Source organism: Arthrobacter sp. 05L421, from assembly GCF_056397785.1.
Genome location: NZ_JBFTOC010000006.1, coordinates 167469 through 219526, shown reverse-complemented (window position 1 = coordinate 219526; position 52058 = coordinate 167469). Strand labels below are relative to the sequence as shown.

The 52058-nt window shown below is 66.0% G+C and carries 47 protein-coding genes and 3 pseudogenes (1 of these 50 only partly in view); 22 read left to right on the top strand and 28 right to left on the bottom strand.

Features of this window, described 5'->3' with window-relative positions; genetic code table 11:
• Nucleotides 1–172: 172 nt before the first annotated feature.
• The 3 genes and pseudogenes from AC1DKQ_RS10090 (at nt 173) to AC1DKQ_RS10080 (ending at nt 2701) form a co-directional block, all read left to right on the top strand.
• Complete coding sequence (locus tag AC1DKQ_RS10090) at nt 173–1264, top strand: MFS transporter (RefSeq protein WP_476918905.1); 1092 nt, start codon at nt 173–175, stop codon at nt 1262–1264.
• Between the two features lie 484 nt (nt 1265–1748).
• Nucleotides 1749–1874, top strand: a pseudogene (locus tag AC1DKQ_RS10085) (DUF2252 family protein); the annotation flags it as partial.
• Entirely contained in the window at nt 1844–2701 is an 858-nt protein-coding gene (locus AC1DKQ_RS10080) for a DUF2252 domain-containing protein (protein WP_476918900.1), read from the top strand. The pseudogene AC1DKQ_RS10085 and the gene AC1DKQ_RS10080, both read left to right, overlap by 31 nt.
• 93 nt (nt 2702–2794) lie before the next feature.
• Here AC1DKQ_RS10080 and AC1DKQ_RS10075 read toward each other — a convergent pair.
• Nucleotides 2795–3009: pseudogene (locus tag AC1DKQ_RS10075) on the bottom strand (ATP-binding protein); the annotation flags it as partial.
• A gap of 4 nt (nt 3010–3013) precedes the next feature.
• On the opposite strand from AC1DKQ_RS10075, the pseudogene AC1DKQ_RS10070 reads away from it, so the two are divergent.
• From AC1DKQ_RS10070 to AC1DKQ_RS10050, 5 genes and pseudogenes are all read left to right on the top strand, one after another.
• Nucleotides 3014–3390 (top strand): annotated as a pseudogene (locus AC1DKQ_RS10070) (ferritin); the annotation flags it as partial.
• 128 nt (nt 3391–3518) lie between these two features.
• Nucleotides 3519–4454, top strand: coding sequence for a polyphosphate kinase 2 (gene ppk2, locus AC1DKQ_RS10065; protein WP_476883652.1), 936 nt, complete (start codon nt 3519–3521; stop codon nt 4452–4454).
• A 176-nt stretch (nt 4455–4630) separates the two neighbouring features.
• Nucleotides 4631–5266 carry a LysE family translocator gene (locus AC1DKQ_RS10060; protein ID WP_476883651.1) on the top strand — a complete coding sequence of 212 codons (636 nt, stop codon included), beginning with the start codon at nt 4631–4633 and terminating at the stop codon, nt 5264–5266.
• Between the two features lie 106 nt (nt 5267–5372).
• Nucleotides 5373–5984, top strand: a complete 612-nt coding sequence (locus AC1DKQ_RS10055; RefSeq protein WP_476883650.1) for a VOC family protein — start codon at nt 5373–5375, stop codon at nt 5982–5984.
• 109 nt (nt 5985–6093) lie between these two features.
• A complete protein-coding gene (locus AC1DKQ_RS10050; protein ID WP_476883649.1) occupies nt 6094–6558 on the top strand; it encodes an SRPBCC family protein in 465 nt (154 codons plus the stop codon).
• A gap of 183 nt (nt 6559–6741) precedes the next feature.
• Here the strand turns inward: AC1DKQ_RS10050 and AC1DKQ_RS10045 are convergent, their stop codons facing one another.
• Together AC1DKQ_RS10045 and AC1DKQ_RS10040 are read right to left on the bottom strand one after the other, a co-directional pair.
• Nucleotides 6742–7200: a hypothetical protein gene (locus tag AC1DKQ_RS10045; RefSeq protein WP_476883648.1), complete on the bottom strand. Its 459-nt coding sequence runs from the start codon at nt 7198–7200 to the stop codon at nt 6742–6744.
• 141 nt (nt 7201–7341) lie between these two features.
• Nucleotides 7342–7494: an LPXTG cell wall anchor domain-containing protein gene (locus AC1DKQ_RS10040; protein ID WP_476883647.1), complete on the bottom strand. Its 153-nt coding sequence runs from the start codon at nt 7492–7494 to the stop codon at nt 7342–7344.
• Between the two features lie 308 nt (nt 7495–7802).
• Here AC1DKQ_RS10040 and AC1DKQ_RS10035 point away from each other — a divergent pair, with 308 nt between their 5' ends.
• Both AC1DKQ_RS10035 and AC1DKQ_RS10030 read left to right on the top strand, forming a co-directional pair.
• The gene (locus AC1DKQ_RS10035) at nt 7803–8471 is read left to right on the top strand and encodes an alpha/beta fold hydrolase (protein WP_476883646.1); all 669 of its coding nucleotides are present in this window, start codon (nt 7803–7805) and stop codon (nt 8469–8471) included.
• A 78-nt stretch (nt 8472–8549) separates the two neighbouring features.
• Nucleotides 8550–9497 carry an alpha/beta fold hydrolase gene (locus AC1DKQ_RS10030; RefSeq protein WP_476883645.1) on the top strand — a complete coding sequence of 316 codons (948 nt, stop codon included), beginning with the start codon at nt 8550–8552 and terminating at the stop codon, nt 9495–9497.
• A 110-nt stretch (nt 9498–9607) separates the two neighbouring features.
• Here the strand turns inward: AC1DKQ_RS10030 and AC1DKQ_RS10025 are convergent, their stop codons facing one another.
• Nucleotides 9608–10981, bottom strand: coding sequence for an MFS transporter (locus tag AC1DKQ_RS10025; protein ID WP_476883661.1), 1374 nt, complete (start codon nt 10979–10981; stop codon nt 9608–9610).
• A gap of 292 nt (nt 10982–11273) precedes the next feature.
• Between AC1DKQ_RS10025 and AC1DKQ_RS10020 the strand changes: the two genes are divergently transcribed.
• Nucleotides 11274–12143, top strand: coding sequence for a class II glutamine amidotransferase (locus AC1DKQ_RS10020; RefSeq protein WP_476883644.1), 870 nt, complete (start codon nt 11274–11276; stop codon nt 12141–12143).
• Between the two features lie 42 nt (nt 12144–12185).
• Here AC1DKQ_RS10020 and AC1DKQ_RS10015 read toward each other — a convergent pair whose 3' ends face one another.
• Together AC1DKQ_RS10015 and AC1DKQ_RS10010 are read right to left on the bottom strand one after the other, a co-directional pair.
• A complete protein-coding gene (locus AC1DKQ_RS10015) occupies nt 12186–12629 on the bottom strand; it encodes a DUF1003 domain-containing protein (RefSeq protein WP_476883643.1) in 444 nt (147 codons plus the stop codon).
• A gap of 82 nt (nt 12630–12711) precedes the next feature.
• Entirely contained in the window at nt 12712–13161 is a 450-nt protein-coding gene (locus AC1DKQ_RS10010) for a bleomycin resistance protein (RefSeq protein ID WP_476883642.1), read from the bottom strand.
• Between the two features lie 203 nt (nt 13162–13364).
• Here AC1DKQ_RS10010 and AC1DKQ_RS10005 point away from each other — a divergent pair, with 203 nt between their 5' ends.
• Entirely contained in the window at nt 13365–14093 is a 729-nt protein-coding gene (locus AC1DKQ_RS10005; RefSeq protein ID WP_476883641.1) for a class I SAM-dependent methyltransferase, read from the top strand.
• Nucleotides 14094–14111: 18 nt separating this feature from the next.
• On the opposite strand, the gene gad is transcribed toward AC1DKQ_RS10005, so the two are convergent.
• The 8 genes from gad to AC1DKQ_RS09965 form a co-directional block, all read right to left on the bottom strand.
• Entirely contained in the window at nt 14112–15491 is a 1380-nt protein-coding gene (gad, locus tag AC1DKQ_RS10000; RefSeq protein ID WP_476883640.1) for a glutamate decarboxylase, read from the bottom strand.
• 31 nt (nt 15492–15522) lie between these two features.
• Complete coding sequence (locus tag AC1DKQ_RS09995; protein WP_476883639.1) at nt 15523–16224, bottom strand: hypothetical protein; 702 nt, start codon at nt 16222–16224, stop codon at nt 15523–15525.
• Entirely contained in the window at nt 16217–17611 is a 1395-nt protein-coding gene (locus tag AC1DKQ_RS09990; protein ID WP_476883638.1) for a chloride channel protein, read from the bottom strand. Before AC1DKQ_RS09990 ends, AC1DKQ_RS09995 begins: the two co-directional genes overlap by 8 nt.
• A gap of 516 nt (nt 17612–18127) precedes the next feature.
• Nucleotides 18128–19531: an ATP-binding protein gene (locus AC1DKQ_RS09985; protein ID WP_476918899.1), complete on the bottom strand. Its 1404-nt coding sequence runs from the start codon at nt 19529–19531 to the stop codon at nt 18128–18130.
• Nucleotides 19528–20211 carry a response regulator transcription factor gene (locus tag AC1DKQ_RS09980; protein ID WP_476883636.1) on the bottom strand — a complete coding sequence of 228 codons (684 nt, stop codon included), beginning with the start codon at nt 20209–20211 and terminating at the stop codon, nt 19528–19530. Before AC1DKQ_RS09980 ends, AC1DKQ_RS09985 begins: the two co-directional genes overlap by 4 nt.
• 313 nt (nt 20212–20524) lie before the next feature.
• Complete coding sequence (locus tag AC1DKQ_RS09975; RefSeq protein ID WP_476883635.1) at nt 20525–21922, bottom strand: MFS transporter; 1398 nt, start codon at nt 21920–21922, stop codon at nt 20525–20527.
• 606 nt (nt 21923–22528) lie between these two features.
• Nucleotides 22529–23470, bottom strand: a complete 942-nt coding sequence (locus tag AC1DKQ_RS09970; protein ID WP_476918898.1) for a DUF5996 family protein — start codon at nt 23468–23470, stop codon at nt 22529–22531.
• Nucleotides 23471–23507: 37 nt separating this feature from the next.
• Entirely contained in the window at nt 23508–24089 is a 582-nt protein-coding gene (locus AC1DKQ_RS09965) for a redoxin domain-containing protein (RefSeq protein WP_476918897.1), read from the bottom strand.
• Between the two features lie 354 nt (nt 24090–24443).
• On the opposite strand from AC1DKQ_RS09965, the gene AC1DKQ_RS09960 reads away from it, so the two are divergent.
• The 7 genes from AC1DKQ_RS09960 (at nt 24444) to AC1DKQ_RS09930 (ending at nt 28838) form a co-directional block, all read left to right on the top strand.
• Nucleotides 24444–24944, top strand: coding sequence for a VOC family protein (locus AC1DKQ_RS09960; RefSeq protein ID WP_476918896.1), 501 nt, complete (start codon nt 24444–24446; stop codon nt 24942–24944).
• Nucleotides 24945–24971: 27 nt separating this feature from the next.
• Nucleotides 24972–25139 (top strand): hypothetical protein, encoded by a 168-nt coding sequence (locus tag AC1DKQ_RS09955; protein WP_476883631.1) that lies wholly within the window; start codon nt 24972–24974, stop codon nt 25137–25139.
• Nucleotides 25136–26503: a dihydrolipoyl dehydrogenase family protein gene (locus AC1DKQ_RS09950; RefSeq protein ID WP_476918895.1), complete on the top strand. Its 1368-nt coding sequence runs from the start codon at nt 25136–25138 to the stop codon at nt 26501–26503. The genes AC1DKQ_RS09955 and AC1DKQ_RS09950 overlap by 4 nt, the downstream gene beginning before the upstream one ends.
• 41 nt (nt 26504–26544) lie before the next feature.
• Nucleotides 26545–26844 carry a muconolactone Delta-isomerase family protein gene (locus AC1DKQ_RS09945; RefSeq protein WP_476883629.1) on the top strand — a complete coding sequence of 100 codons (300 nt, stop codon included), beginning with the start codon at nt 26545–26547 and terminating at the stop codon, nt 26842–26844.
• A gap of 308 nt (nt 26845–27152) precedes the next feature.
• Nucleotides 27153–27746 (top strand): sulfite oxidase-like oxidoreductase, encoded by a 594-nt coding sequence (locus AC1DKQ_RS09940; protein WP_476918894.1) that lies wholly within the window; start codon nt 27153–27155, stop codon nt 27744–27746.
• Nucleotides 27747–27756: 10 nt separating this feature from the next.
• Nucleotides 27757–28494 carry an FAD-binding oxidoreductase gene (locus tag AC1DKQ_RS09935; RefSeq protein WP_476918893.1) on the top strand — a complete coding sequence of 246 codons (738 nt, stop codon included), beginning with the start codon at nt 27757–27759 and terminating at the stop codon, nt 28492–28494.
• A complete protein-coding gene (locus AC1DKQ_RS09930) occupies nt 28491–28838 on the top strand; it encodes a DUF6510 family protein (protein ID WP_476918892.1) in 348 nt (115 codons plus the stop codon). Before AC1DKQ_RS09935 ends, AC1DKQ_RS09930 begins: the two co-directional genes overlap by 4 nt.
• Nucleotides 28839–29340: 502 nt before the next feature.
• Here AC1DKQ_RS09930 and AC1DKQ_RS09925 read toward each other — a convergent pair.
• From AC1DKQ_RS09925 to AC1DKQ_RS09865, 13 genes are all read right to left on the bottom strand, one after another.
• Nucleotides 29341–30639, bottom strand: a complete 1299-nt coding sequence (locus AC1DKQ_RS09925) for a DUF3500 domain-containing protein (protein WP_476918891.1) — start codon at nt 30637–30639, stop codon at nt 29341–29343.
• Nucleotides 30617–32377, bottom strand: a complete 1761-nt coding sequence (locus AC1DKQ_RS09920) for an FAD-dependent monooxygenase (protein ID WP_476918890.1) — start codon at nt 32375–32377, stop codon at nt 30617–30619. Before AC1DKQ_RS09920 ends, AC1DKQ_RS09925 begins: the two co-directional genes overlap by 23 nt.
• Nucleotides 32377–33258, bottom strand: coding sequence for a fumarylacetoacetate hydrolase family protein (locus AC1DKQ_RS09915; RefSeq protein ID WP_476918889.1), 882 nt, complete (start codon nt 33256–33258; stop codon nt 32377–32379). The genes AC1DKQ_RS09920 and AC1DKQ_RS09915 overlap by 1 nt, the downstream gene beginning before the upstream one ends.
• Nucleotides 33259–33405: 147 nt before the next feature.
• Nucleotides 33406–34278 carry an alpha/beta hydrolase fold domain-containing protein gene (locus AC1DKQ_RS09910; RefSeq protein ID WP_476918888.1) on the bottom strand — a complete coding sequence of 291 codons (873 nt, stop codon included), beginning with the start codon at nt 34276–34278 and terminating at the stop codon, nt 33406–33408.
• A 112-nt stretch (nt 34279–34390) separates the two neighbouring features.
• The gene (locus tag AC1DKQ_RS09905; RefSeq protein WP_476918887.1) at nt 34391–35404 is read right to left on the bottom strand and encodes an alpha/beta hydrolase fold domain-containing protein; all 1014 of its coding nucleotides are present in this window, start codon (nt 35402–35404) and stop codon (nt 34391–34393) included.
• Nucleotides 35401–38127: a family 78 glycoside hydrolase catalytic domain gene (locus tag AC1DKQ_RS09900; RefSeq protein ID WP_476918886.1), complete on the bottom strand. Its 2727-nt coding sequence runs from the start codon at nt 38125–38127 to the stop codon at nt 35401–35403. The genes AC1DKQ_RS09905 and AC1DKQ_RS09900 overlap by 4 nt, the downstream gene beginning before the upstream one ends.
• A gap of 182 nt (nt 38128–38309) precedes the next feature.
• On the bottom strand, nt 38310–38669 hold the full coding sequence (locus AC1DKQ_RS09895) for a VOC family protein (RefSeq protein WP_476883618.1): 360 nt from the start codon (nt 38667–38669) through the stop codon (nt 38310–38312).
• 34 nt (nt 38670–38703) lie between these two features.
• Nucleotides 38704–39693 carry an alpha/beta hydrolase fold domain-containing protein gene (locus tag AC1DKQ_RS09890; protein ID WP_476918885.1) on the bottom strand — a complete coding sequence of 330 codons (990 nt, stop codon included), beginning with the start codon at nt 39691–39693 and terminating at the stop codon, nt 38704–38706.
• On the bottom strand, nt 39690–42434 hold the full coding sequence (locus AC1DKQ_RS09885; RefSeq protein ID WP_476883616.1) for an alpha-L-rhamnosidase: 2745 nt from the start codon (nt 42432–42434) through the stop codon (nt 39690–39692). The genes AC1DKQ_RS09890 and AC1DKQ_RS09885 overlap by 4 nt, the downstream gene beginning before the upstream one ends.
• A 66-nt stretch (nt 42435–42500) precedes the next feature.
• Nucleotides 42501–43508 (bottom strand): oligopeptide/dipeptide ABC transporter ATP-binding protein, encoded by a 1008-nt coding sequence (locus AC1DKQ_RS09880; RefSeq protein WP_476883615.1) that lies wholly within the window; start codon nt 43506–43508, stop codon nt 42501–42503.
• Nucleotides 43505–45574 (bottom strand): dipeptide/oligopeptide/nickel ABC transporter permease/ATP-binding protein, encoded by a 2070-nt coding sequence (locus AC1DKQ_RS09875; RefSeq protein ID WP_476883614.1) that lies wholly within the window; start codon nt 45572–45574, stop codon nt 43505–43507. Before AC1DKQ_RS09875 ends, AC1DKQ_RS09880 begins: the two co-directional genes overlap by 4 nt.
• Nucleotides 45571–46524, bottom strand: coding sequence for an ABC transporter permease (locus AC1DKQ_RS09870; RefSeq protein ID WP_476883613.1), 954 nt, complete (start codon nt 46522–46524; stop codon nt 45571–45573). The genes AC1DKQ_RS09875 and AC1DKQ_RS09870 overlap by 4 nt, the downstream gene beginning before the upstream one ends.
• Nucleotides 46525–46586: 62 nt before the next feature.
• Nucleotides 46587–48140, bottom strand: coding sequence for an ABC transporter substrate-binding protein (locus tag AC1DKQ_RS09865; RefSeq protein WP_476883612.1), 1554 nt, complete (start codon nt 48138–48140; stop codon nt 46587–46589).
• A gap of 372 nt (nt 48141–48512) precedes the next feature.
• Between AC1DKQ_RS09865 and AC1DKQ_RS09860 the strand changes: the two genes are divergently transcribed.
• The 3 genes from AC1DKQ_RS09860 to AC1DKQ_RS09850 all read left to right on the top strand — a co-directional run bounded on the left by AC1DKQ_RS09860 (nt 48513) and on the right by AC1DKQ_RS09850 (nt 51122).
• A complete protein-coding gene (locus AC1DKQ_RS09860) occupies nt 48513–49766 on the top strand; it encodes a glycoside hydrolase family 1 protein (RefSeq protein ID WP_476883611.1) in 1254 nt (417 codons plus the stop codon).
• Between the two features lie 127 nt (nt 49767–49893).
• Nucleotides 49894–50748: an IclR family transcriptional regulator gene (locus tag AC1DKQ_RS09855; protein WP_476883660.1), complete on the top strand. Its 855-nt coding sequence runs from the start codon at nt 49894–49896 to the stop codon at nt 50746–50748.
• Between the two features lie 77 nt (nt 50749–50825).
• Nucleotides 50826–51122 (top strand): hypothetical protein, encoded by a 297-nt coding sequence (locus AC1DKQ_RS09850; RefSeq protein ID WP_476883610.1) that lies wholly within the window; start codon nt 50826–50828, stop codon nt 51120–51122.
• Nucleotides 51123–51159: 37 nt separating this feature from the next.
• Here the strand turns inward: AC1DKQ_RS09850 and AC1DKQ_RS09845 are convergent, their stop codons facing one another.
• A protein-coding gene (locus AC1DKQ_RS09845) for a hypothetical protein (protein WP_476883609.1) crosses the window boundary here: on the bottom strand, nt 51160–52058 show its 3' portion. 106 nt of this gene lie beyond the right edge of the window; only the last 899 of its 1005 coding nucleotides appear in the window; the start codon falls outside the window, past its right edge — the gene reads right to left on this strand; its stop codon occupies nt 51160–51162.

Here is a 52058-nt window from a genome sequence, read left to right as displayed (position 1 = left end):
ATGCATGACCCCGACACGCCGGGCCGCGGCGAGTATCGACATCCCGCCACACACCATGTCAACGAAGTCGGTGCGGGTATTCGGAGGAAACAGCTTGACCATAAAACGCTCCATCAATCAGAGCGTTGCTACGACCATATGACTTTGCCATGTCTTCGTCGGTGAGGCCGTCATCGTCCTGGTCATCCTGCTGGTCTCGCGCAAGGTCGAAGACGTTCCACCGTCCAAGGTCCGGCTGGACCTGCTGGGGTCCGCACTGTCGATACTGGGACTCGGAATGTTTGTGTACGGTGTCCTGCGTTCGGGTGAATGGGGCTGGGTGCGGTCCAAACCCGGTGCGCCGACCGTCGTGGGCCTCTCTCCTGTTATCTGGCTGCTGGTCGGCGGGCTGCTTGTCCTCTATGTGTTCATGCGGCGGACATCGCATTTGGCCTTAGTTGGCGGTGATCCGCTGATCGACCCCGGGCTGTTCCAGAACCAGCGCCTCACCGGCGGCCTCAGCGTCTTCTTCGCTCAATTCCTCGTGCAGGCCGGGGTGTTCTTCATCATCCCGCTCTTCCTGTCGGTGGTGTTGGAGTTGAGCGCGCTGGAGACCGGGATACGGATCTTTCCGCTGTCCGTGGCGCTGATTCTGGCCGCTGCCGGAGTTCCCAGGGCCTGGCCGCGTGCCAACCCGCGCCGCGTAGTCCGGTTGGGGCTGATACTGATGATCGTCGGTATCCTCATCCTGGTGGCCGGAATGGACCCGGGTGCGAATGCGGCCATTGTCGCCATCCCAATGCTTTTGATGGGGTTCGGAATGGGGGCGCTGTCCTCGCAGCTGGGCGCCGTCACGGTCTCCGCGGTGCCGGACTCTCAGAGCGCGGAGGTCGGCGGACTGCAGAACACGGCCACCAACCTCGGGGCCTCCCTTGGAACGGCCCTGATCGGTTCAGTTCTCATTGCGACCTTGAGCACTTCGTTTTTGGCCGGCATCCAGGACAATCCCGCCGTGCCAAGCTCCGTGCAGGAGCACGCCTCGGTCCAACTGGCCAGCGGTGTCCCCTTCATTTCCGACACGCAGCTCCAGGCCGCGCTGGACAACGCCCGAGTCGATCAGGCGACGACCGATGCAATCATGTCCGTCAACCACATCTCCCGTTTCGATGCCCTACGGGCCGCACTTGCCCTGACCGCACTGCTTACGATCGCCGCACTGTTCCTTACCGGACGCCTCCCCGATAAGGCCGTCGGAGCGCCCGACGACTCCATGGAGGGTGGGTAGCCCGCCGAGCCCGGATAGGCTTCGCTGCCCCGCCGGAACCATCGTTGTTCCCGCATGCGCGGTTCCACGGGGCGCCGTGATTGGGCCAACCGATTCGGAAAGGAGAATGTGCGCCCCTTCGCCCGGCGGTACCGTCAGCCCTCCGGTTCCCGCCCAGACGGCACCTGGGCGCGGGCCGGATCCTTCAGCAGCGCGTTGACGATTGACGCCGCCGGGGGCCACAATCGCAGCAGGGAACGACGCCGCACCTGATGCCAGTGCCCCTTCCAGGTTTCAGAGGGGAGACCCCGATCATGGCCGAGACCAGAGACAAGCATCTGAGCGTCGAGGAACGTGTCGCGGAGGGCAGGCCCAGCGGAAGAAGGCGCCCCTCTCCAGCCACACTGGTTGGAAGCCGACTCCCGGCCGCCCCGATCCGGTGGCACTCCTCGAGGAACAGAACCTGACCCGGGAACAGGATCTCGTGCCGGTGCGCCACGGCCGGATGTTGGTCTCGCCGTTCACGTTCTACCGGGGTGCGGCCAAGATCATGGCGGCCGATCTGAAGGACACGCCCCGGGCCGGCCTGCGCGTCCAGCTGTGCGGCGACGCCCACCTGTCCAACTTCGGGGTCTTCGCCTCGCCCGAGCGCAACTTGCTGTTCGACCTGAACGACTTCGACGAGACGCGAAGGCCCACACCCGGGACAGCCTGCAAGCACTGTCCAAGCTCGCCGAGCGCGTCGACGGAAAGTACCGAATTGTCAGTCAACCACCGATCGTCATTCCCGTCCGGGAATGGGGAAATATGTACGGTGCGTCTGGCGACGAGGTTGAGAAGGCGGTTCGTGAACAGCTCCGGGCCTACCGGGCCACACTGCCGGACGACCGGCGTCACCTGCTTGAACAATTCGAAGTCATCGACGTCGCCCGCAAGGTGGTGGGCGTCGGCAGCGTCGGCACACGGGCGTTCATCGCCCTGCTCCAGGGCCGCGATCAAGAGGATCCCCTGTTCCTCCAGGTCAAGGAGGCCACGAAATCGGTGCTTGAGGACCACTTGCCGAAGAGCAAGTTCAAGCAGCCGGGCGAGCGCGTGGTGCAGGGGCAGCGGATGATGCAGGCCGCAAGCGACATCTTCTTGGGCTGGACCAAAGGCGTGCAGGACAACCGATACCTCTACTGGCGGCAACTGCGTGACATGAAGGGCTCAGCCATTGTGGAAGCGATGCAACCACCCGCCATGAACTTCTATGCCGGTACCTGCGGCTGGACGCTGGCGCGGGCGCACGCCCGGTCGGGTGACCCGGTTGCGATCGCGTCCTATCTCGGCAAGAGCGACAAGTTCGAGCGCTCAATCACCGACTTTTCCGGGCGTTACGCGGACCAGAACGAAAAGGACTATCAGGCCTTCGCCGACGCGGTCCGCTCCGGCCGCCTGGAAGCAACAGAGGGCCTCTGATTCCGGATGACGCCGGGTAGATAGTTACTCGGCTCCGCTGTTGCGAAACCCCTGCGTTGCCATCGCCCACAGGAGGAACGGAGGACCGCCCGGCTAGCCTGCAGTCCGTTGGGCGATGGTGCGGGCGAGGCGGTAGGAGTCGGTGCCGGTTTCGATGATGCCACCGTCGAAGCTCAGCCGGTCCACGATAGCCGCACAAAGGCGTTGGGTCGGTGAAGGTTTTGGTCCAGCCGGAGAATGATTCATTGCTTGCGATGGATGGAGTTCTTCTCGTCGCGTTCGGTGAGGACCTGAAAGACGAAAATCGCCACCGGCATTGATCCGGTCCGCAACGACTTCGCGAACGTCGAGGAACCCCTCGCCTTGGCCCTCGCCCAGGAACAGGAGGTTACCGAGAACATCAAGGCAATCTTCGCCGCGGCCAGGGCTGAGGACGACGCCCTGGGCGAGCAATTCATGCTGTGGTTCCTCAAGGAACAGGTCGAAGAGGTCTCCTCGATGACCACCCTGCTGAACATTGCCCGGCGGGCGGACAACCTCTTCGACATCGAAGACTTCCTGGCCGTGAACGCGTAGGCGACCAAGGAGGTGTCGGCGGGCACCGCGGATCCAGCGGGCCTCACACCGGCCAGGCGACCGGAGGGGGCCACGACTCCGGAACGCCGGAAGCCGCCGGCGGATCACTGTGAAGCCCATACCTATCGTGAGCTCCACCTGTCGGCTTAGGCTGGTCGCATTCTATGAACTCAGTTGAGCATCGAACGCTGTCATCCTAGATGGCAGGCGATGGTTCGGCGGGGCCGGAGGGAGGCTGGGGATGGCACAGGCGGACAGAACGTGGACACCTGAGGATCAGGGCTGGCTGCGGGAAAACCTCAGGGAGGCCATCGACCATCTGGTGGAGATGGGGTACACGGTGCGCGGGGGGCAAGGCGAGGATCCGGAACTGATCCACCCAGGCGGTTCGGCCGTTCAGACGTGGCGGGAAGACTACCCTTACGACGAGCGGATGTCCCGTGATGAGTACGAGATGGAGAAATACCGGCTGCAGGTTGAACTGCTGAAGTTCCAGTATTGGGGCCAGGACCATGACCTCAGGCACGTGATCGTTTTCGAGGGCCGGGATGCGGCCGGCAAGGGCGGTACGATTAAGCGCTTCACCGAGCACCTGAATCCACGCTCGGCCCGGGCCGTGGCGTTGAGCAAGCCTTCCGACCGTGAACTGGGCCAGTGGTATTTCCAGCGCTACATCCAGCATCTGCCCACGGCCGGGGAGATCGTGATGTTCGACCGCTCCTGGTACAACCGGGCCAACGTGGAGCGGGTCATGGGCTTCTGCACAGAGCAGGAGTTCGACACGTTTATGATTCAGGCGCCGCTCTTCGAGAGGATGCTTGTGGACTCCGGGATCCACCTGACCAAGTTCTGGTTTTCAGTGACCCGCCACGAGCAGCGCACCCGCTTTGCGATACGGCAGATTGACCCGGTGCGGCGCTGGAAGCTCTCGCCCATAGATCTGGCCTCCCTAGATCGGTGGGAGGAATACACGTCAGCCAAGGAGGAGACGTTCCTGCGAACCGACACGGACCATGCGCCGTGGATCACCATCAAGTTCAACGACAAAAAGCGCGGACGGATCAACGCGATGCGCTACTTCCTCAACCAGTTCGACTACGAGGACAAGGACACATCGGTGGTCCACGGCCCCGACCGGCTGATCGTGCGTCGCGGCCGCGACGCCGCCGGCGACTAGCGGATCGGTCATCCACAAAGGCAAGGGGTTCCCTGGCAGTGCACCCCACGGTGCGAATGCATCCCGGGGTCGATGGGCCCGACGACGGCTCGCGCCGCAGAGTCGATTGACAGCGCAATGCCCCGAAGTCTGGCCACAATTGCCACCGGACAGCCAGCACCCGGACAATGGTGCGCATGACCGCCGTAACCCTGCTGGCTTTTGCCGGACTGTGCCTGCTGCTCTCCGTCACCCCGGGCCCGGATACGTTCCTGGTGCTGCGGATCTCGCTGCAGAACGCCGGGGCCGGCCTTGCCGCGGCATTCGGCTCGGCACTGGCATCCCTGGTCTGGGCCGTACTGGTGGGCGTAGGTCTCGCCGCCGTGCTGGAGGACTCCGCCGAAGTGTTCCGCTGGCTGAAGATCGCAGGCGGGTTGTACCTGCTGTACTTGGGAATCTCGTCGCTGATCCGGGCCCGCCGCACAACACCCTCCGCAACGGCTGGACAAGCTCCGCGCAGGAGCCACACCCGAAGGGCAGGGTTCGGTGCCGGTGCGCTCTCCACACTGCTCAACCCCAAGGTCGGCCTGTTCTACCTCGCCGTCGTGCCGCAATTCATTCCTCACGGCGGCAACACGCTGGACACCGCCATGGTGCTGGGTGCCATAGAAAGCGCCATCGGCTTCCTCTACCTGGCCGCCGTATCCATTGCGGCAGCGAAGGCGATGGCCTGGCTGCAGCGCCCCCGAGTGAGCCGCTGGCTTGAACGCGGCAGCAGCGGCATCATCGCTGCACTCGGCCTGGGTGTGCTTGCATCCAGCACCAGTTCTTAGCCCGGCACGGCCCGCAACGGATCGGTCAGGATCTGAGAAGCGATCCGGGAGGCCACAGCATAAAGTCATCAACACACGACCTGACCACCTCACCGAAGGACCTGCCATGACCTCCATCGAATCAGTCATCCTGGAAGTACCGGACCCCACGGCCGCCACCGCCTTCTACACCGCCGCCTTCGGCTTGGGCACGCAGGTGCGGGTGCGAGCCTCGGATGCCCCGACGGCCGGGTTCCGCGGGTTCACGATGTCGCTCATAGTGTCTCAGCCGTCCACCGTCAGCAGCCTGATCGACAGCGCTCTGGCTGCTGGCGCCACGACGCTGAAGCCGGTCCAAAAATCACTGTGGGGCTACGGCGGCGTCGTGCAGGCTCCCGATGGCGCGATCTGGAAGGTGGCGACGTCGGCTCGTAAGGACACCGGTCCGGCCACCAGGCAGATCGACCAGATCGTGCTGTTGGTGGCGGCCGCCGACGTCGCTGCGAGCAAACGGTTCTATCTAGACCACGGCCTCACGGTAGGCAAGAGCTTCGGTAAGTACGTCGAGTTCGCCATGCCGTCGAGTCCCATCAAGCTGGGGCTTTACGGGCGCCGCGCCCTCGCCAAGGACGCCGGCGTCTCCCCTGACGGCACCGGCTCGCACCGGCTGACGATCGGCAGCGACGCCGGCCCGTTCGCCGATCCGGACGGGTTCGTGTGGGAGGCCGCATTGGCGTGAGCCGGTCCCACCGCTCCGCAGATGACGTTCCAGACGGCCTGCGCTTCCGACACTGGTCCTGGGACGGTCCCGTCGGAGGGACGGGTTCAGAGGATGTCATACTCTGACCATGGCCGTCTACTTCGAATGCACAACGCGGACAGGCATGCCAAAGGCGCAGTTGTTTGATCTTGCACGCAGCATCGACGCCCACAAGGACTCGATGGCGCGATCACGGGAGGATGCGGTCGCCGGTGTCAGATCCGGCCTGATCTCGTTGGGAGAGCAGGTCACTTGGCGCGCCTGGCACTTCGGGGTCCCGATCCGAATGACGAGCCGGATCACCCAGATGGAGGCGCCAGAATATTTCGTGGACGAGCAGGTCAAGGGCCCGTTCCGGCGGTTCCGGCACGTTCACGAGTTCAGCGAAGATTCCAATGGAACCACGATGGTTGACCGGATCGAGTTCGCGGCTCCGTTCGGCCCTGTCGGACGAGTGGTCGAGAGGCTGTTCCTGGCCCGCTACCTCCAGAGGCTCATTGAAACCCGCAATCGGCACCTGGCCGCTGACCCTAGGGCTGATGCACCCTCATGAGGGGAGATTGTCTTTTGTGTCCCTCCGCTGGGCTTTCAGCAGCCGCAGCCCGCTGGCCAACACGCCAACGTGGCTGAACGCCTGCGGGAACTTTCCTAGGAATTCCCCGGTCTGGATTCTCTCTCCCTTCCGCCGAGGAAGCCACCCCGAGTTGGCTCATTCCCTCCGGATATTCCGAAACCGCTAGCTGCCGTTGCCGGTGACCTGCCGCTGGCCGATGGAGCCAATCTGAACGTAGCCCACCAAGGTGACCTGCTTCGCAGTGCAGGGTTCGCTGGCGCGTCGCCCGGTCACCGAAATCTTGATCTCAGACGCGGACTCTGTGAGCCGCACTTTTTCCGGCGTCGTGCAATCAACCGAGGACGCAGAGAGGTACACGCGGTTCTCCGTCAGGTCCACACGGATCAGATGCCAAGGCACCGTCTCGGTCGGTTGGGGTGTCTGGTCTAGGGGAAGCTCCGCGAAGTTAGGAGTGATCGTCGTTATCCCCGGCCGTGGCGAAAGCTGTGTGGCCGGTGGCGCCGCAGGTGGCTGCGGCGGTCCGGTTTGTTCTCCACAGGCCGCAAGTGGCGCAAACGACAAGACCGTTAGGACGAGGCAGCCAGCGAATCGTTTGCCCAGGCTGGTCCGGTTGTGTTCCATGTCTGCAGACTAGTTCGACGTAATCCGAGTGAAAACTGCGGCGCCAATCCGGCGATGAATAGGCCGGCGACACTCCCGGCACAAAAGCGGCGGCCGGTCCCAGGTGGGACCGGCCGCCGCCGAAGAGAGATCAGTCGCGCGTCAGGCGTTGGTCTTGCGTTTCATCCAGCCCCAAACAGCAGTGGCTACCAGGAGCACCAGGCCGATGATGGCCAACCAAAGAAGGCCTTTCACAGCGAAGCCAAGGATCGACAGAACAAGCCAAATGATAAGTAGTGTGATTATTAGTCCCATACCGGAAGCTTATGCCACGCCAGGGGCCGACGGCGCCGTCGGGCTTGTGGCGGCGCGTCTGTTCGAGTACCGCTCGGCCTATAAGTATGTGAACGTCGTCTCGCACGGCCGAATTTCTGGGTGTAGGCAGCGCGTAGTGACTGGGCTGTTAAGCCGAGCAAGGAGTTAATTCCCGCCCCTATGGCTGTTAGCGGTGGCGGGAATGAAAATGGGGAGATGAGATCCACGTTGAAACGAGATCGGTCCAACAGCCCCCGCCTGCCGCTCCGGGACGGGGGCCCCGGCGTCGGCGCTGAGATGGCGCCACAGTGAGTAATTTCATTTTGATCCCGGGAGCGGGCGGCGCAGCCTGGTACTGGAGCCGTGTCCTGCCTTTGCTTCAGGGAGCTGGCCACGAAGCTGTGGCGGTCGATCTGCCCGGCGACGATGAAAGCGCCGGACTGCCCGAGTACGCGCATCTGGTTCTCGAAGCCATCGGCGGGCGCGACGACGTGGTGCTCGTTGCGCAGTCGCTGGGCGGCTTCACCGCGCCGCTCGTTTGCCAGCGGGCCTCCGTCCGTGAGCTTGTACTGGTGAACGCGATGATCCCGCTGCCGGGCGAGACCCCGGGCGCGTGGTGGGACAACACCGGCTGGGCTGCCGCGCAGCAAGGCGCGGCGAAGGCCCACGGGTACAGTTCCGAGTTCGACACAGACACGTACTTCCTGCACGACATTTCGCCGGACATAGCGGCCGAAGGGGAACCGCACCAACGCCCGGAAGCGAACGCGGTTTTCGAGTCGGTGTGCAACTTCACGGACTGGCCCAGGATCTCGACCCGTGTGCTCAGTGGCGAGGCAGATCGGTTCTTTCCTCTGGATTTCCAACGACGGGTCGCCCGCGAACGCCTCGGTGTGGAGCCCGACGTCGTGCCCGGTGGCCACCTCGTCGCCCTGGCTAACCCCGACGGGGTGGCTAATTACCTGCTGCGCCGTTGAACACAGGAAGCGGTTGAACACGCGAAATGGCGTCCTCCACGGGCAACTCTTTTGGGTACCTCCAATATTGTGGAGCGAATGAAGGGCGAGCAAGCGGAGACAACAAGCGGCTGGGTGAGCGTGCCCCATGCCAGGATCTACTGGGAATCGACCGGCGAACCCTCCGGCATTCCGGTCCTATACCTTCATGGCGGCCCCGGCGGTTCCCTTGGTAAGGGCGGATACCGCAAACGACACGACCACACGCGCTTTAGGATCATCGGGCTGGATCAACGAGGGTGCGGCAGGAGCACTCCGGCGGTACACGAGGACCTCGACCACCTGTCCGAGAACACCACGCAAGCCTTGATCGAGGACATTGAGGCGGTGCGCGAGCACCTGGGTATCAACAGGTGGATCGTCACCGGTGTTTCCTGGGGCAGCACGCTCGCCCTCGCATATGCCCTCAAATACCCTGCCCGGGTCCTCGGCATCGCTCTCGTCGCGGTGACAACAACGAGCCGCGACGAGGTCCAATGGATCACTGAAGACGTCGGACGAATCTTCCCCGAAGCGTGGAACGAGTTTTTCGAGGCAGCCAACGCAAACCCGGGCGAGCGAGTGGTCGAGGCTTACGCTCGGCGGCTGGAAGGGGAAGACCGCGACGACGCCAGACGGGCCGCCCAATCCTGGGACCGCTGGGAATCCACGCATATATCCCTGGACCCCAATTGGGTGCCCGGAGCGCTGTTCGAAGATGAGCGAGAGCGCATGACGTTCGCCCTTCTGGTTGCGCACTACTGGGCCAACGACGGGTTCCTGACCAACGGGCAGGAGATCATCCCCCGGATTCACGAGCTCAACGGCATCCCCGGCTGCCTTATCCACGGCCGGCGAGACATCAGTGGCCCGGCAGTCACCGCGTGGCAGCTGCAGCGGCGATGGCCATCAAGTCACCTTGTGGTCATCGAGGACGAGGGGCACGGCGGTCCCTTATCCATGGCGGCACTGTCACAAGCAGTCGACGATATCGCTGGCACGATCTGAAGCGCTTCTCACTTCGCAGAATGTCCCAGAAAGAGTGTCACCGCCACGGAACGACGCCGAGCTTGATAGCGTCTCGGTCCGGCGTTTCGGCAGGGGCGTCGAACTTGTGGCTACCTTCGGGCGCCGGCGGCGTAGGCCTGTTTGACCGGCTTGGTGGCGGGCATCGCGACGACGGCGAGGACCGTTAGTACGGCGCAGATCATGACGGCCAGGAACACGGCGGAGGAGGCCGACACAATGGTTTGGGGATCTGTTCCGCCGTGCGGGGAGCTGGCGTAGACGGCGTTCGCTATAGCCCCGAAGACGGCGACGCCGATGGAGCTGCCGATCGATCGGGCGAATAAGTTGGTGCCGGTGACCACGCCGCGCTCGTTCCATTCGACGCTCGTCTGGGCGGCGATGAGGGTCGGGGTCGCGACTAGCCCGAGTCCGAGTCCGACTATGAAGCAACTGCCGGCGACCGCCGCAATGTTGGGCGCCGAGGCGGTGAGGGCAAGGACTGCTGTGCCGATGACGGTAATCGTGACGCCAATCAGCGCAGTGTTCCGGAACCCGATCCGGAGATACAGACGCCCCGATTGGGACGCACTAATCGGCCAGCCGATGGTCAACGCCGCCAGGGCGAGCCCGGCAAGGATCGGGGAAGTCGAGAGGGCACCTTCGAGGAACGTGGGGACATAGGAAGTCAGACCAAGCATGACCGCTCCCACACCGAAGGCGATCATCGCCGTCGTCGCCAACAGCCGCCGGGACACCACCCACGGCGGCAGGACGGGCTCCGCCGCCCTCCGCTCGACGAGGACGAACGCGGCGAACAAGATCCCACCGCCTGCGAAGACAGCACTGCTGATGGCGGAGTTCCAGGCCCAGGCCTGGCCGCCCTCGAGGGCCCCAAGGATGAGCAGGGTGAGCGAGACCGTGAGCAGCCCAGCCCCGAGATAGTCGACGCGGTGCTCCACGCGCTCGATATCCTCGTGGAACGACCGGACCAGCATCCAACCTGCCACCAGGCATAGCGGAATGTTCACGAGGAAAATGCCACGCCAGATGCCGAGTGAGGCAAACACTCCCCCGAGCGTCGGGCCGACCACTGAGGAGACCGCCCACACGCTCGCCAGGTAGCCCTGCACCTTTGCCCGCTCTGCCAGCGTGTAGATATCGCCGGCGATGGTGATGGCCATCGGCTGGACCGCTCCGGCGCCGAGTCCCTGCACCACTCGGAAGGCGATGAGCGCCGGCATGCTCCAGGCGACTCCGCACAGGACCGAGCCGAGCAGGAACAAGCCTATTCCGAGGAGCATGATTGGCTTGCGGCCAATGACGTCCGAGAGCTTCGCGTAGACAGGTACCGACACAGCCTGGGCCAGCAGGTAGGCGGAGAAAAGCCACGGGAACGACGTGAACCCGCCAATGTCATGCACGATCGAAGGCACAGCTGTGGCCACAACCGTGGCATCAATCGCCACCAGACCAGTCGAAAGCATCAGGGCAATGAGGACAGGGCCGCGTTTGGACCGGAAGCCGACTCCCTCGGCAGGCGTAGCTGTCACGTGACCTCATTCCCATCGGCGCCCAAGGCGGGCGTTGCGCGCAGAACCGGTTCCAGCCCCGATTGCATAACGGCACCATCCACCGAAATAGTCCCGGACCTTCGTCGCCGTTGGGGGATGATTCGGAAGTGGGTTGGCGGCAAAGGCCACCCCGAGTAGCCTGAACCACGGGCAGGTCGTGCTGCCGCCGCTTGCCGGGCGATTTCTAAGGAGCTAGCCACTTGCCATGTGCCGACTCTTCGGCCTGCACGCCGGGCCCCAACCGGTTAGGGCGACCTTCTGGCTCCTGGACGCCCCGGACAGCCTCGCCGAGCAGAGCCGGCGGGAGCCCGACGGCGCCGGAATAGGCACCTTCGACGCTGACGGTAGAGCCCATGTCGCTAAGCAGCCGCTTGCCGCGTGGGAGGACCACGCGTTCGCGCGCGAGGCCCGGGTTCTGAAGAGCACAACGTTCCTTGCCCACGTGCGGTATGCCAGCACCGGCGCCCATACGCTGGTGAACACGCACCCGTTCGAGCAGGACGGGCGTCTGTTCGCCCACAACGGCGCCTTCGGAGACCTCGGGCGGCTCGATCAGCATCTGGCCGGGCTCGGTGTTACGAACCTTGTGCAGGGACAGACCGACAGCGAACGCCTCTTCGCGCTCATCACTGCCGAGACCCGCCGGACCGGCGGCGACGTCGGAGAAGGCATCGCCCGGGCCGTCAGGTGGATCGCAACGGAGTTACCCGTCTTTAGCCTGAACCTCATCGTGACCACTGCCACGGACCTCTGGTCGCTCAGGTACCCGGGAACCCACGAGTTGCACATTCTTGAACGGGACCCTACCGCTGCACCGGCTCCGGCGGCCCCTCTGGACGCCCGTAGCATCCGAATCCACGCCCGCAGCACGGATCTAGCCCGCTCCCCGCATGTCCTCTTCGCCACCGAACCGATGGATCACAACCCGCGCTGGCGGCCCATGGCTGCGGGCGAACTCGTGCACGTCGGCCCGTTGCTGGCGGTGACGACCACCTTTCCCTTCCCGGACTCCCCTGCACATCCGCTCAGCCTCGCCGATCTTGATGCGCACGCTGCGGCGTCCCAGAAGCCATGACCACGGCCCGGCAAGCCGTCAAGGGAGGCGGTTCTGCGGATCTTAGGCGCCGGGGCCGGCGCCGGCATCAATCCTGACGTTCGCGGCGGCCGCGAAGACCTGCAGCTCCCGAAGGATCTCCAGCTGTTGACTGTTGATTGCCATGAGCAGCTCGATCTCCTCCTTGGATTTCAGGTTGGTGTCATGATCGTGCTGGGCCATCGCTGCGGCAATCGCGTCCTGCCGTTTGGCCGCGATCAGAAGAATCGCCCCCTGCAGCCCCGCCAGCATCGAGAGGAAGAGATTCAACAGAATGTAGGGGTACGGATCCCAAGCATTGTTCGCCAGTGCCAAGCTGTTGATAGCGGCCCACACGACCATGAAACCAATGAAACCGCCGACGAACGGCCAGCTGCCCATCCCGTTCCGCATGAAATCCGCGGCCCGTTGGCCCTTTGTCAAGGATTCCTTGTGCGCTTCGTGCCAGGTCTTTCGCTCATCGATCATGCCCCACCCTAACGCCAGAAGGATGTTGCATATTCTGTGGCAACGTCGACAAGGCCCTACCTCACGGTTGGCGCCAGGCTACTCATACCGGCTCTGGAGCGATAGGTCTTCGTCCCAGGGACGCCTGGAATCGAATCAAATATCCGTCCGGATCTGCGACCAGAAACTGTGTAACGCCGGACTCGTGATCGCCCGTTCTGTACCAGTTGGTCTCCGGCTCAATGAATAGCGGCCAGCCTCCCTCATCCAGGGCATTCACGAGCGGCTCGATCGACGGAACTGAAACCTGAAAGTTGATTCCGCGCCCGAGGGGACGTTCAAGAGACCCGCTGATCCAGTTACGGCCCACTCCTACCTGCTCGAGCATGACGTGCGCGGAGCCGCTGGCGATATAGGCGAATCCCTCATTGATGCGGTGATAGAGCACCGCGAACCCACACAGCCCGCACCAGAAATCCAGGCTCTTATCCAGATCCGTGATCAGAAGCTCCGGCACCAGGCCCGGATCGGGTCCAACGGTTGCTGCAGTCATACCAAGATCTTCCCACTTGTTGGTGAGCCGCTCGGAAACCACCGTTCAGTGCCAATGGCGATCGCTCTTTCACACTCGGTCAGTTCATACCGGGCCAGGGCGAACTAAGGCCGCCGCTAGTCGGCTCCTGTGCTCAGACGCACCACAAACCACTCCGGCGCATACCGTCCCCAGAAGCCGGCTTGTTCTGTAGCGTGGGCACGATGACGGAGAACCACGCTTCCGACCTGTATGACGCAGTCAACAACTGGGGCCCCAGCGACGACTTCTTCCTGAGCTTCGCTACCGCCATCCCCGGCGCACGCGTGCTTGACCTCGGCTGCGGGACCGGCGGCATAACAATCGCCGCTGCGCAAGCCGGATGCACCGTCACGGGCGTTGATCCCGACCATCCCTCCCTCCAGGCAGCCCGCGCGAAGCAGGGCGCGGACGGGGTCAAATGGATCGACGGCAACTCCCGGGCCATTCCGGCCACCGCATTATTCGATGTTGCCCTCATGTCCTCCAACGTCGTTCAGGAGATAATCGACGACGTCGAGCTGGCCCGGTCACTCGCCGACATCGCCGCCCACCTAGCCCCAGGCGGCCGCCTCGCCTTTGATTCACGCGATCCCAACGCCCGTGGCTGGGAGGCCTGGACCAAGGAACGCACCCACAAGATCGTCCGTCTCCCCCAGGGCGACAGCCAGCACTGGTACCAAACCACCCAAGTAGACGAAGAAACCGGTGTGGTGGACTTCTCTGCACACGAGATCGGTCCGGACGGGATCGAACGCGTCGAGTGCGGGCCCATTCGCTTCCGCTCGGAAGACCAGCTCCGCGCCATGCTCATTGAGGCGGGACTCGCCGTCGATGAAGTGTTCGGCGGTTATCACGGCGAACCGGTGGGACACGGCGTCGGCACCCTCACGTTCACCGCTCACCGTCCGTGACTGCCCAAGACCCCCGGATCAATGGCCGGGTCCGATAACGATCTTCTTTCGTTCGGATTCGTGCGCGCCGCCCTTCTTCGCCAGCGTGGAGCACGCCTCTTCGATGTCCCGGGCGAGCGTGTCGACGTGTTCGCGGCTCATCGTTTCCTTGACCAGGGCCCGCATGATCGTCACGTCTTGGGCGTTCGGCGGCAGGGTGTAGGCCGGGACCATCCAGCCGCGCTCGGCCGAGAGCTGCCAGGCAATGTCGAACTCGTCGTACCCGGTGTCGGCGGCGAGCCGGAACGCGACCAGGGGAAGTTGCTCCTCATCAGGGCCGATGATCTCGAACCTGCCCATGGCCTCCAACTTCTCGGCGAGGACGCGGGCGTTAGTCTGCATGTTCTGCATGATGTAGGTATAACCGGCGCGGCCATAGCGCACGAAGTTGTAGTACTGGGCGAGAACCATCGCCGAGCCGGTGGAGAAGTTCAGTGTAAAGGTCGAGTCCGTCTTGCCGAGGTAGTTCTCCTCGAAGACGAGGTCCTTGGCCAGGTCGGCCTTCTCCCGGAAAATCAGCCAGCCGATGCCGGGATAGACCAGTCCGAACTTGTGCCCGGAAACATTGATCGAACGGACCTGCTCGAGCCGGAAGTCCCACTCCGAGTCCGGGTAGAGGAAGGGCCAAACGAACCCTCCGCTGGCCCCGTCCACGTGGATCGGCACATCAAGGCCCCGCTCACGCTTGATGCGTAGCAGCAGGTCGTTGATGCCGACGATGTCGTCCTTGTGCCCCGTGAACGTCGTACCCAGCACAGCCGCGACACCGATGGTGTTCTCATCGACATGGGCCTGCACGTCGTCCGGGCCGATCGTGTACTTCCCCGGCTGCAGTGGCACGATCCGCGGCTCGACGTCGAAGTAGCGGCAGAACTTCTCCCACACGACATGCACGTCGCCGCCGAAAACCAGGTTCGGGCTCGACGTCGACGCGCCGGCAGCCTCGCGACGCTTGCGCCAGTTCCACTTCAGGGACAGACCGCCGAGCATGATTGCCTCGGACGACCCCTGGGTTCGCGCTCCCGTCGTCTCGCCGGGCGAGTGGAAGAGGTCCGCGAGCATCCGAATGCAGCGCTGCTCGATCTCGGCCGTGCGCGGATATTCGGCGTGGTCGATGAAATTGCGGTGCAGGTTCGCGGCGATGATCTGCTGGGCCTGAGGCTCCATCCACGTCGTCACGAAAGTCGCCAGGTTCCGGGCCGGATCACCCTCCAGCGCCAGGTCCTCCGACACCAGCCGCAAAGCGTCCTCAGCAGGAATGCCGGTCTCCGGGAACTCCTGGCTCGGAACCTCCTGGGTGACAAATCGATTGCCGAACAGCGCCACGTCGGCATCCGTCGGTTGGAAGTTTTCTGACATCACTTCTCCTTCAGAGTCTGTTGAAAGGGTGTTACGGATGAGTTCCCCGGCCTGCAGGAAACGAGGCGTCGGTGGATTCTGGACTCAGCATCAGAATCGCGCCGGTGAGGAAACACAGGCCTCCGACGAATGTGCCGAGATTGGACAGCTCGGCGTTCCAGACATCGCCGCTCGACGGTATGACAAAGGCCGCGACAGCCGAGATGCCGAACGCAACAGAGCCGGCCACGTTGACCACGCCGATCTTCCACGTTCGAGTCCTGGGGCGGCCGGCAATGGCGCCGCGACCGGCATCCCGCAACGCCACACCGCTTGAAACGAGGAAGGCGACTGAACCCAGAGCGTCGGGTCGCCACACCTGCTGCTCGGTCAGCGCCGCACTGAGATTGACCCGCATTGCGTTTGCCGTACTCCAGTTGAACCACAGCGTGCCGGCAAGTTGAACCGCGCCAGCAAGCCAGCCGAGATTCCGCGGCGCCCATACCCAAAACGAATGGCGCCGCGTGGCACCCCCGGCCGGGAGCGCGTCAACGGCTTCGCGGTATTGCAGGAACGCCGCACTGGTGAAGAACAGCGAACCGACGAAGAATGTGACTGCACACAAGCGCAATCCCACGGCCTCGGCGTATAACGGCACCGCTCCCAAGGCGAACAGACTCGAGCCAATGATGAACAACCAGGCGATCCACCGGTCCCGCGCCCTCGAACGGCCCGCGCTCGAGATCTCAGTCATTGTCGGCCCTCGAGGGAGCCCGATGCTGGACGCTGCCGGCATCGTCAGGCACCACGGACGCCGTCGGGCCCTGGCCTGAGCCCGGACCCGGGACCGGGAGCACATTGGTGATCACGAAGGCCACCGCGACAGCCACCACCACTTGGGGTGTTACGACCACACCGTCCACTCCCAGCAGCAGCGTGGCCAGCAGCGTCGACGTCAACGGCAGCCGCAGCATAGCTGCGCACATGGCTCCTATGCCCATGCCGAGCGCTGCCGCGAGATTCATTCCGGGCAACCCGCTCACAGCAATACCGAGCGCCGCACCGATGAACATCGACGGGAACACGGGACCACCACGGAATGCGCTCAGCGAGAGCCCGTAGGCCAAGGTCTTGCAAGCGATCAGCAGGACCAGCACAGGAAGCGAGTAGTCCGCCGCGCGTTCGACCAGCTCCGGGAGGGCGTCCTGCCCCGAGAACAACACCTGCGTGAAGCTTTGCCCAGAGATCAACTGGTACGTCATCGCGGTTAGACCGATCAGCAAGCCGAGCGCAGAGGTAACCAACACCCGGTTCAGATGCACCACCGGACGAAGCGACAGTCCGACCCAGCGGATCAACCATCCCAACAGCGCGCCGACCACGCCCATGACCACCGCCCAGCCCAACGTCGCCAACGTCGGCGGCTCAGCAGGCGGCACCACGGGCAGCGCCAGCGAGAAGCTTCCCAACCCGGTCCAGCCGTCCAGGCCGACGAACACCAGCGCCCCGACGCCGGAAGCGAGCAGTCCGGGTAGCGCCACCAGACTCAGCGTCATTCCCCCGATCCCGGCGGCCTCCATGATCAGGAACGCACCGAGCACCGGAGACCCGAGCAGGGTGCTGATCGCGGCGAAGCTGCCTGCCGACGCCATGATGGTCAGGGCCATCGGCGGTGCGTCCTTCTTCACCAGGTGCACCGCCAACGCCCCGAGACCGCCGCCGATCGCGATCAGCGGCGCCTCGGGTCCGAGCACCGCACCCAGGCTGAGGGTGGTCAGCGCCGCGAGAACGATGCCCACGAGCTCCCTACCGCTGGGCGGAGCCCCGCCCGTCTTGAATCCGAGAGCGGGTGAGTGGCCTGCGGTTCCCGGCAGGTAACGGATGGTCAGCGCCGTCAACAGCCCGCACAGGACCAACCACGGAATCGGCCACCAGGCAGGAGCAGGACCCCCGAGGAGTTGATTCGGAAGGCCGTTGAAGATGAACTGCTGGACGGCCGAGACCAAAGCGAGAAAACCATAGGCAATGGCCGAGATGGGAACGCCCAGAACTGCTGCCAGCACGAGCGCAGCGATGTACGCCCTGGAACGAATGACAACGGCCGGATCGAAACTGGGCGCCGCCGCGGCAGGCCCGCTCATTTCTGGCAACCCAGCGAGTCTGTGACCATTCCGCCAGGAAGACGGCCCTCAGCAAACGGAGGCTCCGAGAGAACGGGTTCGGTGCGCCGGTTGTAAGAGTTGAGCATCCCTTCTCCTTCCGCGCGCCGTCCGCTAGGCGGCGGGAGCCTCTAATGAGGTCTCTCAAGCGATAGAGGCTGGTTGATCAGGTGTTCTCCAAGCTAACGCCTCAAGTGGGGGCGGTCTTCACCCGATGCGGGTGAAAGAGCATCAAAAGAACGCCGCAGCCCATCAGACATGGAGTTCTCCTGGGTCGAAAGGGAGTAATAGCCGCATGCTAGCCCGGCGCGCCGGATGCCGCCAGAGTCCATTGGCGGCCGAGTCAACCATGCACCGACGGACCTCCGAAGTGTCGAGCCTCGGGACCGGGCCGTCGTCAGTGTGTCTTCCCCGGAAGGGCGAGGTGTTCCGCTGCGACGGCGTCGACGGTGCGTAGTTCTCCGAGGACGTTGGACGGCTCAAACCAGGCGTGCGGCCTCAGGCTGATCTGAACTTCACGCAGGCGTCCAGACCGGTGGCTCCCGTGGCAGCCCCGGAGGTTCTGGGCGTCAGTGAGGCCTCGGCGCCGCTGGCCCGGGCCAGCTGGTGCACGATGGACAGGCCGAGGCCGCTGCCCTCCCCGCTCTGCGTGCCGCGCCAGAAGCGGCTAAAGGCCCGGTGGCAATCTTCCCAGGATAGTCCCGGCCCCTCATCCAGGATGTGCAGTTCGATGATGCCTGGTTGTTCACCTTGCGAGACTACGAGCTGGATCTGGGAGCCCGGTGGAGCGACGGCAAGCGCGTTGTCGATCAAATTGTCGATGATCTGCTCGGCAGCCCCAGGCAGGGCCACGATGTCCGCTGCAGGCAGGCCATCCACGCTAAGGCGCACGCCTGTCTCCTCCGCGAGGGCCTCCCATTGTTCCTTGCGGGCCCTCACTTCGTTGACGAGATCCGTTGTGCCCAGCACAGTAGCCTTGCCCTCGGCCTTGCTGAGCAACAGCAGCCCGTCAATGATGCGCTGCAAACGGTACGTCTCCTCAAGGGAAGCGGTCACCATGCTCCGGCCCGCTTCCGGGTCGGTGGGGATCGTGTCGACAGCGTTCTCGAGCCTCAGCCGCAGGCCCGTCAGTGGCGTGCGGAGTTGATGGGAGGCATCGGAGGCAAATCCCCGTTGTTGCTCGAGAAGATCTTTCAACCGGTCTGCCATGCGGTTAAAAGAACCCGCGAGGGCTTTGAGTTCGGGTGCGCCCCCTTCATCGGTACGGGTGTCCAGCTTGCCGTCGGCCAGCAGCTCAGTGGCGGTCCGTAACCTCTGGAGCCTTCTGGTTACCGCGCCCGCCATGAAGTACGCCAGGATGCCGGCGAGCAATACCGTGGTAACGGCGACGGTCCAGATGGTCCGCAGCTGGCCGTTTACCTGCTCGGTCACCACCGATGCAGGGTAGGTCAGCCGGACGACGCCGGAGATCTTCTCACCGCTGAGGACAGGGACTGCGACGTAGAGCAGATCAAGGCCCAACGTCTGTGAGTACCGCTGGCCGGCATTGATCTGCCCGGTCAGTGCGGCGGCGATTTCCGGGCGTGAACTGTACGTTGATCCGGTGGCTGCCTGATCGTCATCCGAAGTCGCCAAGGCCGTCCCGCCGACGTCGACTATCACCACACGAGCGCCGCCGGCCTCCCCGTACCGACGCACGTCGGCGGCCACTTCCGCGGGCAGGGGGCCACCAGCTCTCAGCGCGTCGCCGGCCCGGCCAGCCAGCAGAAAGGCGTCGCGTTCGAGGGAGGTGGTGAGGCGCTCACGTTCAACGCGGACCAGATAGTTCCCCAGCGGAATGTCCTGCACCAGGACCACGAGCAACGTGATGAACATGAACGCACCGATCAGCCTCCATCTCATCCAGGCACTCCCAGCCTGAACCCGACGCCACGGACCGCCTCGATCCAGCGGGGATCACCGAGCTTCTTGCGGATCCCGGCTATGTGGGCATCCACGGTTTTCGTGGTGCCATACCAGTCACCGTCCCACACTGCGCGGAGGATTTCGCGACGCTCGAACACGGCACCCGGGTCCGCTGCAAGGAAGTACAGGAGCTCGAACTCTTTTGCCGTCAGATAGACCTCCACTCCGTCGAGGGCCACGCGACGCGACCGTTGGTCAATGCTCAGGCCGCCGATGTTCCTGCTGATGTCCGCCTCGTGACGGCCGTCCGGGAGCCGCTCTTCGGAGCGGCGTGCCACTGCCCGGATCCGCGCGATGAGTTCCCGCATCCCGAAGGGCTTGACCAAATAGTCGTCGGCGCCCAGTTCCAACGCCAGCACCCGGTCTATCTCTTCATCCCGTGCACTGACAACGATGATCGGGGTGGCGGTCAGCACGCGAATGGCTCGGCACACATCTGTTCCGTCCATATCCGGCAGCCCCAGATCCAGGAGGATAAAATCGGGACACAGCTCACGAACGATATCCAGTGCCCGGCCGCCCGTCCCCACATGGCTGGCCCCGAAGCCGGCCCGGCTCAGCCCTTCAAGGACTCCGGCGGCCACTGACTCGTCGTCCTCCACAACCAGGATTTGCATACCTGATTATGTTCCTGTCCCACCCGAAACGCGTCGCAATCCGTACAATTTAGCCGATCGCATGCGCAAACTTGGACAGTTCTTGGATTTTCTGAGGGTCTGTCTGTCCGTTGAATTCCTAGGGTGGAGTCGAGGCTGAACCGCCGCCAGTCTACTGTCGACGGGCTCCGCCCCCTCACTCCGGGTGCGCCCTTGAACTGAACCCGGGAGCATACCGCTCTTGGTCATGAGAGGGATCTTCTCAGCGCGGTTTTGGGGCCACAATTGCCCTTGGGAGAGGGGCCCGAACCCCCCGGTGGCCCACAATCCACGGCTATTTGCGTGGGCGGCGAGTCGGGAGCCTCGCCCCTATCCCTGATGGGGCTTTGTGTGTCCCGGCCGCCGGCCGCTTGATTGGGTTCTGGATACCGACGGCGGAAACAAGACCGCCGAGGATCAGCAGCACCGCCGTCACGGCTACCACGCGGTGAAATCCTTCGAGCTCGAGTTGGCCGCCCACCACCAGGCCCACCAGTGCGATGCCGATCAGGCCAGCAACCCTGCTGACGGCGTTATTCACAGCCGAGCCGATGCCGGCCTGCTGTTCCGAAACGGATCCGAGAATGGCGGCCGTGAGCGGTGCGACGGTCGCTGAGAGCCCGAGCGCGAACAGGATGATCCCTGGCATTAGTTGGGTCCAATAGTTTACCGGAATTTCCGACGCAAGCATCAGGAGGTAGCCGACTCCGGCCACAGCAGGTCCGCATGCCATGAACCACCGCGGGCCGAACCTCCCGGCCAGTGAGCCAAACCATGACGCCAGGAGGATGTTGACGATGCTGACGGGGAGCATGGCAAGAGCGGCCAACGTCGCCGGATAGCCGGCGACCTGCTGCAGGAAAAGCACGATGATGAAACCCCCGATGGACAAGGCGGCGTAGACGAAGGCCGTGGCCACATTGCCGACGGCAAAGTTTCGGACGGAGAAGAGGCTGAGCGGCAGGAGCGGCTGCTTCGCGGTCTTTTCCCGCCAAATGAATCCGGCGAGACACAGGATGCCGAGGACGAAAGGCATCATGATGAGCGGGCTCCCCCAGCCGTAATTGGCCTGTTCGATCAACGCGTAGACCGGCCCGGCCAACCCGAGCACACAGAGCACGGCGCCCGGGTAGTCGATGCTCACCCCCTCCTTGCCAACATCCTTGACCCGCAGCACGCCTAACAGATACAAGGTCACAGCAATGGGCAGGACGTTGATTCCGAAGACCCAGCGCCAACCCACCGAATCGACCAGCACTCCGCCGAGCAGGGGGCCGGCGATGAAAGCCACGGTGGTACCAGCTGTCCACTGGCCGATCGCCTTCGCCCGCGGTGCCTCGTCGAAGTTTGATGTGATCAGCGCCAGGGAACTGGGCACCAGCAACGCGCCCGCGACGCCTTGAAGCGCTCTGGCCACGACCAGCACCTCGGCCGTGGGTGCCAGCGCACACATCACCGACGTCGCGCCGAACCCGATCAGCCCGGCCCGGAGAACCACAACGCGTCCGAGCAAATCGGAGAGCGAACCGGCGACCAGGATCAGGGAACCCAGGGTGATCAGGTAGGCATCGACAACCCACTGCTGCGTCGTCAGTCCGCCGCCCAGGTCACGGGAAATGGCCGGGAGTGCCACGTTGATGACGCTGCTGTCGAGAAACGACACGAAAGAGGCGAGAATCGCGATCCAAAGCACAAGCCTCTGCGTACGCGCCGACGGTAGTGAATTCACCCTCCCAGTTAACACCCGCACCGGCGGTTGCCGGACGCAATCCCGGACACTCTCACGCAACGAAGTACCCAGACGGCTGCGACTGGCGGCCGCCACCCAGTCCGCGCGTGGCTGGGTGATGGTTCGATGAACATGGGACGTCCTTCAGCCTCCGGATGAAGCGGGGGAAGTATTATGGGGCGAGGTTCCAGACTCGCGTAGCCGAAGCGACGCATCAACAATGGAGAGCTGCGATGTCGTTTGAGGATGCGATGAGCAGGCCGCAAGCGAAGACGGCCGGAGCGGATGCCCCCGGAAGCGCCCCAACCACGACCACCGCGAGACTCCTCACCCCTGGGTGACCCCCCACACCCTTCGACCCACTCCCCAGGAAGTCCGCCACCCATCCCGCCGCGGGGAGCGGTTTTCCGTGGCTCGTCGTCAGTGCAGGTGCCGCAGCCAGTCTCTGGGTTTTCGCCGGGTTCGAAGCTGCGGATGACCGGGTGGCCGGCGGTTCGGGCACAGCGAAGGAATACGCCCCCCGCGCGGATGGCCCTTGAAGTGCCGCGCCCCGGCTGCTGGGGTGCCGGGTCACCGCCGCCAACGGTTCCGGTTCACCTCGAGGCCCGCACGGTCCCAGTGTCCTGTCTCCGCGGCCGCCTCGTAGGTGGAATGAAGGAACCCCAGCAGCTTGCTGTCGGGGTCCGGCGCAGAGCGGACGCTTTCATATGGAAGCAGGTAGAGCCTGTCGCTTTGGCGATATACGACTCCGTCGGCTTCGCTCACGTACTGGGCGTAGCCTGGCGGTTCGGGATAGGTATAGGCATAGAAGGCACCCTCCTCCCCCACGCCGGGCCAGAACCCGCAACTGCTCAGCTCGTGGGAGTAGCCCTCCACCATCACCCAGTCGGCACAGTTCGGGACCCCGCCGGGGTGGGTGGGCGCCGGCCGGCCGGAGAAGCGCGCGTAGGCCAGGTCCATGGACCCCCAGAAAAGGTGGACGGGACTGGCCTTGCCCCGGAAGCTGGAACGAAATTCGTTCAGGACCCGGTCGGCCTGGATCAATTGCTGCCAGAACGTCCGGATGGCACCCGGGTCGTAGGAATCGTGCTGATAGTCCTCGGCGAAGGGTATGGCCGGTTCCACCTCATTCGGGACCGCACGGATGGGTGCCTGAATGCCGAGCTTGGCGAGGGTGTCAAACACCTCCGCATGGAACGCGGCCACGGACATGGCTTCGAGGACGATGCTCCGGGCAGTCCCGTCGCTGGCGCGGACATGCAACTGGTGGTCGCAGAAATCGAATTCGACGTCGAATGCCCCTCCCCCGCAGGGGATTTTCGACGTCGACAATCCGCGCGGTGTGACGTACAGCGTCACGTGCCACCAGTGGTTCAGCATTGGCGTGAGCGCCATGCGGATCTTGCCGACAATCTGCATCCACATGTGCACAGTGTCCCGGGTTTGAATCCAGTCTCCGACCCGGAGTTCGGGCCACCCGTTGCCGGCGCCGGGAACTTCAGCCGCGTTCATCGCAGGTCCTTCCGTGCCGAATACCGACTCGACGAGTTCAGGCCGGCCGCACCCGTTTGTTCCATCCGTGGAACGGTGCCCAGTTGCCCGCGTCCCAGGCGTCGCGGAGGCCCGGGGTGCTGAGGTCCCAGTCCGGCCGGATCTCGCTCATCACGGCGCGCAGGTCGTGGCGCAGGTCCTCGACGGAGGGGCGCCCCCAGAACCAGTAGCCGTTGTAGATGCTGTGGATGATCAGGCCGGGCTTCAGAACCAGGGTGTGCGGGATCATCGGATCGTGGTCCGGGTCGGTGTACTCCTGGATGTCCAGATCCTTCTGCACGATGCGGCCAGGATCAGAGAGGAACGGCCATTGCGCCCCCACAGACGCGCGGAATTCCTGGAGCACGTGGTGGTCATCGGTCGCGATGGTTGCCATCTGCGTGTAGGCGACAGCGACCTTCGGATAGAACGCTGCAAGCTCGAGATGTTGCTGATGTTCCTTCGGACAGTAGTGTCCGCGTGAAAGCGTCAGCACCAACGGGTCCTCGCCCTGCAACTCACTCAGCCTACGGGGAACGTTTTCGTGGTCGGGCAACTCGTAATCGGGGAAGATGCCGCCAGGCGCAATGTCGGAGCGCACGATTGGGCCGCCTTTCAGATAACGGTAAGCAGCGATAGCCCGCCCTCGACGTCGTTGCCGGCGCCATGGTTCCGCCGCTCCTGCGGGCGAGCCTACGCCGAGGCCGGGAAGCCAGCAAGGGTGCCTGGAGTGGACGGTAATTTACCCTTGACTTTCGCTCCGGAGCGGACAAATGTGGGGTTCCGAGGGCAGCGTCCCCGGTCCGGAGATCGGCCGGGGGGCGACCAGGAAAAGATTGCTGCGAACCGGCAGCGCGGCCCGCAGCGTCAGCATTTTGACCGGCGTTCGGCGCGTTCCCGGGTCCACTAGTCTGGTGTCGCCCTGTTCTGGCGCGCCCGGCTCAGGGAGGCCGAGATGAATAGTGTCGATACAAACAGCCAAAGCGCTATCGGCAGCCCGCCGGTGAAGCCCGGGGAGTTCAGGCTCGAGGTCATCGTCGTGCCGGTCTCCGACGTCGACCGGGCCAAGCAATTCTACGAGTCCCTGGGCTGGCGGCTCGACGCCGAAGCCGCCATCGAGGACGGCTACCGGCTGATGCAACTGACGCCCCCGGGTTCGGGCTGCTCGATCATCTTTGGCGAGGGCGTCACCTCCGCGCAGCCGGGCTCGGCCCAGGGCCTGCACCTGGCGGTCTATGACATCGACGCTGCACGCGCCGACCTCATCTCCCGCGGGGTCGAGGTCAGCGCGACATTCCATGACCGCACGGGCGTCTTCCATCACGCCGGGACCGAGGCACGCCTGGACGGCCCGGCGCCCGACCACCGGGACTACGGCTCGTTCGCGTCCTTCACCGACCCCGACGGCAACGGCTGGGTCCTCCAGGAAATCAAGACCCGGCTCCCGGGCCGCTGACGCATCCCACGCTGAAAGGAGACCCCGATGGCCACCGCTTACGAGTCCGTGGGCGAACTCGCGGACGCCCTCAGGCGCGCCGCGACAGCCCACGGCAAGCACGAGGAACTCACCGGCCAGGAAGACCCGGACTGGCCCGACTGGTACGCGCTCTACATGGTCCGCGAACACGCCGGGGAGGAGTTGCCGACATGAGCGACTACGACGTGATCGTGATCGGCGCCGGCTCACCGGGCGAACACTGCGCCGGCGCCCTCGCCGAGGGCGGCCTGCGCGTGGCCGTCGTGGAACGCGAACTGGTCGGCGGCGAGTGCTCGTACTGGGCCTGCATCCCATCCAAGACCCTGCTGCGGCCCGGTGAGGCGGTCCACGCCGCACGTGCGGCTGCCGCCACCGCCGACGTCGACGTCGAGGCGGCACTGGCCTGGCGGGACTTCATGGTCTCGGATTACTCCGACGCCGGACAGGAACGCTGGCTGGCCGATCACGGCATCGACCTGCTGCGCGGCACCGGCCGGCTCGCCGGTCCCGGCGCCGTCGAGGTCAACGGCGCCCGGCACACCGCCGAGCACGTGGTCCTCGCCAACGGCGCCGATCCGGTCATCCCCCCGGTCCCGGGCCTGCGCGGGCTCGAGGGCATCTGGACCAGCCGCGAGGCGACCTCCATGAAGACCGTCCCCCGACGCCTGCTCATCCTCGGCGGCGGCCCGGTCGGCGTCGAGATAGCCCAGGCCGTGCGCCGATTCGGCGGCGAGGTGGCAGTCATCGACAGGTCCGCGCACGTCCTGGCCCGGGAACCGGCACCGCTGGGCCTGGCACTCGGGGAGGTCCTCACCGCCGAGGGCATCGAACTCATGCTCCCGGCGACCTCGACCGCGGCGCGGCGCGAGAACGGGGACTACATCGTCGAGATCGACGGCGGACGCGAACTCAGAGGTGACCGGCTGCTCATCGCCACCGGCAGGCGCCCACGCATCCAGGGGATCGGCCTGGAAACCGTCGGCATCGATCCCGACCCCCGCGGAGTACCCGTCGACGCGCACCTGCGCGTCGCGGACGGGCTCTGGGCCATCGGCGATATCACCGGCATCTGGCCGCTGACCCACGTCGGCAAATACCAGGGCGACGTCGTCGCCGCGAACATCCTCGGGGAGCCACGTGAGGCAAACTACGAAGCCGTCCCGCGCGTCACCTACACCGACCCGCAGGCCGCCGCGGTCGGCGCCGCCGACGGCCGCTTCAGCGCCACAGCGCCCGTCTCTGATGTGTCAAAGACTGCCACCTACACCCGCGCCTACGCCGAAAGCAACGGCTTCCTCACCCTCCTCAGCGACGGCGAGCGGCTCACCGGCGCCTACGCGCTCGGCCCCGAAGCCGGCGAGTGGCTCCAACAGGCAACCCTGGCCATCCGGGCCCGCATCCCCATCGATGTCCTCAGCGACACCATCCAGCCGTTCCCGACATTCTCGGAAATCTACGTCACCGCGCTCAAGACACTACGTACTGAGATTGCCGCCACCCGCAGACCGGTCGGCGCCGGACCATCCACGGCGGAATGAGGGCTGACGAAGGCCATCAGAATTGAAGAAGGAAGGCCGACATGGAGTTTCTGACGCACCTTGTCACCACTGTGCCCGAAGGAACACCGGACGCAACCGTGGACGAAACCAGGTCACGGGAAGCGATCAGGGCGGCAGAACTAGCGGCCGAAGGTTATCTTCTCCGGCTGTGGAAGCCCCCGGCGGCACCGGGTGAGTGGCGAAGTCTTGGCCTTTGGAGTGCGGAAAATGAAAACGAGCTCATGCGCGTCCTCGCAAGCCTGCCTTTGCACGTATGGATGGCGGTCGAAATCATCCCCCTTCAGCCGCACCCTAACGACCCCGCAAGCAAGAAGGCCTGACGCCGTCATATCGTAACTACGTTGCTGAACGTCTCGCCAGCAGTGGGGAAATAGCCACGCAAAGACTCCCCACATCCGAGTCCTGAGAATCCGTGACCTGCCAAGCAGTGAGTTACCCGAACCACGCAACGACGTCCCGCTCCAGGCCGTCTCGACGCCGTGTTCTCCACTCTGATTGACGATGACAGGAATCACGGAGGCGGCTGACCGGACCGGGAGGTTTTATGTCTGGTCTCTGCCCCGCGGTTGCCATATCGTTGGGGCACCGATTACATGCGACCGGCGGAGCCCCGCATCGGAGGTACAAGATGGGAATCATTTCGTCTGGTTTTCATGGAAAACGCCGCACCGACAACCCAGCGTTACCACCCGGCCAATACGAAACAGCAAGCTTTCCCGTACTGACGGCGGGCCCTGCACCCTATGTCGCCACCGCTGACTGGGAGTTCTTCATCACGACCGAGACGGGGCAGCGCCGGGCCTGGTCCTGGGATGAGTTTCTGGCGCTGCCGCAGGCTGATATCCGGACCGATATTCACTGCGTGACCAGCTGGTCCAAGCTGGGCACCTCGTGGCGAGGGGTGTCTCTGGACACGTTGTTGGAGGACGTGGAAACAACGTCCGAGTTCACTACGGCCCACTCCTACGGCGGCTATACGACCAATGTCCCGTTGCAAGACCTGCTGGACGGCCAGGCATGGGTGGCCTGGGAATTCGACGGTGAGCCACTGGAACGGGCCCACGGCGGCCCCGCCCGCCTGCTGGTACCCCACTTGTACTTTTGGAAGAGTGCGAAGTGGATCAACGGCATCGAGTTGATGCCGCATGATGTTCCCGGCTTCTGGGAATCCAACGGGTACCACATCTACGGCGACCCGTGGCGGGAGGAGCGCTACTCATGAGGCAGGACACATGAGCACCCTGTGGCGCGTCGCCGACGTCGTCAGCGGCGTCCCCGAAACGGAATCGTCCAGAACCATCGGGCTGCGCGTGGACGGTCTGAACGGCAACCTTGCCGGCCAGCACATCGATGTCCGGCTCACAGCCGACGACGGCTACACGGCAGTGCGGTCCTACTCCGTGGCCACAGCCGGGATGGAGGAAATCCTGGAGATCACGGTCGACGAGTTGGCCAACGGGGAGGTCTCACCCTATCTGGTCAGAGACCTGATGGTCGGTGACCAGTTGGAGATCCGGGGCCCCGTCGGCGGCTGGTTCGTCTGGCGACCGACGGACCCAAACCCGATTCAGCTGATCGCCGGAGGATCCGGCATCGTCCCGCTCATGTCCATGATCCGCGCCCACGAGGCATCCGAGAATTCTTCACAGTTCCGGTTGTTGTACTCGCTCAAGTCGCCCCAGACAGGGTTCTATCGGGAGGAGCTGCTCACCTTGGGCCAGGAATCTCCCAAGCTGACCGTCGACTACGTCTATACACGCAAAGTTCCTGAGGGCTGGCCTAGCCCTCCGACGCGACTCACCGCTGGAACACTGTTGGCAAACATCCTGCCTGCGGACGTTGCCCCCGACATTTTCATCTGCGGTCAGACGATGTTTGTCGAGACGGTCACGGAGTGGCTGGTGCGGTCGGGCTATTCGTCCGCCTCGATTAAAACCGAACGCTTCGGCGGAACGGGAGGAATACGGTGACTGGCAATAACGGCTCCGCGACCCCTGGTGCTGAGGACCCGCGCCCCGAGGACCAGGACATCGCCGGAACCACAGGCAATCCAATACCTTATCTTGACGGGAACGCGGCGGCAGGACCGCTGTGGGAATTGTTCCGCATTGACGTCATTGCGGCGATCGGTCGGTGCAAGAACTGTGGCGCCGTGAGGGTCTTCGGGGAAGCAGCGGTCTATACCGACGCCCCGGGAATAGTTGTGCGGTGCAGTTCCTGTAGTGGCGTCCTGCTGCGTCTCGTAGAGACTCCGACCAAATTCTGGCTCGATGTCAGTGGCCTCAGCTACCTTCAGATCGACCGGGAGAACTAAGGCGCGGTTCTGGTTTCCGCCCCGCCGTGCTCGGGACCCCGGACGCGGGCTGTGTGGAGGTAATCTGCGACGATGCTGAACATCCTCAACCCTTGCCGCCTGTTCATCATGGGTGCCAGCGGATCTGGGACGACGACGCTCGGCCGGGCGATCGCCAACGAATGGGCAGTACCCCCCCGACGGGGTGGACGATGCAGCCCACGAAGAGTTTTTGTCCTGGGCGCGGGGATATGACGACCCCGATTTCGCAGGCCGGAATCGCCGACGGCACGAACAGTGGCTGGCATCGCTGTCCTGCCCCGTTCTGCGACTCGACAGCTCCCGGCCGGCGGACGACTTAGTTCATGCAGTTACATCACGAAGCATCACCGATCAGTCGCCAACAATTTGAAGGCTACGACCTCCACGACGGCGTCCTCGGGCAAGCCTGGATAGTGACTTTGCAGCCCCCGCCGTAGGTCCTCGATTCGCGTTCCCGGCCCCAACCGCGCGTCGTCGTCGGTCATTCGGTCAAGCTTCCGGCCTGGCCAGCGCCCTCGAACCGGCCGGCCTCCTGATGCTGGATCGCCTCCTGATGCTGGCGAACCAGGGCGCGGCCGTAGTCGTTGCCGTTGGGCGTGCGCATCACCGTGTGCATGTGAAACGGCGCGGGGGTGTCGTTGCTGAGGAAGACCCCGGTGTGGTGGTCCAGTTCCATGACCAGCACGGGGCTTTGCAGGCGGAAGTAGAAGGCGTCCTGGCGTTTCCATCCGCCGATCCAGCAGAACCAGGCCTCATCCCAGTGGCACGCGATCTCCCGATGCCGGGCGGACCGCTGCCCGTCGGGGAGGACCGCGATGAAATCTGCCACGAGCTCGTCCAGGATGGCGCGTGCCGCGGCGGGCATCGCGCTGACCGGGATGCCCTCGTAGGGAATCACGCGGTTGTCCTGGAAGCAGCCGGCCAGGTGCCGTTCGTCCCCGTGGTGCAGCCGGCCCTCGGGCATCGCCGGGTCCTGCATATCCGCGAAGAGTGTCGCCTTCTCCCGCAGCGGCCCGGGCAGCGATTCCATGAGGCGCCGGGCCAGGGCGATCCGCTCCTTGAAAACCGCCACGCCTTGGTGCGGTCCGGCGTCGATGACGTCCGGTTCAGCACCCATGAATACCGGGGAGACCACCAGCTGTGTTCCGGCCACCAGGACGTTGAGCGCCACGTGGTGCCCGAAGAGCTGCCAGCCCCACGCGGCCGTCTCCGACGGTTCACCGTAGAGGGCGAAGTTGTAGCTGTACTCGTTCATGAGCTCGGGCAGCTCCACGAGGTCGCCGAGGAATCCGTTGATCCGCATGAGGTTCCGGACCAGCCCGTACCCGGCCGGGCTCAGGCTCGCTGCCAGGACGGCCAAGATCCGTTGCCGGATGTCGGGCGCCAGCTCGTCCAAGCGCAGGCCCGTGTCATGCTGCATGAACTCCGGGTTGGCCCAGCTCTGCCATTCGTGGGCGTCCACGCTATAGCGAAGCCGCCGTGCCTGGGCCGGGGTAAGACCGGCCAACAGGTCCCGGGCGGCGGCTGTCATCTCTGCCGCGGGCGCCTCCTCCCCCGCCGGCGCCGGCTCGAGGGCATACAGCCCGGGCCGGAGGACGCCGTCGCTGGTCACCCCCGTGAAGGGCTCGGGATACTGGGCGGCCCAGGCTTCGATCATGGGACCCGCGAAGGAGTCGGTCTTCGCCGCCTCGGCATAGCCCCGGGCATCAAGGCCGCGGATCTGCGCCACCCTCGGGTGGCCGGGCGGGTAGAGATAGTCACGGAATGACGGCTCGGACACGCGAACTCCTGTCTGGATCTTCGGATGGTGTGGCCAGCGGCCAGCCGGCGGCTACGCCAATGGCAGCGGCGGCCTCCGCCGGGTCGGTCCCCCGCCACGCGACGTGCTGGTCCGGCCGGACCAGCACCGCGGCGGCCTGCCAGTGCGTGGCCATCGCGGCCCCGCCGTCGGAAAGCCCGACGGCGGTGACAGTCACCGGAATGCCGTGCCGGGCCGCGGCAACCAACACCGGCTCATAGACCTCCTGTGCGGGCACGCCGGCAAGGCTCCCGGCGTCGACGAGCAGCGTGAAGCCGGGGCCAAGGATGTCGTAGAGCGACGTCGAGCGGTCCAGCCAGGCGTGGGGCAGCAGCGCGCCGGGGCTGGCCGAGGGCACGTACCGGATGGGGTCCTCGGCCGGGACGGGCGAGCCGTCCGGGACAGTGAGGGGTGAGGAAGAGTACTCGTAGCCCAAAACCAGTCCCAGCGAATCGAATTCGCTCTGCTTGACCCCGAGCGCCTCCTTTGCCTGGACCCGCGCGGCCTCGCCCGCAACTCCGCCGCTGCGCAGGGCCGGGTCCGCGAAGTGGTACGCGAGAGCCTGGCCGTTGGCGGCGGCGTCCCGGATGGTCCGTTCGGCCACCGGGCGCCGTTCCAGTTCATAGCTACCGAGGAGTGCCGGGCCGCCCCAGCCCTCCTGGGCGGCGGCGATCTTCCAGGCCAGGTTGGCGGCGTCGCCGATGCAGGTGTTGAAGCCGTGGCCGCCCCAGGGCGGGTTCAGGTGCGCGGCGTCGCCCACAAGGTATCCGCCGTCCCGGCCATAACTGGGGGCCAGCAGCATGCGCGCCGTCCAGGGGTCGGTGGCGAGAATCTCTAGGTCCACCTCCGCACCCACTAGTGAGCGCACCAGGGCGGTGGCGTCGAAGGACTCACGCCCGTCCACGCCTTGGATGATGGCCCACCACGCGCCCGCGAGGTCCATCCTGCCCACCATGCCGGCCACGCCCGGTCCCAGGACCCAGTACTGCACAGCGGGATCCAGGGTGATGGCGTCGCCCAGGTCCCTGGAGCGGAACAGGACGCTGATGTTGGACAGTTCCGCGGAGCCGCCGTCCAACCGGATGCCAAGGCTGCGCCGGACGGCGGAGGATCCGCCGTCGGCACCGGCCAGGAAACGGCACTCGACGGCGCGGCGGCGCCCGGTGGTGTCGGCGACATCTACCCGGGCGCGCGGGCTGTCCGGACCGGAGATGTCCCGGTTGGAACTTCGGTGGCCGTAGTCGACGTCGCTAACGCTCAGCCCGGTCAGCAGGGTGCCCAGCGGCGATCCTGCCACGGCGTCCCGCAGGACACTTTCCATCACGGGCTGCGGGACCTGCTGTCCGCACTCGGGCTGTTGTTCGTAGCGGCCGGGAACCAGTTGGAATGCCTGGCGGAACCGGGTGATCTCCCGCCCGGTGTCTCCTGTCAGCCCCGAGCAGAAGATGACGTCCTGGGCGTAGGAGACAGGCAGGGGCGCCGCGTTCCGCAGGGTGTCTGCCAGGCCCAGCCGGCGCAGGTGCGTCATGGTGCGCGCGTTGGTGGTTTTCGCCCGCGGCCTGTCCGGATCGATGGAGGTCCGGGGTTCGATGACGATGCTGGGGATGCCGCGCCGGGCGAGGTCCAGGGACAGGAATAGCCCGCTGGGCCCACCGCCGGCAACCAGGACCGGGATGTCCTCCGGCAGGTCCTCCAGGGAGGCGTTCTCGATGGTGGTCATCAGGCCCTCGCCCTGAGGTCCGGGGTGCCGATGGGCGTGGTGAGGGTCCCCAGCCGGTCGATTTCCACCTCAACGGTGTCGCCGGGCTGCAGCAGCCACTGCGGGGTCCGGGCATAGCCCACGCCTTCAGGGGTGCCGGTGGCGATGACGTCGCCCGGGTGCAGGGTGAACGTCTGGCTGATCAGCGCGATGATGGCCGGGACGGAGAAAACCATGTCCTTGGTGTTGCCGTTCTGGACTTCGGTGCCGTTCACCCGGGTGCGGACCCGCAGTCCGTCGCGCGGGTCCCCCACTTCATCACGGCTGACCAGCGGTCCGAGCGGTCCGCTGAAGTCACCGTTCTTGCCCAGGGTCCATTGGGACGTGAGCTTCTGCGCCCGCCGGGCGGTGAGGTCGTTGAAGGTGGAGTAGCCGAAGACCGAATCTGCCGCCGTGGCCTCGTCGGCGGCTTCCACGCGCTCGCCGATGTAGGCGGCCACCTCACCTTCCCAGTCCAGGCCGTCCTCGCCCGCGGGTACGGGGACTGGCACGTTTCCCACCGAAAGGGAAGCCGTCCAGCGCCCGAACAGTGTGGGGTAAGGAGGCAGTTCCTGGTCTTTGAAGCTGCCTTCCGCGGCATGGGCCTTGTAGTTCAGGCCAACGCAGATCACCCGGGCCGAGGCCGGTACCAGCGGGACTTCGGTGACATCGGCCCGGTCCAGCGAGCCGGCACCGTCACCGGAGATTTTCGCCAGCGCTTCGGCCGGGAGGGAGCGCGCTTTCTCCTGCCAACCGGCGGCATCGGCCCAAAAGTCAGGAACCGGGGCCAGCGGAACCACCCGTGTGCCGAGGAGGGCTGCCGCCCATGCGCCGCCGTCGTGATGGATGCCTATGTACTGCATGTGGTGGGCCTTTCTGGTGCCGCCCGAAGGGACGGTGGTGGTAGGTGGGCGCGGCAATGAGAGGCCCTGTGGTTGGAGACCTGTATTAGGAGTGCCCGTGCAGATGTGTTGGGGCCGATTATTGGAGTGCTGCGGTGGAGTGGCCGGTCAGGCGGCCTGGGTGTCCGGGGGACGGGATTGCCGGAGGAAGAAGGAGACGGTTGCTGACATCGCCTTTTCGGCCGCGGCCTGGCTGTGGTCCGGGAGGATCCACATGTGGTCTGCGCCCTCGATCAGGAGGAGTTCGACGGCGGCGCCGGCGCCTTCCAGCGCGGCAGCCAGCGACGCTGACTGGGCGGCCGGAACGAAGCGGTCGGCGGTTCCGTGGGCCAGGAAGAACGGAGGCGCGGAACGGCTGGCGTAGCTGATGGGGCTGGCTGCCGCCGCCTTCGCCGGCTCGTCGGCCAGCACGGCACCGACGAGGAGCTCCTCGCGGGATCCGGGATCGTCGGCCCTGGCTACGGCGTCCGGCAGGGCCTGGTCCGCCATTCTGACCAGGTCCGTGGGCGGGTACCAGGCTGCCACCGCGGCGACGGCAGCACCAGCACCGGCGCCGTCGGTGGCTGTGAGGCCCACCAGGCTGGCGAGGTGTCCACCCGCGGAGTCACCCCACGCGTAGATCCGGGCCGGGTCCACGTTGTAGTCGGCGGCAAGGTTCCGTAGCCAGCGGACAGCGGCTTTCGCGTCGTGCAGCTGGGCCGGGAAGTGTGCCTCCTGGCTCAGCCGGTAGTCGGCCGAAGCCACCACGAATCCGGCGTCAGTGAGCGTTTCGAAGGCGCTGTTGCCGAATCCGTCCAGGGCCGGGCCCAGGGAAGACCGCTTCCCCATGCGCCAGCCGCCCCCGTGGAAATGGACCACCGCGGGCCGGGGAGCCGCCCCGGCCTCAGGACCGGGAAGGTAGAGGTCCAGCAGCAGCGGGCGGGAACCGTTGCCGCCCGCGCGGGCGAATTCGATGCCCCTCAGCACCCCACCTTCCGTCATCGTCGACTCCATCCCTTGTCCTGCACCCGTTCACTGATGCGCCGGTTCCGATGCCTCGGCGTCTTCCCTAAGACTGTCGGATCACCGGGCCGGCGCAAACCTCGAATTTCAATCATTGAAAGGGCTTTGCCGAGGCCAGTTCCGCCGTAAGGAATGCCAGCCCCTGCCGCACGATCCCCAGCGCCGCCGAGTGGTTGAGGTAGCCGTGGGTCGCCCCCGTCTCCAGCCGGAAGGCCACCTGAACGCCGGCCGCGCGCAGCGATTCCCTGAAGTGCTCAGCCGACGGACGCAAGTCATCGTATTCACAGGCGATGACCGCCACCGGGGAGAGCCCCGCGGGATCGGCATGGCCGGGCAGGGCATACGAGGACGCCATCCCGGCGGGGCCGCCGATGTAGTTCTCCACCATTGCCTGGCAGTCGTCCTCGGTGAAGCGCAGGATCCGCGGCAGGCTGGAAAGCACCTTGCCGTCGGGCACCGCTGCCGGATCCGGAGGGGGAAGCACGGCGTGCAGGAATGGGTACGCCAGAAGCAGCTTGGCGGGCAGGGCCAGGCCTGCGTCCTTGAGGTACATGGCGGCGCCGACGGCGAGGTTCCCGCCGGCGCTGGCCCCGCCAAGGCACAGACGTCCCGGCGCCACGCCAAGGCCCTCGGCGTGGGCTGCCGCCCACGTCCACGCCGCAAGCGCGTCCTCGTGCGGGACCGGGAAGTGGACGCCGTCGCGGGCCAGCCGGTAATCGACGGAGAACACCAGGCCGCCGGTCCGGTCAGTCAGTTCCCGGGCGACCTGGTCGGCCTCCCGCATGTCCAGCGTGCCTCCGGCGAACCCGCCGCCATGCAACCACACCAGGCCAGGCAGCCCCGCACCGGACGCATCCCCGGCCGCGGAACCGCGGTCACCGTCCAACACCTGCCGGCCGGGGCCGTAGATCCGGATGGGCACGGGTCCGTTGGGCCCCGGCGCTTCCACCGAGCGGATCGGTACGGCCGGGGCCGTGTAGGGCAGATCCGCGCCGCTGAACGCATCGAGCCGCTGCATCCCGGCCGGACTGGCGAGGAGATCGGCGAAGGAGCCGGCTCCAGCCACGTGGTACATAAGGCCGGCCAGCTCCACATCCAGGCTCATGGCTGAAACACCGCCTCGCGGGGCCCCTCGGCTGCGGCTGTTGGAACGGCGGCTGGACGAATGGCCTCTGAAGGAACTGCGCAGCTGAACGAATGCGTCCCGGAACCGACCTCGATGCCGGTGGTCCCGCCGTCGGGCGGGTACACGGCGGCAGTGCAGCCGGCCGGGACCGCCACGGACAGCAAGAACACGTCGCCGTCCAGCTCCCACCGGACCGCAGCCTCGCCGTAAGGGGTCTCGTGCCGGGCCTCGGCCCACGCCAGTCCCCCGCCGGGCCTCGGCCGGATGGCGAGTTTCCGGTACCCGGGTTCAGCCGGTGCCAGGCCGGCCACGCTGCGGTGCATCCAGTCGGCCACGGCACCCAGGGCGTAATGGTTGAAGGACGTCATTTCGCCCTCATTGATGCTGCCGTCCGGGAGCATGGAGTCCCAGCGTTCCCAGATGGTGGTGGCGCCCATGGTCACGGGGTACAGCCAGGACGGGCACTCGGTCTGGAGGAGCAGACGGTAGGCCGCCGTTGCGTGGCCCGCATGGCTGAGCGCGTCGCAGACCAGCGGGGTTCCCACGAACCCGGTGGCGATGCGGTAGCCGTCTGCTTCCACGGTTTCCGCCAACCGGGCGCCCGCGGCAGCGTGCTCGGCCGGTTCGAGGAGTCCGAAGCACAGGGCCACCGCGTAGGCCGTCTGCGTGGATGGCTGCAGCCGGCCGTCGTCGTCAACGTAACGCTTCCGGAATACCTCCCGGGACCGGGCGGACAGCTCGCGCAGCCGTACCGCCTCCGTGCCCTGGCCCAGCAGCCTGGCAGCCTCGCCGGCCACGGAGGCCGAGTACGCCAGGTAGGCCTGCGCCACGAGTTGCCACGGGGTGCGGGCGTCGCCGGGCGCGTCTGGCGGTGCGGCCGGGTCCAGCCAGTCGCCGAACTGGAAGCCGTGCTCAAAGCTCAGCTCCGGTCCGGCGGCCTGGGCCGCGGCTTCCAGCCAGGCAATCATTCCCGGCAGTTGCCGGCGGAGGAACTCGAGGTCGCCTGTGCGTTGGTACAGCACCCAGGGAACAAGTACGGCGGCGTCACCCCAGGCGGCCATGACGGGACGGTCCGGGAACGGCGGCTTTTCGGCCACCACTTCCGGGACCACCAGCGGCGGCGGCCCGTCGGTCCCCTGCTCCGCGGCGAGGTCCTTGAGCCAGGACGTGGTGAAGCCCGGGATCCGGTACAGGAAGGACGCGGTGGCGGCGAAGATCTGGAAGTCGCCGGTCCAGCCGAGCCGCTCGTTGCGCTGCGGGCAGTCCGTGGGCACGTCGACAAAGTTTCCGCGCATCCCCCACACCACGTTCGCGTGGAGCTGGTTCAGCATCGGATCGGAACATTCGAAGGTGCCTGTTCGAACCAGCTCGGAATGGATCACGTCGGCGGTGAAGGATTCGGGGTCCAGCTCGCCGGGCCAGCCGCTCACCTCCACGTAGCGGAAGCCGTGGATGGTGAACTCGGGCTCCCAGGTTTCGCCGCCCGAATCGCCGCGCAGGATGTAGCGGTCGGTCTGCTTGGCGACGCGCAACGGCCTGACGCCGAGTTCGCCGTGCTCCAGAACCTCGGCGTGCCGCAGCACCACCTCAGTGCCCGTCGCACCCCTTACAGTGAAACGCACCCGGCCCACCAGGTTCTGGCCGAAGTCCAGAATGGTCTTGCCCGAGGGCGTTCCCAGCACGGTTTTGACCGGCAGCTCGTCGGTGGCACGGACGGGCGGGCCGTCGGGTGCGACCAGGACTGCGGGATCGAAGCTGTCAACCACGACGGCGGGGTGGAGCGTGTCGGTGCCCACACCGGTCTCCGCTCCGGTCTCAGCCCAGCCGCGGTTCTGGAGCCGCGCATCGAAAGTTTCGCCGTCGTACAGGTCTGCGGACAGCACCGGCCCCCGCCCGGCCAGCCACGACGCATCCGAGCCAATCACGCTGACTGCCCCGCCGGCGTCGGTCATTTCCAGCTGGGCGATCACGGCGGTGCGGTTGCCGTACGTGTTCCGCTTCTCCTGGAAGCCCAGATTGCCGCGCCACCAGCCGTCCGCGAACTCAAGGCCGATCACGTTAGTGCCTGGCAGGAGATACTCAGCGACGTCGTAGCTCTGGTAGCGCAGCCGGTGGTGGTAGCTGGTCCAGCCCGGGGTCAGGATGTCCCGGCCCACGCGGCGGCCGTTGACGTGCGCCACGTAGACGCCGTGGGCGCTGGCGTAGAGCCGGGCGGACGCCACGGGCCCGCCCACTTCGAACGTCCGGCTCAGGCGCGCTGCCGGCTCGTTGGCGTCGCTGGACTCCTCCCAGGCCGGGCGGATCATGGCTGCCTGCCAGTCGGACGCGTTTAGCAATCCCGCCTCGGCGTAGGCAACGGGGCTCCATTCGGAGGGCGCGTCGCCGTCGTCGCCCCAGACGCGGACGCGGACGGCGACGCGCTGGCGGCTCTGCAGCGGCGGCGCGGGCCAGGGCTGCAGGAGCTGCTCCGTGGTCTCGGTGCGGCCGTAGCTTGTCAGGCTGGCCTGATCGGGGCCGAGCTGGAGTTCGTAGGCGGTCTGAACCCAGCCGGTCCGGTCGGTGGCGACCTGCCAGGAAAGCCTCGGCCGGTCCTCGCCGATGCCGAAGGGCTCCTCATGGTGTTCAAAGCGGGGCGCGGAGGGAACGGCGGCTCCCGCGCGGGCGTGGTCCTGGAACGGGGAACGCAGGGTGTTGGGAGTCAACGTCGGCTCGATTCGTCACGAAGGGGAAGACTTGGGCTCCCCCCAGCGTCCCGGGAACGGCACTGGGCCCGCTAGCGATGTTTCATTGACTGGAAACCGGGTAGGAGAGCCGGCGGGTTCGGCCGCCCTCCTGCTCCCGAGGCTGACCGGGCACGACGAAGTGCCTGGTCAGTGAAGAAGCCTTAGTCCACGCAGAGGCAGAAGGGGTGGCCTGCCGGGTCGAGGAAGACCCGGAAGGTGGTGCCGGGCTGGAAGTCCGCTTTGGTAGCCCCCAGCTCGACGGCGACCTTCTCGCCCTCGTCCAGGTCCTGCACCATCAAGTCCAGATGCATCTGCTGTGGCACCTCCTGGCCCGGCCACTCCGGCGCCCGGTAGCCGTCCACCTGCTGGAACGAAATGCAGTTACTGCCGTCCTCAGGACGGATCTCGGCCCAGTCGCCGTCGTCCTTCACGTTCCAGCCGAGCAGGGCACCGTAGAAGCCCGCGAGGGCGCCAGCGTCGGGGCAATCAATGACGAGACCTGGGAACCGTGCGATAGCCATGCGGGAATGCTACCGCCGAAAATTGGGCCTGTCTCTAAAGCCCTCGGGCGAAATAGTCCACCGCTGAGCCGAGGATCCGCTCCAGCTGGTCCTCCGCGCCGAAAAAGCAATGATCGCCGCCCCGGATGGGGATGAGTTCGTGGCGGACGTTCGCTTCAGCGAGCGCGGCGGCCAGCAGTTCGCTCTGGGAGAGCGGAACCAGGCCGTCGCTGTCGCCGTGGACCAGCAAGAACGGCGGTGCGTCGGCGGTCACGCAGTCCAGCGGGCTCGCGGCGGCCAGTAGGGCAGGATCGGCGGTGCCGCCCACCAGCATGGGGCCGGGCTCGAGGGTCATGCCGTCTGGCACCGCCGCGCTCAACGGTCCGGCCATCATTCCCGGGGGGATGTTCATGGCGGGCATGTCCGGCAGCGAGGACACCCCGTAGAAGTCGACGACGGCGCTTACTGCGCTGGAATGCCCCTGGACTCCGAGGCCACCTTCGAGGTCCTCCCTGGCGCCGGTAAGTCCCAGTAGGGCGGCCAGGTGCCCGCCGGCCGATTCGCCCCACGCGCCGATCCGTCCGGCGTCGATCCCCAGCATGTCTGCGTGTTCGCGGAGGTACCGGACGGCGGCCTTGAGATCGTGCAGCTGGGCCGGGAACGGCGCTTCGAGGGCATGGCGGTAGTCCACCGTGGCGCAGGCGATGCCGGCCTCGTTCAGCAGCCGGAAAACTGAGTCCGGGGCGAAGGTGGGCGGCAGCTCGCGGCGGTCCCCCAGCTGGAAGGCGCCGCCGTGGATCCACACAACCAGCGGCACCGGCGTCCCGGCATTGTTGCGGGGCAGCCAGATGTCCATGGCGAGCCGGCGGAATCCGATGGCGATTGCATAGCCGACTTCACGGTGGACGGCAGAGTTTTCCGACACGACGTCGGCCGTGCCCGGGGGCAGGAACGCCGGGAAGGCCGGGGCCGGCAGCCCGGCCGTTGCCGCCTGCCCTGTTTCGACGGGGGCGGTCTCTGTGGCTGTGGCGGCGTCCGGGGTCATGATGCACTCCTTGCAAGTCGGGGCTGGTGGTCATCGCCGCCGGCTGGGGCGGTGAAGGTATGGGTTCCGGGCCCGACGACGGCGTTCGGCCGGCCGGTGAGGCGGACTTCCGCTGTGGTGCCGGGCGGGACGGTCACAATGAGGGTGATCTCGCCGTCGTCGATTGCCCAGCCGACGCCGATGGGGCCCTGCGGGCCGCGGTGCGTCGTGGCCGCGGAGGTGATCCCGGCGCCCGGACGGGGCTCGATGATGATCCGTTCGTACGCCGCGCTCCCGGGTGCCTGGCGCAGGCCGGCGGTGTAGCGGTGCAGGAACGAGATAACGGCGCCCTTGCTGTAGTGATTCAGCGACTGGCGCGCTGTTCCGTCCGCACCTAGTCCGTCCCAGGCTTCCCACATGGTGGTGGCACCGCGGTCCACCATCACCAGCCAGGAGGGCTCGGAGTCCTGCATGAGCAGTTCATAGGCGAGGTCCGGCTGTCCGTTCTCGGCCAGCACCGGCAACAGGTACGGGGTGGCCAGGAAACCGGTGCCCAGGTGCGTGCCCGCGTCGCGGACGAGCGTGACCAGCTGCTTGACCACCGCCTGCCGGCCGCTGTCCGGAACCAGGTCAAAGGCCAGCGCGCGCACGCAATTGGCCTGCGTGCCGCCGTCCCCTCTTCCTTTTCCCGCTGTTCCGTCGGCCCCTGTCCCGTTCCCCACTGTCCCGTTCCCCACTGTCCCGTTTCCCACTGTTCCGTCGGCCCGCAGGTATTCCCGCTGCCAGGCGCGGCGGACGTTTTCGGAGAGTTCCCCAAGTTCCCGGGCTTTGTCCCCCTTGCCCAGAACGGCGGCAATCCTGGCCATGATGGCGGAGGAGTTCCGGTAGTAGGCGGTGGCCACGATGCCGTTGTCGGCGGACCGGGAGGCGAAGAGGTCCGGCGCCGGGCCATCCGGTTCCATCCATTCCCCGAAATGGAAGCCCGTGTCCCACAGATACTGCTCGTGCGGCTCCGGCGTGGCGTGCGCCGCCGCCCTGGCCCGGTGCCGGTAGCCCTCAGCGGTGCTGCGGACGAAGCCAAGCCAGCGTTCCATTGCCTCCCAGTTCTGTTCCAGGATGCCGATGTCACCGGTGGCGAGATGGATCTCCCAGGGCACCATGACCACCGCATCCCCCCACCCCGAGGACCCGTTGGTGAAGGCCGTGAATTCGGCACTGGTTACCTCCGGTCCCGGCGAGGGAGAGATGTTAGCCACCACGCCGGTGTCCCACTGGTCCGCGCGGACGTCCCTGAGCCACTTCGCCGTAAATCCTGCCACGTCGAAGAGGTAGGCGGCCGTGGGCACAAACAGCTGCCAGTCGCCGGTCCAGCCGGCCTTTTCCCGCTGCGGGCAGTCGGTGGGAACTTCACAGGCGTTGCCGCGGAAGCTCCACTCCACGATGTCGTGCAGCTTGTTGAGTCGATCGTCGCTGCAGTTGAAGGTGCCCAGGCGTTCCAGCTCGGTCTGGACCATGCAGCCCACGATGTCCGCCGGTTCCAGGTCTGCGTCCAGGCCCTGCACCGAAATGTACTGGAAGCCATGGGTGGTGTGGCGCGGCTCGAACACCTCGCCCGGGGCTCCCGAGGCCACCACGGAATCCACCTGTCCGGCGCCGAGGAACTGCCCCGGATTGCGGAAATCATGGGGGCGGAGGTGGTCCTGGGTGACGTCGCCGTGAGCGCCGAGGGCTTCGCCGTAGACCAGCGTGACAGTCTTGCCCGGGGCGCCAAGCCGGCTCAGGCGGATCCAGCCGTTGATGTTCTGGCCCAGGTCCACGATCTGGTTGCCGTTGCTGAGGCGGGTGATGGAAACCGGGCTGAGCTCTTCCACGATGCGCGTGGGCGGTGCCACCGGGCCGGTGAGGGCGGCGAAGCTGCCGTCGCGGAGGACCGCGTGCCCGGACCTCTGTTGGTTGCGGCGGAAATCCACCCGCTGGCCGGCCATAAGATCGGCGCTAACGATCTCCGTCGCGGAAACGCGCCACGAGCCGTCGGAGCCGATGACCGTCCGTTGTCCGCCGGATTCCAGTTCCAGCTGAGCCAGGAAGGCCGTCTGCGTTCCGTACATGTCGGCGTCGCGCGTGTACCCGAACGTGCCGCGGTACCAGCCGTCGGTGAGGACGGCCCGGACGGTGTTGGCGCCGGGCCGGAGCAGGCCGGCGATATCAAAGGCCTGCACCTGGAGCGTGCTGTGGTAACTCGTCGAGCCCGGTGTGAGCTGCTGGTCCCCCACCCGCACGCCGTTGATGAACAACTCATAGATGCCGTGGGCTGTGGCATAGGCGCGGGCAAAACCCGGTGCGGCGTCCAACGTAAAGGTCTTGGACAGCCCATAGCCGGGGCGCTCCCCTGGTTCCGGAACCGCCGGTTCGTCGGGGCCGATCCACCGCGCGGTCCAATCTGTGGGATGCAGCAGGCCCAGTTCCACGGCCATCGGCTCGGACCAGGCTGAGAGAAGTTCGGTACCGTCAGAGGCCACGTTCCAGGTCCGGACCGTCCAGTCGAAGCGGTCCCGTGAACCAAGGTTCGGCCCCACGTAGGGCACGAAGCCGTGGGTGCCGCCGTCCACGCGCCCGGTGTCCCAGCCGTTGCTCGTGGTCAGCTGGTAGGCGGTCTGCCGGAACGTGCCGCGGGGCGGGGTCCAGCTCAATTTGGGCAGCGTGTTGGTGATTCCGAAGGCTTCGCTGAGGTGATCGGTCCGAAGGTGCGTGGGCTGGTTCATGCGGGGAAAGCTCCCTGAAGTTGGGCTCAACTGGCTGAGGCGGTACTGACGCCCCGCTGCGCGGGGTCAGGCGTAGTGGCACGCGACGTCGGCGGCTCCCACCCGGCGGAGGGCCGGACGCTCGGCGGTGCACAGATCTGTGGCGAGCGGGCACCGCTGGCTGAAGGGACAGCCCCCCGGCGACGCCGCCACTGCAGCGGCCGTGCGGACGCCGAGGGATTCGCGCAGCATCCTCCGCTCGGCCTGTTCCGCGGGCCTCGGCACGGGCGAGGCAGCCACGAGGGCCTGGGTGAACGGATGCCTGGGCGACTCCGTGACGGCTGGCGCGGGCCCGCTTTCCATCACCTGGCCGCGGTAGAGCACCACCACGCGCTGCGCCAGGAACTGGACCACCGAGATGTCGTGGGCGATAAACAGGTAGCTCAGGCCGAGCTCGTCGCGGAGGTCAGCCAGGAGGTTGAGCACCTGGGCCTGGGTGGAGAGATCCAGGGCGCTGACGGCCTCATCACACACCACGAGCTTCGGTTCGCAGATCAAGGCTCGGGCAACGACGATCCGCTGGCGCTGGCCGCCGGAGAACTGGCTGGGGTAGCGGTCCACGGCCTCGCGGGGCAGCCCCACGCGTTCGAGCATGGCTTCGGCTTTCTCGCGCGCCACTGCGGCGTCAACTCCGCGGATCCGCAGCGGTTCCGCCAGCGAAGCACCGATGCTCTGGCGCGGGTTCAGCGAGGAGTTGGGGTCCTGGAAGACCGCCCGAAGTTCACCGCCGAGGGCGCGGCGCTCTGCCGCACCGGCGTGGGTGATGTCCTTGCCCTGGTAGCTGATGGTGCCGCCGGCGCTCGTCTGGAGGCCAAGGATCGCCTTGCCGATGGTGGATTTTCCGGAGCCGGATTCCCCTACCAGGCCTACCGTCTCGCCGGGACGGATGGTGAAGCTGACGCCGTCCACTGCTGCCGGGGCCGCTGCCGCTTTCCGGCCGCGGCCGTACCGGACCACCAAGTCCTTGACCTCCAGCATGGGCTGCTCCGGCGCAACTGGCGCCGTGTCCTGCCGTTCTGCCGTCTCGATGCTCATGCCAGGTCCTTTTCGACGATTTTCAGTACTCGGTGGGTGGGCACTTCGGTGGCAAGCCATTCCAGACCCTCCACCGCCAGTTCGTCCGCCTTGACGCAGCGGACCAGTCCGTCCTCGGAGCCGGAAGACAGCAGCGGCACCGGTGCCGCGCACGCGGAGCCGGCGAACTGGCAGCGCGCCATGAAGCGGCAGCCGGTGGGCCAGTCCTTTGGCTGCGGAACCTGTCCCCTGATGGTGGCCAGGCGTTCGGGCATGTCCGCGGCGGTGTTGGCGTGCGGGTCGGCGGCCAGAAGCGCCAGGGTGTAAGGGTGGCGGGGGTTGTCGAGAATATTGGCGGTCCGGCCGCTTTCCACCACCTGGCCTGCGTACATCACGGCGACGTTGTCGCAGATGTCCGCCACCACGCCGAGGTCGTGCGTCACCATCACCACGGACATCCCGGTGTCCTTCACCAGGGAACGCAGCAGCGAGAGGATTTCGGCCTGCACGGTGACGTCCAGCGCTGTGGTGGGTTCATCAGCCACCAGCAGCCGGGGCCGGCCGGACAGTGCCAGGGCGATGGCGACGCGCTGGGCCATGCCGCCGCTGATCTGGTGCGGGTAGGTCTTGAGGATGCGTTTGGCGTCCACGATGCCCACCTTTTCGAGCAGGCTTACGGCTTCGGCACGGGCCTCGGCTTTGCGCACGTTCCGCAGCCGGCGGATGGCCGCGGTGAGCTGGTAACCCACGGTGAACATGGGGTCCAGGGCCCGCATGGGTTCCTGCGAGATCAGGGCGATGTCCCGGCCGCGGATGCCTTCCATCTCTCGTTCCGTGGCGGCGGCCAGGTTCTTGCCGTTCCACAGGATCTGGCCGCCGGTGGCGGACACCCCGGCGGGCAGCAGTCCCAGCAGCGACAGCGCGGTCATGGTCTTGCCGCAGCCGGATTCCCCCACCAGGCCCAGCACGGTTCCCTGCTCGACGCCGAACGAGACGCCCGTGACCAGCGGAGTCCCGCCGTCGACCCCTACAGTGAGTCCGCGGACGCTCAGGTGGCCGTTGACCGGGATGGCTCCCGTGACGGCCACCGAAGCAGCGGAGCCGGCCGCTTCGGCGCTTCCCGCGGCACCAGCACGCGCACGCTGGCGGCGCCTTGCTGCCGACGGCAGGTGCGAGACGCCAGCGTTCGGCGCCTTCCCCAGGGCGTTGCCGATCGCGTTGGCGGCCAGGACGGTCAGGGCAAGGACCGCGCCGGTGGGAACCATCAGCCATGGGGCATCGTAGACGTGCTGGGAGGCGCCCTGGATCATGCCGCCCCAGCTGGGTTGCGGGATGGGCGGGCCGAAGCCGATGAACGCCAGGCCGGCCTGGATCAGCATGCCGACGGCGAAGATGAGGGCGGACTGGACCACCACGGTGTTGGTCAGTCCGGGCAAGACGTGGCGGAGGCTGATCCCCAGGGTGCTGACGCCGTCCACCCTGGCGGCGTCCACGTACAGCTGAGACTGGAGCGACTTGGCCTGGCCCAGCATGACCCGGTAGATGCCGGCGGAGATGAGGACGCCCAGGATGGCCATGATCAGCGGGATGTCGGTTCCCACGGCACCGATGACCGCCAGGATGATGACGGTGCCCGGCAGCGACATCATGATCTCGGTGACGCGGCTGATCGCTCCTTCCGTCCGGTCTCCGCCGGCGGCCACCATCGCCAGGGCGGTTCCAAGCCCGACGCCGACAATTACTGTGATCAGGGAGGTTCCCAGCGTGCCTGCGGCGGCAGCGAAAATGCGGCTAAGAAGGTCCCGGCCGAGCTCGTCGGTGCCGAGCCAGTGCGCGGCGGTGGGACCGGACAGGACGGCGGTGAAGTCCTGGTCCTCCGTTTTATAGGGCAGCCACCACAGGGCAGTCAGCGAGGCTACCACCAGGGCTGCCAGCCATAGGACGCCGGCCACACCCCCGGGCGAGGCGAAGAGCCGGCTTGCGGAAACTTTGCTAAAGGCGGTCCGCTGACCGGCGTTGGACCGAATAGCTGCGGCAGCCGTGGCTGGCGCACTGTCGGCAGGGGCGGGGGCGACGTTGGGGATCATGAGGCACGCAACTTCGGATCGAGAAACTTGGTGGCGAGTTCCAGCACGAGGTTCACGGCCACCACCACGACGGTGGCGATGACCACCACGCCCTGGACGGCGGGGGCGTCGTGGGTGCTGACGGAGGTCTGGACGGCCTGGCCCAGACCCGGCATGGCGAAGAGCTGCTCCGCGATGACCGAGCCGCCGAACAGGCCGATGAACTGCAGCGCGATGCCAGCCACAATGGGGAGGCTGGCGTAGCGCAGGGCGTGGATGTAAAGGATCTTCCAGGTGGGGGTGGCCGTGGCACGCAGCGTCCGGATGTGCTCCTGCTGCAGCGCATCAAGCATCGAGGCCCTGGTCTGGCGCGCGATGAAGGCCGCGCCGCCGACGGCAAGCGTGATGACCGGCAGGGCCAGGGACATGCCCCAGTCCCGCGGTGAGACCTCGAACGGCACGTACCCGGTGGCGGGAAAGACCGAGGACTGAACGGCGAACAGGTACACGAAGATGATGCCGATCCAGAAGGCAGGCAGGGCCACGGCCAGGCCGCAGATCCCGCCCACGATCCGGTCCACAATGCCGCCGCGGACCGCAGCGCTCACGCCCAGGCCGATGCCGACGACCGCGCTCAGCACGGTGGCGCCGGCCGCCAGTGATGCCGTCACCGGAAGCCTGTTGCCCAGGTCAGCGCTAACCGACCGGCCATCGATCAGCGACGAACCGAGGTTGCCCTGTACGGCGTCGCCGAGCCAGCGGAAGAACTGGGTGAGAAGCGGATCGTTCCAGCCAAGCCGTGCGTTGACCTCGTCAATGGCCTCCTGCGACGCGCCGGCGCCCAGCGACACCGCGCCGGGGCTGCCGGGCATCGCGTGAACCAGCAGGAATGCCAGGACGGCAACCACCAGCACGGTGGCCAGCGCCATCAGCAGGCGCTTGGTGATGAATAGTGCCATGGTGACCTCCATCGGTCAGGACCTGCCGGGCGGCCCTTGCGAAGTTCACAAGGGCCGCCCGGCAGGGTCAGTGATCAGCTAGCCGGTGCGTAGGACGAGAGAAGCGGGTATGCGTTCGAACCTGCGAACTCCACCTGCTGAACCTTCTTGGTGTTGTAGCCTTGGTTGGTGAGTGACTCGTAGAGCGGGATCATCCAGCCGGATTCCACCAGGCGTGTGTTGAGCTTGGTGAGGGCGGTCTTCTTGGCGGCGTCGTCCTTCGCGGCTGCGGCCTCGCCCGTAGCGGCCGTCAGTTGCTCATCGGAGGCTTTTTGCACATTGGTGAACCCGTTCAGAACCACGCCGTACATCAGGCCCACAGGGTTGTCCCAGCCGAGCGCGGCGTAGCCAAGGGGTGTGGTTGCGACGGCCGCGAAGGCTTCATCGGTGGAGGAAGCCATCTTGACGTTCATTTTGATTCCGACGGCGGCCAGATCCTTCTGGACGGCCTGCAGGTCCGTCTGGGTTTCAGCACTGGCAACAATGGTGAACTCGAAGCCGCTACCGTAGCCGGCGTCAGCCAGCAGGCTCTTGGCTTTCGCCGGGTTGTAGGCAAACTTGGTGTTCAGCGCGTCGGTGAAGCCCGCGGAATCCTTGGGAAGTGCATTCCAGGCCGCGATGTCACCCTTGTGCAGTGCGTCCACCAGTGACTGGCGGTTGATGGCGTACTGGAACGCTTGCCGGACTTTCTCGCTGGCAAAGGCGGGAGCGGTCTTCCCGGTCTTGTCGAAGGAAACCATGGTGTGCAGGGTTCCACCGATCTGGGAAACGCCGAGGCCCTTGGACTTTGCGAAGTCCACCGTGGAGGACGTGAGCATGGCGACGTCGGCCTGGCCGGAGACGAGAGCGTTGGCGCGCGCCTGCGGATCCTGGATGACGCTGAAGGTGATCTTCTTGAAGGCGTAGCCTGCGGCGTCGGCGTTCTTGTCGTTCTTCACCATGACGTATTTGTTGCCCTTAACCGTGGAGGCATCGAGCGTGTAGGGACCGGAGCCGTCCGGGGTTTTGGCGAGGCTGGCCGTATCGGCAACACCGCTCTTACCGACAACCATGCCCATGGTGGAGGCGAGGTTCTTTTCGAACCCTGGCTGCGGTTTGGCGAACTTGATGGCCACCTGCGTGGGACTGACAACACTCACCGAAGTGATTTCTTGGGCTCCGCCCTTGGCGATTGCGGAGTACGCACTGAGTGCGGGGTCGCTGCGGCGGTCCAGGTTTGCCTTCACTAGTGCCGCATCCAAGGTGGCGCCGTCCGTGAAGGTGACGCCTTCCTTGAGGGTCAGGGTCAGCACCGTGTTGTCCACGCTGTAGCTGAACTCCTTGGCCAGGCCCGGTCCAACGGAGCCGTCCGGCTGCAGGGTCATGAGGTTTTCGTAGAGCCCTTCAAAAAACTGCCGTTGCGCGTCGGCGACACGCAGTGGATCGAAACCGAAGGAAGCGCTGTCGCTGTCGATTGCGATGGTCAAGGTGTCCTTATTGACGGCGGATGCCGCCTGGGTCCCGCCGCCGCAGGCGGTCAGTGGGCTGAGCAGAAGCGCCCCGGCCAGAACGGCCGCGCTCCGTCGTGCGGTGGAGTTCAGAAGTTTCATGTAGTGCGCCTTCGCATTCTTTCTAAGCTAACGGGGTCAACATCCGGAGGAGCCTGGCGGCCTGTATGCCGATCGTCCGTGACCGGCTTCCGGGCCGTTGCGCCGGTGCCCCTCGCCTCGATGGGTCTCGGTGACCGGCTCACTCAAGGATCACGGCGGCGCCTCAAACGGAAACACGAGAATGTCATTGATTGGAAAGGTATTGTGGCGGGGGTCACTCCGCACGGGGCCGGCCAGACGCGCAATGTCCGCGTGGTCTAGGGACGAGCCTTTCAACCAATGAAAACGACCGTCCCTCCCCTGCCATTGAACGCGGAGGATGGACAGTCAGCCCACGCACAGTCGCTTGGCGCTCAGATCGAAAGGAACCAGATGACCGACTCTTTTGCCTTCCCGCACGATTTCCTGTGGGGCGTCGCCACGGCAGCCCACCAGGTCGAGGGAAACAACGTCAACAGTGACTGCTGGTTCCTGGAGAGGCTCCCCGGAACGATCTTCGCCGAACCGTCCGGGGACGCCGTCGACCACTACCACCGATACCGCGAGGACATTGCCCTGATCGCTGGCCTGGGTTTCACCAGCTACCGCTTCTCGTTGGAGTGGGCCCGCATCGAGCCCGAGGAAGGCTACTTCTCGGTGGCGGAACTGAACCATTACCGCCGTGTGCTGGAGACCTGCCATGAGCACGGGCTCACCCCGGTGGTCACCTTCCATCACTTCACTTCGCCCAGATGGCTCCTGGCGGCCGGCGGCTGGGAGGACCCGCAGACCCCCGAACGGTTCGCCCGCTACTGTGACCGGGCTATGAGACACCTCGGCGACCTCATCGGCGTCGCCTGCACCCTCAACGAGCCCAACCTCCCGTGGCTGCTCAAGGAGCTTGGCCTGGGCGGCGAGGCCCCCGAACGCAGGGCAGAGGTGCCGCTGTGGGCGGCCGCAGCAGACCGGCTCGGGATCGACGCAAGCCGGGTGGCACCCTTCCAGTTCACGGTCTCGGAGGCCGGCTTCGACGTCAAGCTCGCTGCACATCAGCAGGGCCGGGCCGCCATCAAAGCGATCCGGCCGGAGCTCCCGGTCGGGTGGACCCTGGCCAACACCGACATCCAGGCAGCCGAAGGCGGCCAGGACCGGGCGGACAGGATCCGTCACGAGGTCAACGAACGTTTCCTCGTGGCGTCCCGCGACGACGACTTCGTGGGGATCCAGACCTACGGCCGGACGGTGTTCGGTCCGGACGGACTGGCGCCGGTCCCCGAGGGAGCCGCGACGAACCAGATGGGCGAGGAAATTTACCCCGAGGCTCTCGAAGCGACCATCCGGGAGGCAGCCGCCATCGCCGGCATCCCTGTCATCGTCACAGAGAACGGCCTGTCCACCGACGACGACGCCCAGCGGCTGGCCTACCTCCGCACGGCGGTAGCCGGCGTGGAGTCTTGCCTGGCCGACGGCATCGACGTCCGCGGCTACATCGCCTGGACAGCCTTCGACAACTTCGAGTGGATCTTTGGCTACGGGCCGAAGTTCGGCCTCATCGCCGTGGACCGGACCACGCAGGAACGGACCCCGAAGGAGAGCGCCAAGTTCCTCGGCAGCCTGGCCGGGGGAAGGGTGACTGAGTCCGTGTGAACCGGTGCCGGCGCAGATGAAGCCCCACCGCAACAGTGCCGCGGCTATGAAACATCAGCTAGGAGTTTCATTGGACGAAACACTACTGTGGTGGGGGTCACTGGCGGCGAATGAGGAACGGTTTGAGATGACAGCAGTCCCGGAACGGGAGCCCGACAGCGCCGGGCCCGCAACCCCCGCACCTGCGCGCGGCAAGCGGCCGAAGCAGGGCGAACCCGTCATCGACCGTGCGTTGAGCCTTCTGGCAGTGTTCACGGACCGGCGTCGCGCTCTGACGCTTTCCGAAATGGCCAGGTACGCGGACATTCCGGCGCCGACGGCGCTCCGGCTGATTGCCCGGCTGGTGGCCTGGGGTGCGCTGGAAAGGCTCGACGACGGGCGCTACGTCGTGGGGGTACGGCTGTGGGAAGTCGCATCGCTGTCGCCCCGCGGCCATGGCGTGCGGGAAATCGCGCTGCCCTATCTCGAGGATCTTTTCGAAGTAACCCGCCATCACGTCCTCCTCGCGGTGCGCGACAAGGAAGAGGCCGTGCTGATCGAACGGTTGTCGTCCAAGCAGGCTACCGAGGTGGCCTACCGGGTGGGCGGTCGGGCCCCTCTTCGGTCCACAGCTGTCGGCCTGGTGCTGCTGGCCGGCGCGGACACGGCCTTCCAGGAAGCCGTCATCAAGCAACCCGCTGATGAGGAGGCCGGCGTGGACGCCATGCCGGAGGGGCAGCTCCGACGCACGCTGTCCGACGTGCGCCGCACGGGCGTCGCCATGATCAGAAGGTCGGCGCCCTCCCGCACCGTGTCCGTGGCCTCGCCCATTTTCGATGCCCAGGGGGCCGTTGTCGCAGCGCTTTCCATAGTGGTACCCGACGGCGCGACTCCCCCGAACGTCCTGGCGCCGGCAGTCCAGGCAACGGCCAGGGCGGTGTCCCGAAATCTCGGGTTCAACGCCGAGGCCAGCGCCGGAGTGCGGCACCAGGCACCGGCGTAAGGCATCAGCCCCTTGACAGGCCCGGCGGTGGAGTCTACGACTGGCCTTGTCAGTCCCACCCCAGCCTAGGAGTAGCCATGGATACCACGCCCTACGGAATCGTGCACTTTTTCCGGGGAGGCACCAAGGAGCAGTACGAGGCGTCGCTGGCGGCGGTCCATCCAGGCGAGGGGCTCCTGCCGGAGGGTCAAATCTTCCACGCCGCCGGGCCGTCAGAAGGCGGTTGGACCATCTTGGCGGTCCATGACTCGAAGGAGAGCTGGGAGAAGTTCCGGGACACGATCCTGATGCCCCGGATGCAACAGGGAATCGAGGGCGGCTTCACGGCTCAGCCCGAAGAGACGGTCATCGGCCTCTACAAGGTCCTGCCCTAAAACCGTAATTCACTCGGCCCAATTCGCGCCGGCTCATTCACACAGTGGACCCGCCCTCGTACCAGTCCAAGACACGCAGCGCCCGAAGAGTGTTCCACCGGCTGGGCTGGCCATCGCCATCCTCAAGCGGGAAATGGACTTTCCCGGGGTGCGTGTTTTCGAGCAGCCAGGTCCCGTCGGGTTGCCGCTTGGTCCGCAGCAGCTCCATGGCTTCGGCCACGCGCGGGTCCGGCGGTTCTCCTGCCGAACGGAAGTACTCCAGGGCGCGGAGCACGTCGTAGTGCCAGCGGGCCGGAAAGGAGAACTTGAGCCAGGCCTGGTCGATGACCTCGCCTGTGCTCTTGCGTCGGAACAGCCCTCGCTCCAGCAGATACTCCTCCCCTCGCCGCCGCGCGTCCGCGGACTGCTCTGAGCCCCCGGTAGCCCGTTCATGGGCCAGCAGGCCCTCGAGCACGTTGATCGTTGTGGCGGCCGAAGACACTACGGCGCCGGACTCCGCCCAGCAATTCCAGCCGCCGTCGTCCAGTTGCTCGCTGATAAGCCGGGAGGCGACTCCGTCAACGTCCTGATCAAAGTAGGCGCCGAGCGCCACCGTCATGCCGTTGATGCACGGCTCCACCTCGCCGCCGAAATACGGCTGACCGCCTTCCTCCCAGCGGCAGTTGTCCCGGACCAAATCCACTGTCCGGCGCATCGGTTCACTGCGCGGATCGATCCCGAAGTCACGCAGCAGGAGCAGGCTGTACGTCGTAGCAGTCCACGGCTGGGGCCCGCGGTCCCAGCCTTCGTCACCGCCGGAGTCATCCCCGCTGTCGCTTGCGGGACGTTCGACGTCGGCGATGGCGACGTCGGCGGGGAAGTACGCGCCGTGCGCCCATTGGCCGTCGTCGTCCCTCAATGCGAGCAAGCGGGCACCCCACCCCTCGGTTGCGACCC

Coding starts and splice junctions, on each gene's coding strand:
- AC1DKQ_RS09920 (WP_476918890.1), bottom strand. CDS start 32,377: ATGACCACCATCGAGAACGCCTCCCTGGAGGACCTGCCGGAGGACATC.
- AC1DKQ_RS09855 (WP_476883660.1), top strand. CDS start 49,894: ATGACAGCAGTCCCGGAACGGGAGCCCGACAGCGCCGGGCCCGCAACC.
- AC1DKQ_RS09865 (WP_476883612.1), bottom strand. CDS start 48,140: ATGAAACTTCTGAACTCCACCGCACGACGGAGCGCGGCCGTTCTGGCC.
- AC1DKQ_RS09860 (WP_476883611.1), top strand. CDS start 48,513: ATGACCGACTCTTTTGCCTTCCCGCACGATTTCCTGTGGGGCGTCGCC.
- AC1DKQ_RS09940 (WP_476918894.1), top strand. CDS start 27,153: ATGGGAATCATTTCGTCTGGTTTTCATGGAAAACGCCGCACCGACAAC.
- AC1DKQ_RS09935 (WP_476918893.1), top strand. CDS start 27,757: ATGAGCACCCTGTGGCGCGTCGCCGACGTCGTCAGCGGCGTCCCCGAA.
- AC1DKQ_RS10020 (WP_476883644.1), top strand. CDS start 11,274: ATGTGCCGACTCTTCGGCCTGCACGCCGGGCCCCAACCGGTTAGGGCG.
- AC1DKQ_RS09990 (WP_476883638.1), bottom strand. CDS start 17,611: ATGAGCGGGCCTGCCGCGGCGGCGCCCAGTTTCGATCCGGCCGTTGTC.
- AC1DKQ_RS10055 (WP_476883650.1), top strand. CDS start 5,373: ATGACCTCCATCGAATCAGTCATCCTGGAAGTACCGGACCCCACGGCC.
- AC1DKQ_RS09915 (WP_476918889.1), bottom strand. CDS start 33,258: ATGCAGTACATAGGCATCCATCACGACGGCGGCGCATGGGCGGCAGCC.
- AC1DKQ_RS10010 (WP_476883642.1), bottom strand. CDS start 13,161: ATGACTGCAGCAACCGTTGGACCCGATCCGGGCCTGGTGCCGGAGCTT.
- AC1DKQ_RS10030 (WP_476883645.1), top strand. CDS start 8,550: ATGAAGGGCGAGCAAGCGGAGACAACAAGCGGCTGGGTGAGCGTGCCC.
- AC1DKQ_RS09880 (WP_476883615.1), bottom strand. CDS start 43,508: ATGAGCATCGAGACGGCAGAACGGCAGGACACGGCGCCAGTTGCGCCG.
- gad (WP_476883640.1), bottom strand. CDS start 15,491: ATGTCAGAAAACTTCCAACCGACGGATGCCGACGTGGCGCTGTTCGGC.
- AC1DKQ_RS10025 (WP_476883661.1), bottom strand. CDS start 10,981: ATGCTTTCGACTGGTCTGGTGGCGATTGATGCCACGGTTGTGGCCACA.
- AC1DKQ_RS09870 (WP_476883613.1), bottom strand. CDS start 46,524: ATGGAGGTCACCATGGCACTATTCATCACCAAGCGCCTGCTGATGGCG.
- AC1DKQ_RS09950 (WP_476918895.1), top strand. CDS start 25,136: ATGAGCGACTACGACGTGATCGTGATCGGCGCCGGCTCACCGGGCGAA.
- AC1DKQ_RS09980 (WP_476883636.1), bottom strand. CDS start 20,211: ATGCAAATCCTGGTTGTGGAGGACGACGAGTCAGTGGCCGCCGGAGTC.
- AC1DKQ_RS09890 (WP_476918885.1), bottom strand. CDS start 39,693: ATGACCCCGGACGCCGCCACAGCCACAGAGACCGCCCCCGTCGAAACA.
- AC1DKQ_RS10015 (WP_476883643.1), bottom strand. CDS start 12,629: ATGATCGATGAGCGAAAGACCTGGCACGAAGCGCACAAGGAATCCTTG.
- ppk2 (WP_476883652.1), top strand. CDS start 3,519: ATGGCACAGGCGGACAGAACGTGGACACCTGAGGATCAGGGCTGGCTG.
- AC1DKQ_RS10045 (WP_476883648.1), bottom strand. CDS start 7,200: ATGGAACACAACCGGACCAGCCTGGGCAAACGATTCGCTGGCTGCCTC.
- AC1DKQ_RS09985 (WP_476918899.1), bottom strand. CDS start 19,531: ATGAGATGGAGGCTGATCGGTGCGTTCATGTTCATCACGTTGCTCGTG.
- AC1DKQ_RS10060 (WP_476883651.1), top strand. CDS start 4,631: ATGACCGCCGTAACCCTGCTGGCTTTTGCCGGACTGTGCCTGCTGCTC.
- AC1DKQ_RS09945 (WP_476883629.1), top strand. CDS start 26,545: ATGGAGTTTCTGACGCACCTTGTCACCACTGTGCCCGAAGGAACACCG.
- AC1DKQ_RS09850 (WP_476883610.1), top strand. CDS start 50,826: ATGGATACCACGCCCTACGGAATCGTGCACTTTTTCCGGGGAGGCACC.
- AC1DKQ_RS09970 (WP_476918898.1), bottom strand. CDS start 23,470: ATGAACGCGGCTGAAGTTCCCGGCGCCGGCAACGGGTGGCCCGAACTC.
- AC1DKQ_RS09955 (WP_476883631.1), top strand. CDS start 24,972: ATGGCCACCGCTTACGAGTCCGTGGGCGAACTCGCGGACGCCCTCAGG.
- AC1DKQ_RS09895 (WP_476883618.1), bottom strand. CDS start 38,669: ATGGCTATCGCACGGTTCCCAGGTCTCGTCATTGATTGCCCCGACGCT.
- AC1DKQ_RS09995 (WP_476883639.1), bottom strand. CDS start 16,224: ATGACTGAGATCTCGAGCGCGGGCCGTTCGAGGGCGCGGGACCGGTGG.
- AC1DKQ_RS10050 (WP_476883649.1), top strand. CDS start 6,094: ATGGCCGTCTACTTCGAATGCACAACGCGGACAGGCATGCCAAAGGCG.
- AC1DKQ_RS09910 (WP_476918888.1), bottom strand. CDS start 34,278: ATGACGGAAGGTGGGGTGCTGAGGGGCATCGAATTCGCCCGCGCGGGC.
- AC1DKQ_RS09875 (WP_476883614.1), bottom strand. CDS start 45,574: ATGATCCCCAACGTCGCCCCCGCCCCTGCCGACAGTGCGCCAGCCACG.
- AC1DKQ_RS09885 (WP_476883616.1), bottom strand. CDS start 42,434: ATGAACCAGCCCACGCACCTTCGGACCGATCACCTCAGCGAAGCCTTC.
- AC1DKQ_RS10040 (WP_476883647.1), bottom strand. CDS start 7,494: ATGGGACTAATAATCACACTACTTATCATTTGGCTTGTTCTGTCGATC.
- AC1DKQ_RS09905 (WP_476918887.1), bottom strand. CDS start 35,404: ATGAGCCTGGATGTGGAGCTGGCCGGCCTTATGTACCACGTGGCTGGA.
- AC1DKQ_RS10005 (WP_476883641.1), top strand. CDS start 13,365: ATGACGGAGAACCACGCTTCCGACCTGTATGACGCAGTCAACAACTGG.
- AC1DKQ_RS09960 (WP_476918896.1), top strand. CDS start 24,444: ATGAATAGTGTCGATACAAACAGCCAAAGCGCTATCGGCAGCCCGCCG.